The organism is Gordonia sp. HS-NH1 (genome assembly GCF_001418765.1).
In the GTDB taxonomy this organism is placed as follows: domain Bacteria; phylum Actinomycetota; class Actinomycetes; order Mycobacteriales; family Mycobacteriaceae; genus Gordonia.
The window spans coordinates 1-52,626 of the sequence record NZ_LIYC01000034.1 but is presented as its reverse complement, the minus strand read 5'-3'; the positions used below and the strand labels follow the sequence as shown (position 1 = coordinate 52,626).

Here is a 52,626-nt window from a genome sequence, read left to right as displayed (position 1 = left end):
ACAGCCCGATATCGTCGCCGGCCCTCTTCTGTGGGGTGGTTTTCACCAGGCCTGACCAACGAGGACCAAAACTGTCCTCTATCGCTCATAGCGTGGTCCTCACACACATCGAGAGGACACACCATGAGCACCTACACCCCCGCAGAACTCAGCGTCGAGGTCACCGGCGAGAAGAAGGAACTGCTGACCGTCCTGCAGGACCAGCGCAACATGCTGAGGATCACGGCGCGCAACCTCTCCGACGACGACGCCCGAAAGCAGTCGACGGTCAGCACCCTCACGATCGGCGCTCTCATCAAGCACCTCGCACACGGCGAGGAGAACGCTGCGCGCGTCATCACCGAACGGGACGAGAACGCCGAGTTCGACATGAGTCAGGCCATGACCGAGTACGAGATGGGCAACGACGAGACCCTGGCCGGCTGGCTGGACGCCTACGATCGCGCGGCGGCAGAACTCGATCGCGTGATCGCCGGCGCGGCGAGTCTCGACGAACTCATCCCCCAGCCCACCGCGCCCTGGGCACCCGAGCGGGAGTGGGTTTCTATCCGCACGATGATCGCCCATCTGCTCCGCGAGACCGCCCATCACTCCGGCCACGCCGACATCATCCGCGAAGCACTCGACGGCCAGACCACCATGGGCGCGGTGTCCGAAGGGCAGGACTGGGCCGACGCCGAGTGGGCCCAGTGATGCCCAGGTCGCGGTAGGGAACGGCCGGCATTCGACGATCAGTCTCGCCTTCGACCAATCCGCGGGCCCCCCGGCACCGAAGACGTTGTGAGGCTGCCGATCAGACGCAGTCGACACCGACCCCACAGATTGGATCGACGATGATCAAGCGAGTTCCCCGTGTAGCAGGTGCGTTGACAGGACTGGTCCTCGCTGTCGGCGTGATGGCCGGCTGTTCCAGTGACGACTCCGACACCTCGAGCGAAACGACCGGCGCTGCAACCGAATCCAGCGCCATGATGAGCGAGAGCGCGATGGCGGACCCGGCCGCGAACCTCGTCGGACCCGGCTGTGCCGCATATGCCGAGGCCAACCCCTCGGGCCCGGCGTCGGTCAACGGGATGTCCACCGTCCCGGTCGCCACCGCGGCTGCCACCAATCCCGAACTCACCACGCTGACCCAGGCCCTCTCGGGCCAGCTGAATCCCGAGGTCAACCTCGTGAAGACGCTGAACGAAGGTGAATTCACCGTGTTCGCACCGACAGACGATGCGTTCGCGAAGCTGCCGCCGGAGACCATCGAGCAGCTCAAGACCGACGCCCCCCTCCTGAACAAGATCCTGACCTACCACGTGGTCGAGGGTCAGACCGCCCCCGACCAGATCGTCGGTGAGCACACCACGCTCGAGGGCCAGCAGGTCACCGTGACCGGATCCGGCGACGACCTCAAGGTCAACGAGTCCGGCGTCGTCTGCGGCGGCGTCACCACGTCGAACGCCCAGGTCTACCTGATCGACACGGTGCTGATGCCCCCGGCCGGCGAGTGATTGCCCGGTAGCACAGTGTGACAACGCTTTTCCGCGATCCCCACCGGCGAAATCCGCCGGTGGGAATCGTGCTGTGCGGGGCCGGGCGTGTGATCCTCGTCAGATCCGCGCCGACGGCACTGCCTCGCCGGGCCGCACGTGGGTGTCGGTCAGAGCCGCCACCTGGATCGGAACCCCGGTCATGTTGGCCATCCCGGCGAGCCGCTCGAGGTCGGCCGGATCCGACGAGATGAGGGCATTGACGTTCACGCCACCGGCGCCGAGGTCGTTCTCCGCGGCCGCGTTCGCCTGCGTCCACCCGCCGGATCCGTTGTGCCCCCACCCATGCGGGATCGCGACCACACCGGGCTTGATGTCCTCGGTGATGGTGACGGGCAACGAGATCCGTCCGTGTCGGGACGCCACCGTCGCGAGATCGCCCTCGGCCAGCCCGCGCGCCGTGGCATCGTCGGGATGCATTCTGGCTGCGTGAGATCGTCCTCCGCGCAACAACATCGGTGCGTTGTGCTGCCAGCTGTTCTCCGAACGGATCTCGCGCATGCCGATGAGCCGCAACGGGTAACCCGTGTCGTCCTCGACCGCCAGTCGTTCTATCTCGGACATCAGTTCCGGTGCCGCCAACCGGATCTTGCTGTCGAGGTAGGTGATGTTCTTCCCGAGCTGCCCGGGTGCGAGATCGTCGGCGACCACGACCCCGTGCGGATGGTCCTCGACCAGGCGCCGGTAGGTCAATCCGCCGCGGCGCAGACCGAATCGGTCTCCGCCCAACCCCATTCGGATCACCAGGTCGGAGATGCCGCGCGGGGTGACCGGACGCCCGAGGCGTCGTGCCAACCGGTTGCCGGCGTGCAGTGACCGGATCAGCAGATTCTCCGGCGCCAGGAAGCCGATGAGCTCGTTGATCACCGTCCACTCCTCGCGGGCCTCGCCCTGCGGTGGGATCACGGCCTCGGTGGCCTGTTTGAACGGGGTCGTGAACAGCGCCTGGAACGGGAGCAGGAAGTCTTCGCGCTCGTACATCGTGGTGGCCGGCAAGATGTAGTCGGCCCGGGCGTTGGTCTCGTTGCGGTAGATGTCCAGGGACACCATGAGATCGAGTTCGTCGAGCGCCGAGCGCAGTTCGTCACCGTTCGGGACCGACAGCACCGGATTGCCGGCACTGACGAACAGCGCGCGGAGCCGGCCACGTCCGGGTGTGGTGATCTCCTTGGCCATCAACGACGCCGGCGCCGTCCCGAGGACCTGCGGCAGATTGCCGACACGACTCCGGCGTCCGGCCCAGCGGAAGCTCGACACCCGTTGCAGGGCAGTCACACCCAGGCGCTGTCCGGGAATTCCCAGATCGCCGAACATCGAGCCACCGGGCACGTCCAGGTTCCCTGCGACGAGGTTGACCATGTCCAGGAGGGCGGTCGTCAACGTGCCCGTGCGCCCCAACGACGTACCCACCCGGCCGTACACCGCGGCCCGATCCGTCCGCGCGAGTGACCGCGCGACCTCGCGCACCCGCTCGGGGTCTATGTCCGTGCGGGCCGCGGTCACCTCCGGTGCATATGCCGCGACGAGCGTCTCGAGCTCGGCCACCCCGCGCGCCTGCCGCCGGAGCCGATCACGGTCGGCGAGGTTCGCGTCGAAGAGCACGTGAAGCAGCGACAACAGGAACAAGGCGTCGGTGTCGGGCGTGATCGGCAGCCAGTCGAACTCCCGGGCGGTCTCGGTGTGGCGAGGGTCGACGACGACGACGGACCCACCGCGTGCCGTGATCGCGTTCAGGCCCTCGCGGATACGCGGCGAGCTCATCACACTGCCGTGCGACACGACCGGGTTCGCGCCGATGATCACCAGGTAGTCGACCCGGTTGATGTCGGGGATCGGCGCGGTCAGCGGGTTGCCGTACAGGAAGTGACTGGCGACGAACCTGTTGTTCACGTCCTGCGACCCCGCCGAGTACACGTGCGGCGTCCCGAGCAGGTTCATGAAGATCGCGGTCCAGAGCACGTGCCCGGTCGAGAACGTCGCCGGGTTCCCGAAGTACCAGCCGATCGAGTCGCTGCCGGACGACTTGTACACCTCGACCAGCCGCCGCCCGATCTCGTCGAGCGCGGTGTCCCACGACACCTGTTCGAACTCACCGTCGGGGCGCCGGCGGAGCGGGTGCCGGAGACGGTCGGGGTCGTTGACGATCTCGGTGAACGCGATCCCCTTCGGACACGCGAAACCCCGCGACAGCGGATGCTCCTTGTCGGGCCGCAGCGAGACCAGCCGATCGTCCTCGACGGTCGCGATCATGCCGCACAGCGGCTCGCAGATACGGCAATAGGTGTGCTTGTCCATCGGCATCGGTGCGTCCCCTCGACCTCGCGCAATGATGTTCCGCAGACGGGCCGGCCTGCGGTTCGGTGTGATTCCGTTCACATCTGAGGACAAGTGTTGCATGATGACAGCACCTGAGGCATCCCCAGCGAGGAGGTCCCTGTGACCGACAGCGACACCGGCGCCACGCAGTCATCCGTGCGCGACGTGATCATCATCGGCGCCGGTCTGTCCGGCATCGACTGCGCCTACCGACTGAAGGAGCAGAACCCCGACGCCGACTACCTGATCCTCGAGCGCCGTGAGCGCATGGGCGGGACGTGGGACCTGTTCCGGTATCCCGGCGTGCGCTCCGACAGCGACATCTACTCGCTGAGCTACCCGTTCGAGCCATGGCGCAAGCCACGTGCGCTGGCCCACGGGGACGACATCCGGGAGTACATCGAGGACACCGCCCACAAGTTCGCCATCGCCGAACACATCCGGTTCGGCCGGCACGTCCTGACCGCCGACTGGGATTCGGCGACCGACACCTGGACGCTCGGGGTCGAGGTCGGCGAGAACCGGCGCCACGAGACCCACCGCGCCAGGTTCGTCATCTTCGCGACCGGCTACTACGACTACGACAATCCGTACACGCCACGGTTCACCGGCGCCGACGACTTCACCGGCCAGATCGTGCACCCTCAGCACTGGCCGGAGGACCTCGACTACCGGGGCAAGCGGATCGTGGTGATCGGAAGTGGCGCAACCGCGGTGAGCCTCATCCCGAGTCTGGCCGAGAAGGCCGAACACGTCACGATGCTGCAGCGCTCGCCGTCGTACATCTTCTCGTCCAAACAGAAGCAGTACCTCGCGCCGCTGGTGCAGAAGCTGCTCCCGCCACCGGCCGCGCACAAGGTCATCCGCACGCGATATGCGGCGCAGACCGCCGCGATCGTCCATCTCACCCATCGTTTTCCGAAACTCGGACGCAAGATGATCCGGAACAACGTCGTGGCGAACCTGCCGGCGGACTATCCCGTCGACCTCCACTTCAACCCGACGTACAACCCGTGGGACCAGCGCATGTGCATGGTCCCCGATGCCGATCTGTTCACCGACATCGCCGAGGGCACGGTCGAGATGGTCACCGACCACATCGATCGATTCGACGCGTCGGGGGTCACCCTCACCTCGGGTCGGCACCTCGACGCCGACATCATCGTGACCGCGACCGGGCTACAGCTGCTCGGCTTCGGCGGCACCCGGCTGCGCGTCGACGGTGCGGAGGTGAAACCACACGACCGCTTCGTCTTCAAGAGCTACCTCATCGAGGACGTCCCGAACCTCGCCTGGTCGGTCGGGTACACGAACGCCTCGTGGACCCTCCGCGCGGACATGACCGCCCGTGCCGTCGCCGAGCTGGTGAAGTACATGCGCACGCACGGCTACACCCATGCCTATCCGCATCTCGGTTCGGAGGTCATGGGTTCGCGACCCGTGTGGGACCTCAAGGCGGGCTACGTCGAGCGGTCCCCGGAGGCGTTGCCGAAGTCGGGCACCCGAGGTCACTGGCAGGTGCGGCACAACTACTACCGCGACGCCATCGATCACCGGATCAACAAGGTCGAGGACTCGATGGTGTTCGGCAGGGTCTGACTTTCGCGGAACCGGGCCGAGGTAGGTGTCGGCCTCCCCGCCCATGGCGTTACGCCGGTGTGGTCCAAACGGTCGAGATTTCGCCACACCATCGTAAAATTGCTGGTCAAGCCTTGCTCCTCGCTCTCCGCCGCGCCGATACTGGGCTCGGCGAGCCAGCCGTCTCGCTGAATCCGCCCCGCCCCCGCGGGGCGCCGCTCCCCACCATGTGACCCAGCGGGAGTGGACCAGTAGGAGCTGCGAGATGACCTATCCGCCCGGTCCCCCGACTCACCCGCCAACCCCGTACGGCCCGATTCCGCCGCAGTCCGACAGCCGGCGCGCGCTCACCCTCGTGCTGGGCGCGATCGTCGTCGTCCTCGCGCTGATCCTCGCCGCGGGCATCGTCTTCGTGGCCAAGGCGCGCGACGGGGACATCTACGTTCCCGGGCTCACCCTCACCGCGGCCAACGACCCGGGAATCGACCCGTTCACCGATCCCGTCCTCGTGGCCGGATCGGGCGACCTGCCGGAGAACGTGGCCCTCACCGGCACTGCGGGGGCCGCCGACCTCGGCGGCCGCGCGGTGAACGGCACCGACGCCGGGTTGTACGGCTCGGGCGACGCCGCGGCCTGCGACACCGCCGCACTCAGCAACCGGCTGCTCGCCGATCCCCCGGCGGCCCGCGCCTGGGCGAGTGTCTACGGCATCAGCACCGCCGACATCCCGCACTATCTGAACACCCTCACCCCGGTGGTGCTGACGACCGACACCTGGGTCACCAATCACTCGTACACGTCCGGCCGGGCCGTGCCGTTCCAGTCGGTCCTGCAACGCGGGACCGCGGTCTACGTCGATTCCGCCGGTGTCCCGCGCGCGATGTGCTCGTGCGGCAATCCGCTCGCCCCGCCGACCGCCGCACCCCTTGGTGGATATCGACTCGAGGGTCGGCCCTGGGAGGGGTACAAGAGTCGATCGGTTGCCCGGATCGCGTACAGCAACCAGCACGTCACCGCGGTCGGCAAGTCGACGACCATCGTTCCCGCGCCGCCTGCGCCGCAACCGGGCACACCCGCCGGAGACATCCTCGAGTTGCTGAATTTCCTTACCGGACAGCTCTTTTCCCAACCCGCGGGCGGACTGCTCGATCTGAGCGGATTCCCGCCGCCGTCCGGTCCCCTGCCCACTCCGGCCGCGTTGAACACCCCGTTCGAGGCGGGCACCGACGAAGACGCCGAGCGCAACGGCCTCCTCGCCCCGGGCGATCCCGCGGCCGCGCCCGCATTGGAGAAGCGCGCCGAGGAACACGACGGTCTGCCGGAAGGCGCGCCGTCCACGGACTCCCCGGCTCCGGACTCATCAGCACCGGACTCAGCCGGACCCGATACCCCCGATCCGGGCTCGGACGCGCCCGCCCCGGACGCATCGGTGCCGGCTTCCGACGCCCCCGCGCCGGAGGAGCCCGGTTACGAGGCACCCGGTTCCGAGGTCCCCGGACCGGCGTCTGAACCCGGTGCACCCGGTGTGCCCGGACCGGAGACCCCGGCCGAGGCCCCCGCGACGCCGACATCGTTCAGCGGCTCGGGCGAGGTCGTCGGCAGTTTCAGCTTCGACGACGCCGGGTTGTCGGTGGGCTGCACGGTTCCCCACACCCCGGAACTCGGCACCGTCGCGCTGTCGTGCACCGACGGCGTGACGAGGTCGGTCGCCGGCTCGGCCCTGCAACGCAGCTCGGTGTCGGGTTCCACCACCGGCACCGGTGTGTGGACGCTGACGCTGACGGCGGTCGGTGCGTCGCAGACGGTGACCGTCCGATCGGCCAACTGGATCGTCGTGCCGCCCGCGGCCCCGGCGTCCGAGCCGCCGGCACCCGACGTCTCCACAGATGCCGCGCCGCCCACCGAGGAAGCCGCCGTCGACACGACCACGACGACGACCACGGAGAACCCACCTGCCCCGGAAGCGCCCGCCGAACCGGAGGCACCTGCGGGAACGCCGTGACACGTCCGCGATTGTGAGCTGTCCAACAGCAAGCACCCTGGCACGTCCGTACCATCGCGCGCATGTCTGTTCTGACGACGTCGACGCGACGCCCCTCTGGTGACCTCCGTCCGGAATCCGTCCGCAGACGTGTCCGGGTGCGTCTGGCGAGCGTCGCGGTCGTGGCTGCGCTGACGTCGCTGGTGATGCTCGCGCCGAGCGCGCAGGCCGACCGCATCATCAACGGGCATCTGGTGGGCGGGAAGATCGGAGAGGCCTACTCCGCGACGGGTGGCTTCTTCAAGTGGGGCGTTCCGACCGGTCCCGAACGCGCGGCCGCCAAGCGCGGCCGCTTCCAGTCGTTCTCACGCGACACGTCGTTCTACTGGCATCCCGCCGCCGACGGTGGCACCGCGCATCAGGTCGGCGGCGCCATCCGGAGCCGCTGGCAGAAGGCCGGGGCCGAGCGCGGCGCGCTGGGATACCCGGTCAGCAACGAGTACAAATCGGGCAGCGGCCGGAGCAACGACTTCCAGGGCGGCGTGGTCACGTGGTCCAAAACCGGTGGGGCACAGATCGTCTGGGGTCAGATCCGGCAGAAGTGGGAGAATACCGGCGGTGCCGGCGGGTACTTCGGGGTTCCGCTCGGCGGGGAGTACCGCACCGGGGGCCGGTTCGCACAGGACTTCTTGAACGGCACCATCTTCTGGCCCTGACGCGACGAACCGCCGCGGGTGGCGTTGGTGTGTCCCGGGCCCGACTCGTCCGGGTCCGGTCACTGACGCCCTTCGTGCTCGAACCGTTGCGCGGCGGTCACCGCTCCGGCGATGTCGGCATGGGCGGCCGCCGGGCCGAGTATCCGCCGCAAACCGGCCTCGGTCACCTCACCTGCGGGTTCGATCATCGCCCGTACCTGGGTAGCCAGATCGGCAGGAGGCGGGAGTCGCAGCTCGCCGAACCAGTTCCCCAGCAGATCTACCAGCGCGTCGACGGTCTTCTGGCTGTCGACGAACGGCAGACCGACACCGGTGAAGCCGTCCTCGAGGTCGTAGCCGGACCGGGTCCACCGGCCGCCGAAGCCGTAGACGAACCCGATCCACATCCCCTCGGTGCGCTGCCTCTCGAGGTGGGGCGCGATGGCCGGCTCCCACCACGGTGGCGCGCCGTCGAGCAGGTCGGTCTCCGGCTCGCCGAAGTACGCCGCGCCCTCCCGGAAGTAGGTCTCGGAGTACTCGTGGTCATGCCCGACGAGCACCGCCCGGTCGTCACCGACCAGCACCATGTCGGCCCAGTTGCCGCCGCCGTCGTCGTAGTGCCACCCGTCAGGGGTCGCACGCGCGCCCTGCGCCCAGCGCTCGCCTCGCACCGCCAGTAGGGCCGCGTAGGCAGCCCACCTCGGTCTCATCTCCGCGGGAGCCGGCAGCTCGACCGTCTGCAACGCCATGGCCTGACACCTCTCTGTCCGGATTGTCCGGACCCGCACGCCGCCAGCGTATTGCCGGGGCCACCCGCCGCGCTCACCGGATCCGTTTCCGAACACCGAATGCGTCTGAGCGGGAACGGGATATGTGAGCGGATCGAAGACCAGGACGCGTTCGCAGTACGGTGTGGACCGTGACCCGATGGCATCGCAAGGTTCTGACACTCGCCGCATGTGCGGCGGTCGTGCTCGGGAGTTCCGGTGCGGCCGGCACCCTCGCCACCGGTCCGGCGACCGGCTCACCGTCGCCCGCCGGCGAAGCGGGTTCCGTCGTCTCGTCGAGACCGCTGCCGCCGCAGTACTGGGTGCCCGGTTCCGCCGACGCCTCCGTCCTGACCTACGTCACCACCGACACGTTCGGCAACAGGGCGCTGAGCACCGGGACCGTCTTCATCCCTCGGGGCACCGCCCCGGCCGGCGGCTGGCCGGTGATCTCGTGGGCCCACGGGACCTCCGGGCTCGGCGACGACTGCGCACCCTCGGTCCGGGGACCGGGCCTACCCGAGCGCGACCTGCCGTACCTGGCGAAGTGGATGCAGCAGGGCTACGCCATCGTCGCGAGCGACTACGCCGGGCTGGGCACCCCCGGTCTGCACGCCTACCTCGACGGCCGGACGACGGCCCACAACGTCGTCGACATGGTGCGCGCGGGTCGGGAGTTCTCCGCGACTCTCCCTGTCACACAACGGTTGTCGCGCTCATGGGCGGCGGTTGGACAGTCCCAGGGTGGCGGGGCGGCGATCTACACCGCGCGCCACGCCACCGAGTTCGGCGGTCCCGAACTCGCCTACCGGGGCGCCGTGGGCACCGGCACGCCGGCCTACATCGAACGGCTCGTCCAGATCGCCGGCCCGGGCGTACCCCCGGTGGCGATCACGCCGGCACTGACCGCCTACCTCAGCTACATCACCGCCGGCCTCCGGTACGCACATCCCGAACTCGGCATCGACCGCATCCTCACCCCGACGGGCCGCAAGTACGTGGCGCTCGCCGAGACCCGGTGCGTCGGCGACTTCGAGGAACAACTCCGGGGAGTCTCCGTCGGCGACTACTTCACCGCCCCGCTGAACAGCCTCCCGAGGTTCTCCGCAACCCTCGCCGATTACCTTGCGATGCCCGAAAAGGGTTTCGACAAGCCGTTTTTCATGGGCCACGGCCTGCTGGACACGGACGTGCCGTATGCCACCACCGCTGCGTACGCGGCGACGCTGACGGCCAACGGCCAGCCGGTGACCTTCCGGATGTATCCGAGTGACCACAGTGGCACCCTGGTCCGTTCGCAGGCCGACACAATCCCGTTCCTCAACCGGCTGTTCGGCAAGTAGCCGCTCATCGACTCCGCCGAAATTCTCGCGCACCCCGGTTCCGACGCGGCGTCGTCTCGTGGCACGATGGACAGCACCGGTTGAGCAGCTGCCGTCACACATTTGCCGGGACGGGCGGCCGCGTGTCGGCCTGCCGCGTCCCCCGTGGAGAGGGCCATCAACCGATGCAGGCAGAACATCCTGACGCTGTGATCGTCGACGACTCCGGCCTGAGCGCCGGCCGCGCCCTGATGACGGTGGTGTCGGCAGCACACGAGCAACTGGTGATCCTGACCGTCGAGGGCAGCATCGACGTCCTCACCGCTCCGCAGTTGTCCGAGGCGGTGTCCGAGGCGCTGAGCGGTCAACCGGACGGTCTCATCATCGACCTGACCACCACCGAGTTCCTGGCCTCGGCCGGGATGGCGGCGCTCGTCGCCGCACACGAGGCCATCGCGCCCAGGGGCATGTTCGGGGTCGTGGCCGCCGGACCGGCGACCACCCGTCCCCTCACCGTGATGGGGCTCGATCAGACGATGGTGCTCTACCCGACACTGGACGACGCGGTCACGGCCATGACCACCACAGAGGGGCTGGCCGACCGTCCGGCTGGATAGACCCCGATGGTGTGGATTTCGTCGGCCCACCGCCCCGCAGACCCGGACGGTGGCCTCGCGCTCTCGGTCACGGCCACCCCCGAGGCCGCCTTCCGCTTCCGGCAGCACTTCGCGCAGTGGCTGGACGCGACGGTCAGCGTGGACGCAGAACGTCGCAGCGACATCGTCCTCGCGGTCTACGAGGCGGTGGCCAATGCGGCCGAGCACGCGTACGCCGCCGGCACGCAGTCTTCGAGCACGCAGCCGTCGGGCACACGACCCGGTGCCATCGAGGTACGGGCACGCCTGACGCGTGAGGAGTCGCTGGAGGTCACCGTCACGGACGGAGGGCGCTGGAAATCCGATGCCTCGTCGTCGCCGTACCGCGGGCGCGGACTCGCCCTGATCTCGGCGCTCAGCGACGCGTCGGACGTCACCAGCGGGCCGGACGGGACCTCGGTGACACTGCGCTGGCACGAGCGGCTCGGCGTCTGAGGCCCACCTCCGCGAGCATGTCCCCAGCGCTGGGGACACAGGCGCTCGTTGTCGGTTCACAACCCCTGCCTGACACAGCCAGGTCACCGACCGAGGGGTACGGTTCGGACAGGAGTTCGTCGTGGGTCTGTTCAACCGACCAAGTCTGTCGGCCGAGTCACCTAACCTGATCTCCGAAGGCGGGTTCGGGGCCGGCCGTCGAAGAAGCTCGGTGGAGCGTACTCCCGATCCTGACATCGCTGCACAATGCGCATGCACGTCAGCGCACGAGGAAGGGAGTCGACATGACCGACTTCACCGTGGACTCGAACATCGACGACGCCTGGCGCACGTTCGCCTTGCACGTCGGTGATCGGCTGTCGCATCTCGAGCCGGGCCAAACCCTCACGATCCAGCAGGACCCGATGATCCCGGAGGGTCCGCACGGGACGCTGCGGTTCACGATCACCGGGTCACGTCGGTTGCGCTGCACCATCGACGACACCGACCTGCATCCGACCGCCGAGTACTTCGCCGAGCACCTGGCACTGCTCGCCTCCCTCGGATGGCGCCGCCTGCGCAACGGCACCCACATCTTCGAGGTCGGCCGCCGCCGCGTGGACCAGCTCGCGCACGTGACGGTGCAGACGCTTCGTCAGGTCTGGGAGGTCGTGCACCCCGCGTTCCTCGACCATTCCCCCGCCGCGCGCCCCGAACCCCAGATCGAGGTCGCGGTCCAGCCCTTCGACGCCGACCATCTGCGTGCGTTGCTCGTCGGCTCGCTCGAGGACCTCACCGGCTGCCGCATCCAGACCGACGCCGACGGCGACATCGCCCTGCCCACCAAGCCCGTCTCGTCCTGGCTGAGTCCGCGCAGCGACGCACCGCGTCTCGAGTTCTTCGCGCGCCTGGCCGGCGACATCACCGACCGTCGCCGCGCCGCCGACATCGTCGCCGCCCAGCCGACCATGGGTTCGGCGGTGCGGGTGCACCTCCTCGAGGACGAGGTCTTCGCGACGCTGACCGTGGAATGCGCCGTCTTCCACCCGCACAACCTCAGTTCCGCCCTGGCCGAGTGGTTCTCGTTCCTGGCCGACTGCGCCCCGTCCGTCATCGCCAAGGTCGGTGAGGACGCACCGATGACCGCGCGGAACGGCGGCCGGCTCCCGGACGCGCTGCAGACCCTGCTCGAACTCGACCCCGACGGGCGGTCGCTCAGTGCCCGCGAGGTCGCGAAGATCTGCCGCTACAACCAGGCCGACATCCTCTCCTTCATCAACACCAGCGAGGAGCAGCACCTCACGTGGCGGCGGTCGGCGGTCGACGCGGCCGCGGCGTCGGACTCGGTGGAGGCCGACGCCTGCCGCCACGAGGCCGACGCCTGGAAGGCGACCACGCACAACCTGCGTGCCGCGCTGCGCGTCGTCGTGCTGTCCGACGACGACACCGCAGACCGGAACTCGCCGGCCAAGTGATCCGGGCAAATCGGGCTCCGAATCACCGGTGCACGTAGTCCGCGCGGACGATTTTCGGCGCCGGGCATCGCGCCGGCGCCAGCCGAGGCGTTCAATTGTTAGGTAACCCTCAGCGGTTCGCGTCGTCGATCGGAGCCCTCGCATGGCCATCACCACGGATCGCGGCGCGCTCACGTTCACCTTTCCCGAACTGGGTCGCGACGCGCGGTTGCACGTCACCTTCCAGCGGACTCTGCGCACCCCCGACCCGGTCGGACGGTACGGCCCGGTCGGTGACGACGGCGCGCTTCGCCTCGCCCAGGGCTCACCCGACGGCGATGCGCACGCAACCATCCCCATGTGGCAGTCCGAGGCCACCTGGCTGGACTTCTCCTCGCCGCACATGCATCCCTTCCTCGTGATGGTCGGCGTCGACGGCGTGAACGCGATCAGCGGTGACGTCTTCACCGGTATGCCCGACTTCGACGCCGACGACTACCTCGAGGTCCCCACACAACCGTCACTCGCCTCCCACCGGGGCCCGGCCGGCGACGGGTTCGACGACCGCCAGTTCATCGCTCCCTCGACCCACACCGTCGCGGACGGCGGTCGCACCGGGACGCTCGTGCAGCTGACGGTCATCCCGATGCGCGCCGACGCGTGGGCCCGGCGACGCCGCCACCTGCCCTCGGCTCCGGGAACGTGCGTGCTCTGCGACATCTCACGAGCCGAACAATCCCGTGCCCGTCCCCGCCTCACCGCGCCTCGCGTGACAGGTCCACTCGAGTCCGCGGACACCTGGCATCCGACGACGTTCGACACCGCCGCGGTCCGGATCGTCAACTCGGTCGCGTGGAAGTCCCTGACCGGAGAACCGGTGCCGCGCGCCGCGCTGACGAGCGCCGACTACGCCGCGCACGACCTCCCCTGGTACCCCGTCTACGACGAGACGGTCGAGCACTCGGCCCCCCTGTAGATCTGTCGCGGGTGTCGCCCCGGGTGTCCGCTCCGCGTCGTACTATTCGGATCCGGTCCGCGTACGTCCCGCCCAGGAGGAGCCGCATGTCCCCCGATTTCGACGCCGTCCTCGAGGCGGCCTGGCGGGACTTCGCCGACACCCTCGCGGTCCGGGTGCCGCGCCTCCTGCCGGGTCAGAGCCTGGCCATCGTCGAGGCGGCGGCCGGGGGCTGGCGCCGGCGGATGACCTTTGCGATGACCGGGACGCCCGGGTCGACCGACCGACTGCGCTGCACCATCTCCGCGGGCGACCTCACCTGGACCGACAAGGACCGGTGGATGCGTCAGGCCACCTACATCGTCGACCGCGGCTGGTGTCGGCTCGAGGGCCGCAGCGCCTTCTGCTTCGAGGTCGATCCCCTCCGGTCCAGCGACCTCGCCGATGCCGCCGTGCGAGCGTTGCGCGAGGTGTGGGGCGTCATCCATCCGTCGTTCGTCAGCATCGGCGACCCGTCGTTCGCCCGCCACCACTCACCGGTGCCCGCGGACGATCTCGACACCGATCGGGACCGGCTCCGGCCGTCGGAATCGGGTCGAGCGGTCGAAGAGGATCTCGACGACACCGTCCGCATCACCGACGCCGACACCCTCCGCTTCACCGCACCGGCCCGGTTCGTCGACGCCCCGGTCGAGGGCGGTGTGGTCCCGCAGTCGAAGGACCATCTCGTCGAACTGGTCCGCGCCGCGATGACCGCGGCCGGACGTCCCGCGGTGGTCAGCCCGCGCAAGGCCATCTTCCTGCGATCGACCGGCACCTCGCTGTTGCGACCCACCCGCGACGCCCGCTCACTGGAGATCGTGACCATCCTCAGCTCCTCGGTGCCCGCACCCTCACTGCTCGGTATGGTCGTCGCCGAATTCTCCCCGCGGTGGCCCGAAGTCGCGGTGGTCGTGCGCAACGGGCTCGTCTACGCCCAGCGCCGCATCGATGTCGCGGTCTTCAACCCCGCGAATCTCGATGCCGCGCTCCGACGCTGGGACGACTTCGCCCGGTCGGCCCGCGGCGAGATGATCAGACGGCTCGACAGCAGCCCGAAACTGGAACGCCGACGACGCGGCGACCGGCTCCCCGGCGCATTGCTGGGGCTTCTTCGGGTCAACCAGAAACTCGACAACACGCTGTCCCCCACGACCGTTCTCGCGGCCTGTCACCAGGACCGGGAGCGCGTGCACGAGTTCTTCGACATCTGCGCCGCCGAGATGCGCGAGTGGATGGACAACCTCACGGCCGCCCGCAAAGCCGAACTCGGTGAGGAGGAGATCGCACTGTGCGAGGCCGAGCACCAGGCCTACGCCCGGGTCGCCCGGCTGCTCCTCACCGCCATGGACCTCGCCGGCGGGGCGCCTTCCGCTCCCTGATCCGAAAGAACCACATACCCGCTGGCCCGCCCTGCTCCCTGAGGAGCGCCCGGAGCTTGCGGAGGGCGCGTCACGAAGGGTCTTCGCAACCCGACTCGCCAAGACCCTTCGTGACGCTCGCAAGCTCGCTCCTCAGTGAGCAGGGGTGTCGCTCCGCTCGCTCCTCAGGGAGCAAGGGTGTCGCTCCGCTCGCTCCTCAGGGAGCAGGGGTGTCGCTCCGCTCGCTCCTCAGGGAGCAAGGGTGTCGCATCGCTCGCTCCTCAGAGAGCGGAGACGCTCGCATCTCTGGGGCCGAGGCCGGCCGGAGCCGCTCAGTCGGTGGAGCTGTACGAGAGGTGCACGACTCCGTTGTCGAAGACGTCCGTGCCGACGAGCGTGAGCGGCAGATCGGCCAGACCGTCGAAGAGGCGGGCACCGCTTCCCAGGACCACCGGATAGACCAGCAGGTGCAGCTCGTCGATCAGCTTGTCGCGCAGCAACGCTCGCACGAGCGTGCCGCTGCCGCTGATGTAGAGATCGCGCTCGTGCTTGAGTTCGCGAATCCGGTCGGCGTCATAGGCACCGATGACCGTCGAGTTCTGCCACGCGCTCGTGTCGTCGAGAGTCGACGACACCACGTACTTGGTGGTGTCGTTGAAGAACGGGGCGCCGGGGTCGTCGTCGACGGTCCGGGTCGACCAGGCCGGGGCGAACATCTCGAATGTGTTGCGCCCGAGCAGGATTCCAGTGCAGTCGGACATGAAGGACCCCAGGAGCTCGCCCATCCCGTCGGCGAATCCGTACGGCATCGTGAAGCTCGGGTCCTCGTAGCTGCCGTCGAGGGTGATGAACTCGTGGACGTGGATCTTTCCCATGGTGTGCCTCTCGTCTCTTCGCGGTGAACGTCACGATGTCAGACCGGGCGTCGCCGGGAAACTCATCGGCGTCGAAGAGTTCGGCGAACTGTGGCGAGTGGCCCTTCGTGGCTCGTCGCTAGCGCTCCTCGCACCTCAGGGAGCAGGGAGTCGTCGCTAGCGCTCCTCGCACCTCAGGGAGCAGGGAGTCGTCGCTAGCGCTCCTCGCACCTCAGGGAGCAGGGAGTCGTCGCTAGCGCTCCTCGCACCTCAGGGAGCAGGGAGACGTCGCTTGCGCTCCTCGGACCTCAGGGAGCAGGCCGGCCAGCGGGTCTGTGGTTCTTTCGGATTAGGGAGCAGGGGGCTGAGCCCCGTTCCCGCCGGCTGAGCCTGTCGAAGCCCCCTCGTCTGGTAACTCTGGACCCACACATCGGCGATCGAAGGAGATCCATGGACGTCGCAGGCAAGGTGGCCATCGTCACGGGTGGCGGTGGGGGTATCGGCGCGGCGATCGCGCATGCGCTGGTCGATGCGGGCGCCAGGGTCGTCGTCACCGACCTCGACGAGTCCGGTGCCCGGGACGTCGCCGGGTCGCTCGGAGATGTGGCGACCGCGCTCGGCGGTGATGCCTCGTCCGACGACCACATCGATGCCGCGGTTCGGCTGGCGGAGAGCACCTTCGGTCCGGTCGACCTGTACTTCGCCAACGCCGGCGTCGGCCTGGGCGGCGGGGTCGACACCGACGAGGCGGTGTGGGATCTCGCTGTCGACGTCAACCTCCGCGCCCACATCCGAGCGGCCCGACGCCTCGTCCCGGACTGGGTGGAGCGCCGAACGGGATACTTCGTCAGCACCGCGTCGGCCGCGGGCCTGCTCACCCAGATCGGCAACGCACCGTACTCGGTCACCAAACACGCCGCGGTCGGTTTCGCGGAGTGGCTCAACATCACCCACTTCGACGACGGCGTCCGGGTCAGTTGCCTCTGCCCCATGGGCGTCGACACCAAACTGCTTCGGCCGGACGGTGATTCCGCGAGCGAAGAACAGCGGCTGATGCAGCGCGCCGTGGAGAGCGCGGGCGCGGTGCTCACTCCCGGGGCGGTGGCCGCGATCGTGCTGGAAGCCGTCGCCGACGAACGCTTCCTCATCCTCCCCCACCCCGAGGTCCTCGACATGTACCGCCAGAAGGGCGCCGACTACGACCGGTGGCTGCGCGGGATGCGCCGGTACCAGACCAGCCTGCGATGATCCCGCGCCGACGTGTCGCGGTTGCTACTCGAAGTAGCGTCGCGGCACGTCGACGAGCATCGTCGTGATGTCGGCCTCGCTGACTCCGCGCTCTCGCAGCGCCGGCAGCACCTCTTCGCTGATGTGTCGGTAGTTCCATTTGGGGAGTGCCTGTTTCTTGGCCTCGTGGTCGAACCAGTCGATGAAGCAGGCGGCATCGTGCGCGAGGGCCATGCGGTCGGCGTATCCGCGCCTGCACAGTTCGGCGACCGTGTTCACGCGCTCCTCGAACGGCAGGAGGAGGTCGAGACCGAAGCGGTCCATGCCGAGGATCGAACCGGCGTCGGCGAGTTTCATCAGGTAGTCGAGGTCGACGCTGTCGCCGGAGTGGCCGATGACCACCTTCGTCAGGTCTGCCCCCTCCTCGGCGAACACCTTCTGGGCGACCAGTCCCGACTGGCTGTGCGGATCGGTGTGGACGGTGATGGGCGCGCCGGTCTGGGCGCTGGTCTGTCCCACCGCGCGCATCACGCGCTCGACACCCGGTGTGAGGCCCTGGGATTCGATGGCGCACTTCAGGAAGGCCGCTCGCACACCGGTGTCCGCGATGCCCTCGGTGAGGTCCTTGGTGAAGAGCGTGACCAGTGGCTCCGGCACGTCGAACAGCATTCCCGGGCCCGCATAGTGAAATTGGAACGGGATGTCGTTGTAGGTGTAGAGACCGGTCGCGACGACGATGTTCAGGTCGATCTGTTCGGCGATCCGTTGGATACGCGGGATGTACCGGCCGAGGCCGAGAACCGTCGGGTCGAGGATCGTGTCGATCCCGAGCTCCTTCAGTTCCGTCAGATCACGGACCGCTTCGGCGACCTTCTCGTCCTCGTCCCAATCATCCTGGTAGTTCTGCCGGAATTCTTCGCCGACGATGAAGACGTGCTCGTGTACCAACACGTTTCCGAGGTCTGCGGAATCGATCGGGCCGGTCGCGGTGTGGACGGTGGCCATGGAGCCTCCTCATCAGGAGGCGGCGTTGCCTCCCACTGCGGCGAACCCTAGTCGATTCCCCCGGCGTGACAGGCGACTTTCGTCCGTCGTTCTCGTCGGCCGCTCCCGCAGGGTTCGTTGTGGCGCGTCACGCGGCGCGCGGCGCGGTGAGCTTCTCCATGACCCAGTACGACGAGCCGGCGACCACCGCCCCGGCAAGCCAGGACAGGTCGATGCCGCCCAGTGCGACCGCAACCGGACCCTGCAGCGCCGGCAGCATGCCGTACATGAACATCCAGGTCGCCGTGACACCGAGAGCGAGTGCGACGAGCGCGGTCGGCCGCACTATCGGCAGGACGCTGTCCGCCGGTGTGCCGAACAGACTCTCGGCGTCGATCTGTTGGCGTGCGATCAGGAACCAGTGCACGAGAACGACGCTGCCCCATGGGCTCAGCCAGCCGACGATCGACACCAGCCAGAAGTCGATCGTGGTGGCGAAGTCGCTGTTGAGCACGAAGTAGACGACGATCGCCATCGCCACGACGCCGATGACCATGTTCAGCACGCGGCGGTCGACGCGGATGTCGAGCGCCTGCGTCGACACCGTGCACGTGTAGATGTTGAGGATGTTGGTCGCGAGCGGTCCGTGGATCACCAGCAACAGAACCGGCAGTGCGAGAACGCCATAGGCATCGACGATGATCTCGCCCGGATCGGCGGAGTCGCTCAGGGTGGCCAGCGACGCACCCAGCACGCCGAGCCAGACGACCGGAATGAACTGCCCGAGTGCGCTCGCGAGGAACAGCTTGCGCGACGGCACGTCCCGGGACACGAAGCGCGAGTAGTCGCCGGCGTAACCGATCCACGTCAGGCCCCACCCGATGCCGATCGCGGTCATCACCGCGGTGATCGCACCGATGTGCGCCGATCCCGTGAGCTCTGGCGAGGTCGTCTGTCCCCAGTTCACGTCCAGACCGACCCACGCGACGACGGTCATGACGAGCAGGATCGCGACCGTCGGCGGCACCGTCCACCGTTCGAAGGCCGAGATCACCCGGTACCCGAACCAGGCGATCGTCACCTGCATCCCCATGATGATCGCCGCCACGACGATCCGCGCGGCGTTGTTGTCGAGGTCCGGGTCGACGAGTCCCATCTCACCGAGCAGCGCCATCACCAGGTCGAGGACGATCCAGGTGTTGACCGCGCACCAGCCCATACAGACCAGTGCCTGAACGGCCGCGGGAACATAGGCGCCGCGGCGTCCGAAGACGGCCCGCGAGAGCACCATCCCGGTGACCCCGGTGCGCTGACCGATGACCACGAAGACGCCGAAGATCGTCATGCCGATGGCGTTGCCGACGACGAGGACGGCCACCGTCTCCCACAACCCGAGGCCCATGGTGACGCCGAGTGCACCCAGCACCCAGTTGATCGGCGCGATGTTCGCACCGGCCCAGATCCAGAACTGTCCGCGCACATCGTGGGTCTTGGCGGATTCGGGGATGAGTTCGAGCTCGGCCTCGGCCTCCGGGACCGAGTGCTTCGGTCCGGGTGCCGACGGGGTCGCGGCGTCGAGTGCGGTCATTGTGTCCGTCCCAGAGAGATCGGCCCGAGGGGTCGGGGTGCGGTCGGGCGTGGCGCGCGACGATGCGCAGTGCATCCATCGTGGTCCGGTCGCCGCGGCTGCGATACCTACAGAACGTCCGCATTCACTCGGTCGGCGACAGACAGGATGTCGGGCCGGACTTCTCGGCAGGGAGCGCGCGCGGGAAAGATCAGGTTGCGATTTGTCCCGGGAACCGGGCGAGATCGCAACGGGATCCGAACCGCTCAGGCCACGTCCTGCACATCGGCCGCCGACGCGCCCGTGATGATGTCGAGGACTCGTGGGTACTCGGGCGCGTCCGAGGTGACCACCGAACCGTGGTTTCCGCCGCGGATGAGAACGGCCTCGGCCTCGCCGCCTTCGCGGACGACGGCGGCGACGTAGCGCTGGGAGTTCGCCGGCGCGACCATGCGGTCGGCGGTTCCGTGGACGGCGACCACGGGGGTGTCGGGATCGATGTTCTGGATGGGGTCGACCATCGTGTACCGCTGCGGGACCTGCGCCGGTGTGCCACCGAGGGCGGTGACGATGCGGTCGTCGCCATGCGTTGCCGCGTAGGTCATGTCGAGTGGACCGGCGAGTGAGACGACGCGTGTCGGGCGGAACAGCGGCCGCGCACCGACCTCGTCGTCCTCCAGCTTGTGCCTCGTCCCGCCCCACACCGCGAGCTGGGCACCCGCACTGTGCCCGACGATCAGTTCGTCGTCGGTGTCGATCTGCGGGAACTGCCGGTCGACGACGACGACGTGGTCCAGCGCGCTCGCGACATCGCGGAACGTCGTCGGCCACCCGCCGCCCGAACCGACGCGGCGGTACTCGATGTTGTAGACGGCCATGCCCCGGCCGGCGAGGTCTCGCGCGAGCGGTTCGAAGATGTCGGCGCCGAGGGCGCTCTGCCACGCGCCGCCGTGGATGAGGACCACGAGCGGGATCGAATCGACCCGCTGTTCTCCCTCGGGCAGGTACAGCTCGGCCCAATTCTGTTCCGAGTCACCGTCATCCGGTGTCGGATAGTCGAACCGTTGGATGGTCACCTCGTCCAGGTACTCGACCGGCGCGGCCGTGGCACTGCTGGTCGTCGTCGTGGGCGTCGTTCCGCTGGAACACGCGGACAGCCCGACCATGCTCGCGACGAGGACTCCCAGTGCGATGCGTCCGCCGACCGAGACCCTCACCGCGCGCTGAGGGGAACTGCGGTGATCGCCGGGCCGCTACGAACGGTCGCGGGGAGCGGTCCGAATCCCGTCCAGAGATTCACCGGCACCGTGATCGTCGCGCCGGCGGGCAGCGAGATCGGCCCGGGGCTGACCGCGATCCGATCGGTGAAGGTGTCGCTTCGCTCGACCTCCAGTCGGAGCCGCTGCGCGCGCCCCTCGGAGCGGATGGTGACACCGGCCGGGGACGTGGCACCCACCGAGACCGCCGAGTTCGGGCCGATTGCGAGCTGTGTGGTCTCGGTCGACAGCGAACGCAGTGAGTTCTCGGTCGCGACCTCGAATTCCGCGGTCGACGCTGCTGACGAGGTCACCCGCATCCCATGTCGCGCCGGGTCGGCGTCGACGACCGCGACGGCACCCGCGGGCACCTCCAGATCACCCATCGCCACCACGCCGCCCGCGCTGAGCACCGTCGCATCGATGTCCGCGGAACGACCGGCTTCCACCCCGTCGACGATGATCCGGAAGGCGCGGTTCGCGGGCACCGTGAAGGTGGCGGTGTTGTCGTTGTTGAACAGGATCTTTCGGTCGACGCCCGGGATCGCGCGGCCGGCCGGATCCGTGACCCGCACATCCCAGTCGACGTCGCCGGCACCGCGGGCGCCGCCGTTGGTGTCCGACACGATGACCACGGTCTCGTCGTCGCGCAGGTCGGGGTCCTGGTGACGCGCCAGGATGGGTGCCAGCGGCACGAGCATCATCTTGTTGGCCGGCGACCCCTGGAACAGCAGCGTCGGCTCGGACGGGTTGGTGGCCGTCGAGTAGTACCAGCTGTCGGCCGCGGGGTCGGCGACGATCATCTTCTCGACACCGGGGAAGTTGTTGTCGTAGACGACGATGCCGCGTTTGCCCTGTCCCAGGTCGCGAATGGCGATCGGGTTGATCGCGTGTCCGGCGCTCTGCTCCTCGTCGGTGTAGATCGCCAGGACGTAATTGTCGTTGCGGGCCCACACCGACCGCAGTCGGGACAGCGCCTGTGTGACCGTGACCTCCGATTGGACGAGGTCGGTGGGCGGAAAGCCCTGCGTGATGAACATCCGCGCGATGAGTTCATCGAGGGGCGCCGACGGCCGGATGCTGTAGACGGGCTGCCAGGGCAGTGCCAGCGGGAACGGGTTCAGGCGCTTGGTGGCATAGAGTCCGGCCAGCGCGGCCATCCCGAAGCAGTGCCCGCCCGCCATCGACTCGTTGAATTCCTGTTGCACAACCTCGGCGACCGTCGTCGGCGAGCACACACCCAATACGAGGCGCGCGCAGACCTCGTCGCCGAATACCGCACGCATGCCATCGATGGTCAATCCGCGAGTGTGCAGAGCGTCGTTCGGTCCCCAGTTCTCGAACGAGAAGCCGTCTCGCTTGACCTGGAAGTCGGCCTGCGCGACCAGCTTTCCGGCCTGAGGATTCACCACCGGCGCCGCCTGGGACGGACCGGAGGAGACGATCGACAGGCCGGCGGCCACTGCCAGCACCAGTACCGCCACCGAGAGACGGTTCAACAGTCGGGAACCGCGCGTGCCTGTGAGCATCGCTAAACACTAGCGGACATTTCAGACACTGCCAGATCTGCCGGAGAATTCGCCGGATTCATTTCGGAAATACGTCTCAAATTGTTTGTTGCGGCAGTTTGTTCCAATTCAGGGACCAAACTGCCGCAACGTCGATCACGAATGTTCGCAGGCGGTTACTTGACGCCCGAGAACACGTACTGCAGCACGGCCAGGGCCAATTCGTTGTCCTGGATCGCCTGCCACAAGATGGTGTCCACCATGTTCGTCTCCGTTTCGATGTTCGCGTGAGGGGTTGGCCCGGATACCGAGCCGGAAATCGTGGAGTCACCCCGACCCGGCGCTCCCGATCCTACGTCGACGGCCGGGGAGGGTCACCGGGTGATGGGCGCGACCCGTGTCACGCCGTCCGGCGTCCGGCGGTTCGCCTATTCGATGCATCGACCTCCGCGATCGCGACACGGAGCATCTCCGCGAAACGGCTCCAGAACGCTGCCTCGTCATCGTAGAACCGGACGGTCCGGGGATCGGCGGCCGCCAGGCGGGCACCGTTGGCACGACTCTGCCAGTGCTCCCACTGGTCCTCGCACACCCGTAGGTAGCCGGTGAGTGTCGCGGCGTCGTGGTTCCGCAATGCGGCGATCCTGCTCGGCATGGAAGTCCCCTCCTCGGCATGGTCCGGTCACACGCTATGCCGGGGGTACGACAACCTCGTCCAGCCGCGTGTGGACCCGTGACCACCTGCTCCGGAAGTGCTCCGCAAGGCACCCGACGATGGGGCACCGGCAACGCCCGCCCGTTCGAACCGCGGAACCGCGGACCGCGAACCGGCGAGCGTCGGGCGGCTCATCCGCCGGCGGTGGTGCGGGGTCGGGTGTGAGCGGTCCAGGTCCCGCCGTCGTGGTACCGGTCGGCGTTCGGGTCCTGTGGGTCCGGGTACCAGCCAACCACGACGTTCCGTGCGCCGTCGACAGCCGAGCTCTTCGACTTACGGGACACGAGCACGACGATGCCCGCGATCCCGGCACCCAGAACGGCCATCAGCACGAGCAGGACGACGAGCAGCAGGATGATCGACATGCACGCACCGTACCGAGCACCGCTCGCGATGCCATGTCGTCGGCCGCGGCTTCGCTCCGGTTCCGCCGAATGACGGACCCGCCCGTCGTGCGCGGGATCAGTCCCCGACGGTCTTGACAGGTATCCCCATCCGCTGGGCGCGGCGAATCATGGTGACCGCGTTGTCGATCGCCGCGCATCCCGGGTCGTTGTTGAAGTAGACATAGACATCGCACGAGTCGTCGTAGGCCTCCGTCAGGCGGCGCAACCAGCTGTCGATCGCACGAGTCCCATAGCTCATCGGTCGCCGCGACGTCCCGTCATGAAGTCGCAGGTACCCGAAATCGGCTGTGCGCCACAGTGGATTGAGAATGCGGTTCTTCCGGTCGGCCCAACACAGCGCCGCGTTGTGCCGTTCGAGGACCGACCTGGTCTCGTCGGTCCACCAGGACTCGTGCCGGGGTTCGACGGCGACCTGGACCGTCTTCGGGAACAGCGCGAGCGTCTCGTCCAGGGCGTCGGGTGTCGCGCGGAGGTTGGGAGGCAACTGGAGGAGCACCGGCCCCAAACGACCGTCGAGCCCCGCCGATCGATCGAGAAAGCGCTGGACCGGTTCGGCGGGCTCCTTGAGGCGCTTGATGTGCGTCAGGTAGCGACTCATCTTCGCCGCCATCCGGAAGTCGGCGGGGACGGTCTCGGCCCAGTTCTCGAACGCCTTCTTCTCCGGCAGCCGGTAGAAGGTGTTGTTGACCTCGGCGGTCGGGAACCGTTGGGCGTAATGGTCCAGCCACAGTCGCTGGGGGAGCTTCTCGGGGTAGAACGCGCCGCGCCAATCCCGGTACTGCCAGCCGGAGGTGCCGATGAACAACATCGTCGCAACTATCCACTCGCGACGGGGCTACGAATCCCGTCCACGACGAGTACTCGGCAGGCGTGTGGGTGTCGGCTCACGCGCTTCGGGTACCCGTACGTGGCACATGCCAATCACCGAGACGGGAGTGACATATGACCAAGCTGGCGATCATCTACTACTCGGCCACCGGACACGGCACGGCGATGGCGCAGGCGCTGTCGGATGCCGGCGAATCCGCGGGTGCCGAGGTCCGGGTCCGCCACATCGCCGAGACCCGGGATCCCCAGACGTTCGCCGACAATCCGGCGTGGTCGGCCAACTACGAGGCCACCAAGGACCTGCCCGCCGCGAGCGGAGACGACATCGTCTGGGCCGACGCGGTGATCTTCGGCAGCCCGACGCGGTTCGGCAGCACGGCCTCGCCGTTCCAGACGTTCATCGACTCGCTCGGCGGCCTGTGGGCCGACGGCAGGTTGGCCGACAAGGTCTACACCGGATACACCTCCAGCAACACCGCCCACGGCGGGCAGGAGACCACGCTCATCGGGTTGTACACCTCGCTGATGCACTTCGGCGGCATCCTCGTCCCGCCCGGTTACACCGACGGGCTGAAGTTCGCCGACGGCAATCCCTACGGTGTCTCCCACGTCACCGGTCCGGAGAACAAGAACCCGCTCGACGACGCGACGAAGGCAGCGCTCGCGCACATGGCCGAGCGTGTGGTGCGAATCGCTGGACTCCTCACAGCCTGACGATGTCGCTCACCGGTTCCGTTCTCGCCCAGCCGATCTGTGTGAGCGGGAACGGGACCTGTGAGCGTGAGGGGGCCGGAATCGGAGTTGACAGCGACGGCCCGGGGGTTCACCATCGGTCCTCGTGTCTGTCAGTGTGTCGCCCTCCGGGCGTGAGGAGGTCGTCGGCGTCGTGCGCGCCGACGGTTGAGCACCCCGCCCCGATCGGCGCGCGTCCATCTCAGTCGAGGACCGCGCCGGTCGATCTGTGCTCTCTTTTCCTCCTCCGACACCTGAGGTGTACACACCCATGCATTCATTGACCGAAGCCCAGATCCGTTCGTCGTTCGTCAACGCCTCGCTGCGCGAACGCAAGAGCGTGACACTCCCACCCGACTTCGACGACTTCGACTGGGAGCAGCTCGATTTCGCCGGCTGGCGCGACCCGAAGCTCCCGATGGTCGGTTACGTGGTCATCCCGACCGACGACGACGTCATCGGGATCATGCTGCGACTCGGTGGCCGCCAGCCCCGCAACCGTCCGCTGTGCTCGTTCTGCGAGGACGTCCACCTCCCCAACGAGGTCGCCTTCTTCAGCGCGAAGTTCGCCGGCGCCGCGGGGCGCAAGGGCAACACGGTCGGGACGTTGATCTGCTCGAACTTCGAATGTTCGGCGAACGTCCGCGCCAAGCCGTCGGCCATCTTCTCCACCGACGACCCCGAGACCGTGCGGCAACAGCGCATCCGGGCGTTGCGGACCCACCTCGCCGGATTCGCCCAGCGAGTGGCGAGCGGAGACAGCTCCTCCGCTCCCTGAGGAGCGGCCGGAGCTTGCGAAGGGCGCGTCACGAAGGGTCCTGGTGACACGGGTAGCGGGACCTTCGTGACTCGTCGCTTGCGTTCCTCGCGCCTCAGGGAGCAGGGAGGTGACCGCTTGTCCCGCCTGCATCTGGCCCGCCTCGTGACCGACAGACTTCAACTCGACTCGCAGACTTCGATCGAGGTCTGGGAGTCGAGTTGAAGTCTGGGAGTCGCAGTTCTGCGGCCCGGCGGCCATCGTGGATCACGAAAGGCCTGAGCTCCCTGAGGATCGAGCGTCACGAAGGGTTCGGCGAGCCTTTCGGCCGGCGGTCAGAGCAGCAATAGTGGACCCATGACGTCGCTGTTCATCCGAGCACTCCAGACACATCAATGGCTCTACGAACATTCGGGCGGCCTCGTCGGCCACCGACTGCTCATGGGCAATCCCACGCTGCTGCTCCGGACGATCGGACGCCGCACCGGTGAGGCGAGGTGCAACGCGCTCACCTACGCGCGCGACAGTGAGGCCTACCTGGTGGTCGCGTCGAACGGCGGATCGCCGCGACCACCGGGGTGGCTCGCCAACCTGAAGGCCCATCCGAATGTCGAGGTCCAGGTCGGCCGACGGCGGATTCAGGTCACCGCGCGGGCGACCTACCCCGACGACCCTGACTACGCCCGGCGCTTCGTGCTCCTCGACGAGGTCAACCGCGGCCGCTACGCCGGTTACCAGAAGAAGACGACACGCCCACTCGCGATCGTCGAGCTGATGCCGCGGTAGGGGGGCTCGCGCCGCACCGCCTCCGAAGCGGTCCCGCCGGGCGCGGGAAGATTCACGCCGCGTCTGGACCCGCCGTGTCGCGAGTCCACCGTCGCGCATATTCGTCGGTGTAGCTTTGCCCGGTTCGCTCGCAGATGATGGCCATCAGTTCGTCGGTCAGGGCGCGGGTTCGGTGCTCGGTGACTTCGCCCGACCCGAGGTCCAGCGCCGGGAGGATCTCGATTGTGACGCTGCGTCGTCGTTGGCGGCCATCCGTTCTACGAGTCCCGGTGATCGCAATCGGTATCAGGGGCGCACGGGTTTTCAGCGCGACGCGTACGGCCCCGGTCCGTCCGCGATACATCCGCCCGTCCGGGGACCGAGTGCCTTCGGGATGAATCCCCCAGGCTCCCCCGCCATCCAAGATCTCAACTGCTTGCCGGAGCGCCGACGACGCTCCCGCGCCGCCACGACGGTCGACCGGGATCTGTCCCAAGGTGAGAAAGAACCAGCGTTGTAGGCGACCGACGGGACCGTGACGTTCGAAGTACTCGCGCTTGGCGAGGAACGTCACCGGTCGACGCACCGCCAGAGCCAGGTAGAAGGAATCGAGCACCGACAGGTGATTGGCCGCGAAGATGACCGGCCCGCACGTGGGCAGATGCTCGCGGCCCACGATCCGGGGTCGCGCCCACAGGCAGAGAGCCGGTCCGATCAGGACATACCGACACAGGACGTACGCCAGTTTGGTGCTCACGCGCATAGACAGTGTCTACTGGACGATGGGTGACACTGTCTACGTGGAATCAGCGAAGACCAGAACCGCGTTGGTTCGCGCCGGCGTCGAGTTGTTGGAGGAGACCGGCTCACCAGATGTCGGTTTACGCGAGATCGCGCGCCGTGCGGGCGTCTCCCATGGCGCTCCCCGCAGATGGTTTCCGACGCATCGCTCGCTCCTGGCGGCCATCGCTCGCGAAGGACTGGACGACCTGTCGTCGGAATTGATGCGTACGGCAGGCGGAGGCTCCCAGAGCGTCCTGCAGGTCGCACTCGCCTACGTCGCGTTCGCCCGTCGTCGACCTGCGATGTTCGCTTTGATCTTCCGTCACGACCTGCTCGAGGGCGCAGGTGCCGACCTCCGCACCACGTCGCGGCCTTTGTTCACATGGTTGGTCTCGCTGATCGAGCAGAGCGGGGCCGTCGTCGATCCCGAGCTGCGCGCAGCCGAGCTGTGGGTCGGAGTCCACGGGATCGCGATGTTGTCCTCGACGGGGTCGCTTGGTCTGGCCGTGCCAGGGGTCGACGCCGACGAGCTCGCCGAACGGATCGTCGCGAGCAGCCTCCGTCCGTCCCCCTGATCCGCCGATGACATTCACCCGGCTCGGCGGTCGGTATCTGGGAGCACACCGCAACGACTCCTGAGGAGAAGCATGCGAACGCTGGCGATCACCCAGAACATGACGCTCGACGGTTCGATCGAGATGTTGACCGACTGGTTCGACCCGACCGTCAAGGCGCCGGATCTCATGGCCGAGTCGCACCGGCAGGACGCCGAGGCCGACGCCCTGCTCGTCGGTCGGCAGACCTTCGAGGACTTCCGCGGCTACTGGCCACACCAGACCGACGACGCCACCGGGATCACCGACTATCTCAACACCGTCGACAAGTACGTGGTGTCGAGCACGATGATCGACCCGGAGTGGCAGAACTCGACGGTGCTGAACGGGGACGTCATCGAGCAGGTGACCGCGTTGAAGAACGCCGCGGGCAAGGACATCGTCGTGACCGGCAGCATCAGCCTGTGCCACACCCTGATCGGCGCCGGGCTGGTCGACGAGTACCGGCTGTTCGTCTACCCGGCCGTCCAGGGGTCGGGGCGTCGCCTGTTCCCGGACGGCCTGGAGATCCCGACGCTGCGCCTGGTGGACACGAAGAGCTTCGAGCTCGGCGTCTCGCTGCTGCGCTATCGGACGGTGTGACGGGCTTTCAGGTCGGATCGGAGTCGATCTCGGCGAGCGCCCGGGCGCGGATAGCCGAGAGGTCCATCCCGTACGTCAGCCCGCGGGACTGTTCGTACTCCTCCAGGCGCGCGGCGGCACGGTCGTAGAGACGCCGGGCACCGACGGCGTTGCCACGACGATGGTGGGTGAGACCGACGCAGAGCTGCGCGAGTCCCTGCCACAGCGGCCGCTCGGCCGGCGGACACGACTTCCACCGGGTCTCGAACACCTCGTGCGCGGAGAACGGCCGCCCCTCCTCGAGCAGTTGCCACGCGAGCGCGATCGTCTCGTCGGGCGGCAACGGCTCCTCGGACACGGGCTCGACGCCCCGCTCTCCATACGGCAGCGGCCGTCCCAACTCATCGCGCGGCCGGGCCTGGCGGGCTCGACCGTCGGGGTCGCGATCGCGGTCGTCGGGCACCGATGCACCTCCCTGACAGTGGTCGAATGTCTCGGGTCAGGCAGCACCGTCGGCTGAGAGACCTGGGCGACACCATCGGACAGGAAGACGGTACCCATCACCCGGGACCGGAAACGAGAAAGGTCAGGTCTCCGCGCAACCTGACCCTCAAACGAACCCGACGAGGACCGGTGGACGGCGACGCCTGTAAATACGTGGGCGTGCTGTGCAGTGCGTTGGCGGCACCGATAGGCTCGCGCTCGAACCCGTCGATCGTGAAGGTGCTGGGCGGTGGTTCAACTCCGTCGAGGCTCGCAATATGGGCCGGAACACCACCAATAGCTAGGCACACCGCCTCCATCACGAGCAGCTCAGATCGCGGCCTCCAGTACGATTAGATACCGCACGCTGCATACTACGATGCCTACATGATCGCGAGGAACCGTGACACGGCGCTTCTTTCGACCACTCTGGAACGTCCTTCGGTCACCATGGAACTATCTGGCCACATCGGTCTCACGTCCGTTTAACCAAATAGCGAATACCGCGTCGATCTTGGGGTTACTTGTATCCCTCGGTGCGTTATTTACGTGGCAGGCAACGATTATACCTATCGTCTATTTGTGCCTTTTGTCTTTGTTCCTATTAATTCGCTACATGCGTCAGGAGCGGTGGGCTCGCTATTCCGAGAGTGCAAGCATCCTCCAGCGGGCTTATCGACACTTACAGGAAGCTTCCGAGTGCTCACTCCATGGAATCGAGAACCCTGACCTATTCATTGAACGTTTGAGGCTCTCGCTAGATTCTTTTGCACAGTCGTTCACACTGATCACTGGATCTCAATGTAGGGCGTGCATTGCCGAGGTCAATGTCGATACCGAAATTCGACCGAATCGAGGGTCGCCGCTTTCTCCAGCCGACATTTTCGTGATTAATATCATTCTACGCAGTGGAGAGCAACGATGGGGGCCTGAGAAACCCCAGCCTGTGGCAAAGAACACCGACTTTCTCCACATCCTCCAGACCGGAAAGCCGTTCTTCAATAACGATCTGCCCATGGATTTCAGGAAGATGGAGTACGAAAACTCGAAGTGGGATAGGAATCTACTGAAGACCCGAGACTACCCATACCGGTCGACGATCGTCTGGCCAATCAGTCAGTCGGCCGCTCAACTTGCTGGACCGAGTGAACTCCAACCGCCTTTAGCTTTCCTCTGTGTCGACACGAAGCGGGTTGGCGCTTTCAAGCACGTGTCAGACGTTCCGCTTGGATGGTGCTACGCTCACGCCGTGTACCCTGTCCTGCGGTACCTTCTGCCTGAACTTGACCGCCAGAGAGAGTGACGATGCCTCGCACCCCGAATCAGACCCTGGAAGCGACGGACGAGGATAGCCCGATCACCGCGGTGGAACTGAAGGGCAGCGACTGGGCAATCGTGACGGTGAAATCGGAGTCTGGCGAGACTCGGAGATTTCCCGTCAGTAGACGTAGTGCCCTGTCGCGAATCGCTGCCGCGGCAGGACAGAAGGACTAGCGGCGCTCAACTACCGTCCGTCTGGCTGTACGGTCGAGCCGCGCGTTTCCTGTCCATACAGCAAATGCATGCGCCATCGGCCGGCCGACGGTTGCTCTGTGTAGGGTAGTCGCAGGGACACGGGGGCACGTATCCGGACGGTACTTCTGGGTGGACCCAATGCGGTCGATCGCCTTGTTGCGTTGTTGGCTGCCGGATGGCACGAGACGCACGCCCTTGCGCATCGCCCGACAGACAGAGTCGACACTCTCCCATGTCGTCGGAATCAGACCAACCGTCTGTCAGCCGCGAGATCGGTGCTCATGAAGCTGCTCAGCAACACGTGCCGCAAATATCGGATCGGCGTGTATGCGCGCGACGACGTCGTCAGCGACCTTGTTCACGTCGATCGGTCCCGAAGGTTCGATCACTGCCCTTTGGTCTGGAAAGCCGAAGTCGACCCGTCGGCTGTAGACACTCTCGCCGTCGTCGCCGTAGGCGCTCAGAACGTGGTCGAAGACGAGCTGTACCTTCTCGCGGAAGATGTCGACGGTGTAGGGCGTCGCGGGCAGACCTGAGTCGAGGACGCGTCGGATGGTGCTGTTGACGTCGTTCATCACGTCCACCTTGCGTCGCCAGTCCTGCACCAGCTTCTCGTGCAAGTGCTCTAACAGGGTCTTCGCGCTTGCCTGAACCCTCTCCCGTTCCTCGGTTGTCAGCACGGGATCAGGTTTGGTGAGGAGGTCGAAGATCGCAAGCTCCTCCTCGGTCATGCCCTCGCGGACCGCTCGCTCCTCCTCGGCGGTCAGCGTTTTCGACAGCTCGATGAGACGACGCAGGTACTCGTCGATGTTCACACTGCCCGCGTTGTAGTCCGCGATCAACTGCTCGATCCGCTCCACCAGCTCGTAGCGTGTCGGGTTGCGCAAAGCTGCGCCGACGGCTTGCTGGCGAAGAAGCTGAGCCATGCGGTCGGTCTCGGCGCGCTTGCGGCCGGCTAGCTTCGCGGCAAGTCCGTCAAAATCGATCCGCGACAGGTCGATTAACGGGTCGGGCTCGCTTCCTTCGGCTGCCGCGCGGATGACGTACTCCTCGGCACCGACGGAGCGGTCCAACAATGCGTCGACAGCGTCGGCAACACCTCCGATGTCCGGCGTCGGAGGTTTAGTCACTTCGTGGATGCGCTCCGCGAGAACCCGAATCGCTGCAACAGTGCGCTGCTGTAAAGCGGCTTTCGTGTTCGGAAGGAGTGCCTTGAAGAGTCTCCGCACCTGCCGAGCCTTGACGGTGAAGTCGTTGCGGGTCTGCTCATCGAGTAGGAGTGCCTCGACAGCTGCATCCCGCTTGGCCACGTGGTCGAAACCCTCAGCGTCGCGCAACGCAATCAGATCGACGCCCACGGCCGCGCAAAAGTTGATCAGTTCGGCAATAGCCGCGTCCAGTGCAGCCGCGAGAGCGTCGATGATCTCGACCGGCGATTCGCCCTCTTTGGCCGCTCCATAGACTGCGAGCGCCTTCTCCAGGTTGCGGAAGACGCCTACGTAGTCGACGATGAGACCGTTGTCTTTCTCGGGGAAGACCCTGTTCGCGCGGGCGATGGTCTGCATGAGGGTATGGTTCTTCATCGGCCGGTCGAGATAGATGGTGGACACACTCGGGGCATCGAAGCCGGTCATCCACATCGCGCACACGAATACCAGGCGCAGCGGATCACTCGGTTCCTTGAATTTCTCGGCGAGATCCTCGCGGTTCATGCGCTCGCGATGGGGCCGAATGTCGAGGCCGAGATCGTCGAGCATCTTCAGCTCGTTCTGGCTTTGGGAGACCACTACGGCCATGTCGGTGGTCTCCATCAGCTCGATCCGCGAGGCTAGCCACGGTCGTTCCAACTCCGGAAGCGCATCATGCTGGCGTTTCAGATCGGCGAGGTGTTCAGCCCACGCCGCCTGCACGAGGTTGTACATCCTCACGGCGGCGGCCTTGTCGAGGCCGACGTACATTGCCTTACCCGAGAACCCGCGACCGGCGAAATGAGAAACGAGGTCCTTGGCGAGGGTCTTCAAGCGTTCCGGGCGGGTGAGAAGCGTGTACTGCTTACCGAATCGGCGTGCCAGTGCTCCCTCGGCGTCTTCGTCGAGTTCCGCCTCCTCCAGGAGCGCATCAAGTTCTTCAGCAAATTCTGCGTTCGTGAGTTGTAGCTCGGGGATGCGGTTTTCGTAGTAGAGGGGGACAGTGGCGCCGTCTTCGATGGCGTCCCCGAAGTTGTAGATGCTGACGTAGTCGCCGAACTGCTGGCGGGTCGCTTGCTCTTCGCCTGCGATCAGTGGTGTTCCAGTGAAGCCCATCATCGAGGCGTTAGGGAGCGCTGTTCGCATGTTCAGTGCGAGGGTGTCGTACTGGCTGCGGTGTGCCTCATCGGTGATGACGATAACGTCCGAGCGGTCAGATAGCACCGGCATCTGCTGTTCACCCTTAGACGGCTGGAACTTCTGAATCAGTGTGAATACGTAACGGTGGTCGGCTGCAAGCAGTTCACGCAAATGCGCGATTGAGTCTGCGTGGACCCTCGCTTCGGGCGTGATCGCACCGGCATCGGCGAACTCGCCGTGGAGTTGCGTGTCGAGTTCGCCTCGGTCGGTAACCATAACGAAGGTCCATGTGCCACGCACATGGCGCAACACCTTCTGCGTGAACCACAGCATCGAAAGGCTCTTGCCCGATCCTTGGGTATGCCAGAAGACCCCGAGGCGCTTGTCTTGTTCGGCGCGGGCCCGGTGGAGATTCTCGATCGCAGCGTTGACGCCCAGGTACTGGTGCGAGCGCGCCGTGATCTTGATCAACCCGCCGGGACGTTCCATGTAGGCAACGAAGTTCTCGAATAGGTCCAGCAGGTTAGTGGGATCGCAAGTACCCCGTAGAGCAGTCTGCAACGCGATCTCGCTGCGTGCCCCGAAGGCATCGATCACCTTCCAGTCGGAGAAGAAGTCCCAGGGCGCATACGTCGAACCGACTTTCGCCTCGCTGCCGTTGGACAACAGGACAAAGCAATTCGGCATGAATAGCTGTGGAATCGTGTCGCGGTAGTCGGTCAGGTTGTCGTCGTAGGCGGACTTAACCGGCGCATTGGGCTCTTTAAACTCAAGCACCACCAGCGGCACACCGTTGACGAACAGTGCAACGTCTAACCGGCGGCTGTGCAGCGGCCCCCTTACCCACATTTGTTGAACAGCCAAAAGGTCGTTGTTCAGTGGCTCGCGCAGATCAACGTAGCGGATCATCTCTATCCGCTTGTCACCATTGTCATCGACCCATTCAGCCTGGTAGCCGTCACGTAGCAGGTCGTAGACCTCACGGTTGGCACGCACTCGATCCATCACCGAACGGTCCCTAGTCAGCGCCTCGATCGCTTCGGTGATGGAGAGATCCGGTACGTCATCGGAGTTGAGCTTCCGCAGCGCAAAGCGCAGACGGTGAGTGAGGATCACATCATGCTGTGAATCCCGGCCCAAAGCGCCTTCAGCACCCAGGGTTTCGTGAAAGGCATCGACGGAAGTCCAACCGAGCTCGCTCATCAATTCGATGCTTGGCTTCTCGACATAGCTGAACTCTGGACCCCTTGGCATCGTTAAGCCACCCGATCTCCCACTAGAGCGCCTAGGTCAAGTGAGGAAACGTCGATCTGTCCCGTGACCAGCTTCGGCAGGAGAAGGTCACGGAGTTCAGAGAGTTTCCGAATCTGCTCCTCGAGAACCCGAACTTGTTGTTCGATGGGGGCAGTTGTCGCGCGGTAGGCGTCAAGTACCTGCTGCGCTGGCACAACGAATGGAAAGCGCTTAAAGGCGCCCTTCGTGATCTCCTTGAATGTAGCCCCGGTACCGAGAGCGGCGAGTTCAGTTGCTTTAGAGTCAAGCCACTCGTAAATGAACCCTGCATCCCAGCGATCGTCCGGCAAGATGACGATAAACCCCTGGTTGGTCGCTGCGTGCGTCGCCGCAACAGCGAGAACTCCCAACGTGGCGCGGCTCGTCATCAGCACCGATCCAGCGGGGAACACGCGTGCAGAACTCTTTGCAACGCCCTGCTCTGTGATCCTGAGTGTTGGTGGCGCCGCATACCGCCATCCAGTCCGCGTGAGGTCGGTCGGTGTGTACCAAGGAACTGTTCCGCCGTCCCAGTAGGCAGGCTCCTTCTTGGACGGGGTTCCCCCGCCGATGAAGTTCAGCTCAACCCCGCAGGTACTCGCCCTCCACCCCTCGGGAAGTGGACCAAGGTCAGAATCGATGAAGGGGAGGTCTTGGTGGCCGGGGTAGCGGAACTTAACGAACCACTCTCGGTAGATTCTCCGCGCCATCTCCGCCAGCACGTCCACACGACGCCGGTTGCTTTCGATTAGCTCGTCCAGAGCCTCCAGTAGAGCGATTAGCGAGTCCTGGATCAGAAGTGGTGGAATCGGTACCGGCATCCGCTCTACAATTCCCGCATTGAGATTGGGCATCGTTGCACCCACCGCATGCCCTTCCAAGTAGTCGGCGGCCAGCCGAGTATGAAAGAAGAAGCGAAGATACGCTGGCCTCACGAACGAGGATCTGCCGGGGTGAACGCGCATCGAACCGGTGCCACAGAGGGCGGGCAGATCGTCCGCGAAGACCCACGCCGTCCTGCCAACATCACCTCGGCGGGATAGTACAACGTCGTTCGCTGTCAGTAAGTGCTGCTTGAGGCGACTTGCAGTGCTCTGGTCGATCCGTGCGATTGTCGATCTGTCGATGCGGCCGCGAGCCATGTCTTTTGGCATGACGACAGGAATGCCTTGCGGATCGTCGGTGTAGTCACTGCGATGAAGTTGCGACCCGAACGGTCCGGTCCGGATGAAACCACCACCCTCACGGCACAGTTCACCGAGCGTCGCCGTCGGCCACTCGTTCATGCGCCGAGAATCTCTTGAAGAACCGCATCAACTTTGATGCGCAAAGCCTCGGCCTCGTCACTCAGACGAGTGAACTCTTCGTACAGCTCTTCGAGTCCAGCTGTGAAGTCCTCGTCGTTCTCAGCCACAGTTGCTGAGCCTGTGTACCGCCCCGGATTAAGGCTCCACCCCTGGTCCTCGATCTCGGAACGGGCCGCGACCTTGCAGAGGCCAGCAACATCAACGTACTTCCCGTCGGGGAAGTTCTCTTTGAGGAGAACATCGCTGCCCGCGATCGTCTCAACCTCCTCGCCGCGGTATAGCCGCACGACATTAGCTAGGAACTCGATCTGCTCAGGCATGAAATCACGGTGAGCACGGTCGATCTGCCGGTAAGTATTACGCGCGTCGAGGAAAAGCACAGTGTCTTCGCGTTGCGTTCCTACCTTGGACTTGTCCAAGAACCACAGGGTTACAGGAAGGGTCACCGTGTAGAAGAAGTTGGAGCTGATCGCGACCATCACGTCGACCGCACCTGATTCGACGATTAGTTTTCGGATCTCTCTCTCGGAGTGCCCTGCATCTCCGGCAGAGTTGGCCATGACGAATCCGGCACGCCCTTTCGGCCCGAGCGCCGCATAAAACTCCTGGATCCAAAGGTAGTTCGCGTTGTCGGGCTTGGGAATTCCGAAGGGGAATCGCCTGTCGCCTGCAAGCTGATCCTTCTTCACCTTGTCGACGTTGAACGGCGGATTGGCCATAACGTAGTCGAAGGCTCCGACCGCGTTATGCGGGTCCTCGTAATAACTATTGGCCTGGCGGATATCACCGGAGATGCCGTGGAGTGCGAGATTCATTTTCGCCAGGGGGACAGTGTCCTCGGTCTTCTCGGTACCGAAAACTGACAGCTTTCGAGTCGCCGATCCATGGTGCCGCTCAACAAATTTCGCACACTGCACGAACATGCCGCCCGAGCCGCAGGCAGGGTCAAAGACACGGCCGGCGAATGGCTCCAGAATATCGACGATCAAGCGGACTATCGAATACGGGGTGAAGTACTCGCCGCCACCCTTTCCCTCTTGGGCGGCGAAGTTGGAGAGGAAGTCCTCGTAGATGAATCCGAAGGCGTCGCCTTCAAGCTGGGTGGGTAGCGGCGCAAACAAGCGCAGCAGCTCGATAAGAGTTGAGCGTTCGAGCTTCTGATAACCGCGCGGCAGAATGTCCTTGAGTTCGGGATTGGCAGACTCGATCCCCTTAATGGCCTCATCGACTGCCTTGCCGATGTCGTCAACCTCGGGCAGGTCGTTGAGGAACGACAGCCGCGACTCCTCCGGCACGTACAGCACGGACTTCGCCTTGTAATCGGCGATCGTTGCAGGGTTGCGAGCAGACGCCTTCGCCTCGACCTCGCTGCGGACAGCCTCGAAGCGGTTCTCCGCGTAAGCAAGGAACACCAGGCCGAGTACCGGATTGCGATACTGGACCGGCGTCAGCTTCGAGTTGGCCCGCAGCTCGTCGGCGGCGGACCAAAGAGTACTGCGCACTTTGGCTAGGTCAGTCGTCTTCAACCATGTTCCGTTTCTCTGTGGGAGACGCCACAACGACGTGGATCGCCCAGCTCACCACGCGGGCGCCACGCTGGCGTCTCATCAGTTGTAAACTTCAGCTAAGCCCACGCACCTGAAGCGTCTCAACGCAGTAGATCGTATAGCTGCGCAGCGATAGGCGGAGACGGGATACTCGTGGTCGAGTCGCTGTACGTCGCAACTTCTGATTGCTAGATGGATGACGAGCTACTTCTCGGAAGCGAGCGTTGACGGGTCCCAAAAACCAAGTATCAAGAACTGATTCGACAGGCGGATGCGACGCAAAGACCAGGTTGCCGTGTGCAACCTGGTCTCGTCTCCACTCTGGTGGGCGAAGGGGGACTTGAACCCCCACGTCCCGAAGGACACTGGCACCTGAAGCCAGCGCGTCTGCCATTCCGCCACTCGCCCGTGGCCACCGGAGTTCCGGTGGGCGTGCCGTCGGACTGGGTGTGTCCGGCGACTGGACGACGATAGCAGCACGCCGCCACCGAAACAAAACTCGATCTCGTACGTTGCATCTGTGCAGTACGTCGGGTTACGTCAGAGGCCGAATACACACCAATGAGGCGGGTGTTGCAGACGGTGCACCAGTTGCCTTGGTGGCACAGTTGGCCGCTGATGTCGCTATCATCAAACAAGGCCAGATGCACGGCGACACGCTCTATTGCCGCGAAAGGAGGTCTCGGTGGGGATCCTGCAACGACTGGAACGCAAGCTCGAAGGTGCAGTTGACGACGGTTTTGCCCGCGTCTTCGGTGGTCAGGTGGCCCCGCAGGAGATCGAGAACGGGCTGCAGCGAGAAGCCGAGGAGTCGCTCGAGAACCTCGGTGACGGTACGGTCCTTGCGGCCAACAGCTACACGTTGCTGTTCAGTCCCACCGATCATCAGCACATCGCTGCGGAATACGAGCTGAACCGCAAGACTTTCTCGAAGCATTTGGAAAACTTCATCAAAGACAACGGGTGGCAGACCTACGGCAACGTCGTCGTAGAGTTCGAGCAATCGCCGTCCTTGCACACGGGGATGTTCCGCGCACGAGGCACGGTCAACCCGGACGCGCGGCCCCGCCCGGTGGGGGCGCGTTCGGAGCAGCCGCACCCTGCACCGGTCCCCGGCCCGCCGGCCGGTCGCCCGGCCCCTGTTCCTCCACTTCCCAACGCCCCCGACCAAGGAGCCCCCAAGATGACTCAGAATCCCGGATACGACCAGCGCAGGGGCGCCGATCCCGCGTACGACCAGTACGGACAGGGATCGGGACAGCCGGGAGATCAGGGCTACGGACAGCAGGGCTACGACCAGTACGGTCAGCAGCCCGGCTACGACCAGGCGTACGACCAGCAGGCCTATGGCCAACAGGGTTACGACCAGCAGGCCTACGACCAGCAGGGTTACAACCAGCAACCCGGCTACGGCCAGCAGGGCTACGGCCAGCAGCCCGGCTACGACCAGGCGTACGACCAGCAGGCCTATGGCCAACAGGGTTACGACCAGCAGGCCTACGACCAGCAGGGTTACAACCAGCAACCCGGCTACGGCCAGCAGGGCTACGGCCAGCAGCCCGGCTACGACCAGGGCTACGGCCAGCAGGGTTACAGCCAACAACCCGGCTACGAGCAGCAGGGCTACGGCCAACAGCCAGGCTACGACCAGGGCTACGGCCAACAGCCCGGCTACGAGCAGCAGGGCTACAACCAGCAACCCGGGTACGACCAGGGATACGGCCAGCAGGGCTACGGTCAACAACCCGGTTACGACCAGGGCTACGGCCAGCAGGGTTACAGCCAGCAACCCGCGGGTTACGACTACCAGGGCGGCTACGACCAGGGCTACGGCGCGGGTCGTCCGGCAGCCGGGTACGCCCCGTCGTCGATCACGCTGCTCCTCGAAGACGGCAGCAACCGCACGTTCCAACTGCACGAGGGCTCCAACGTGATCGGCCGCGGACAGGATGCGCAGTTCCGGCTGCCCGACACCGGCGTCTCGCGTCGTCATGTGGAGATCCGGTGGGACGGCGCCACCGCCATGCTCACCGATCTCAACTCGACCAACGGCACCACGGTCAACGATCTCCAGGTGAACACCTGGGAACTCGCCGACGGCGATCGGATCCGCGTGGGACATTCCGACATCACCGTCCGGTTCCAGTAGACCCGCATACGCCGAGTACACGCCCACCGAACGCGGGCGGCGATCGACACTGGCGCGAGACCATTCCGGCCGGTTGATACTGAACTGTCATATCCGAATGACCGAGTTCGGCGGAAGTGCCCATAAGATGCAGTCGGGTCCGCGCAGAGTTTCGATCGGCGGTCCGACGATCGTTGCCGCGATGGATACGACCGACCGAGACGGAACGCGCTGGAGGTGAACACGACATGCAGGGCTTGGTGCTGCAGCTGACCCGCATCGGTTTCCTGTTGTTGCTCTGGTTGTTCGTCTTCGCCGTGATCCGCACGCTGCGCGCCGACATCGCGACTGCCGGTGGCCTGCGCATTCCCCGGTACTCGGGCGGTTCGGAGAAGCGACGCCGCAGCGGCGGCGTGCGCGGCTCGGCCCGCTATCTCGTCGTCACCCACGGCGCGCTGGCGAACACGAGGATCAGCCTCGGCCAGCAGCCGGTCCTGCTCGGCCGCGCCGACGATTCGACACTCGTGCTGACCGACGACTACGCCTCGGAACGACATGCGCGACTCTCCCGGCGCGGCGACGACTGGTACGTCGAAGACCTCGGCTCCACCAACGGCACCTACCTGGACCGTTCCAAGGTGACGACCGCGGTCAAGGTCCCGCTGAACACGCCGATCCGCATCGGCAAGACCGTGATCGAGTTGCGCCCGTGACCCTTGTGTTGCGCTACATCGCGCGCAGCGACCGCGGTCTCGTTCGGTCCAACAACGAGGATTCGTTCTACGCGGGTCCCCGCCTGCTCGCGCTTGCCGACGGCATGGGCGGCCACGCGGCGGGTGAGGTCGCCAGTCAGCTGGTCATCCGCGCACTCAGCTCACTCGACGACGACGAGCCGGGCGGCGACCTGCTCGCCCAGCTCGACGGCGCGACCCGCGTCGGCAACGAGGCCATCGCCGCGCAGGTGCAGGAATCACCCGAACTCGACGGCATGGGCACCACGCTGACCGCGATCCTCTTCGCCGGCAGCCGAATCGGTCTGTGTCACATCGGCGACTCCCGCGGGTACATGTTCCGCGACGGCGTCCTGACCCAGATCACCCGCGACGACACCTTCGTCCAGACCCTCGTCGACGAAGGTCGCATCACCGCCGAACAGGCGCACACCCACCCGCAGCGTTCGCTGATCATGCGCGCGCTGACCGGTACCGAGGTCGAACCGACCTTGACGATGCGCGAGGCGCGCGCCGGCGACCGGTACATGCTCTGCAGCGACGGCCTGTCCGACGTCGTGACCGAGGAGACCCTCGCCGAGACCCTGGGTTCCATCGCCGACCCCAAGGAATGCGCCGACCGTCTCATCGAACTCGCATTGCGCGGCGGCGGCCCCGACAACGTGACCGTCGTCCTCGCCGATGTCGTCGACACCGAGTACGGCGACTCGCGCCCGATCGTCGGCGGCGCCGCCGGCGGCAACGAGGAGATCTACACGCCCGATCCGGCGACGGCCGCCGGACGGGCCGCGGCGCTGCGTCCGCCGCCCTCCGAGCCGCAGCGCCCGACGGTACTGACCGAGGCAGAGCCCGCGACCAAACCCAAGAGCAAGTACCGCCGCTGGATCGTCGCCGGTGTCGCGCTGGCCGTGGTGGCCGCGCTCGTCGTCGGCATCTTCGTCGTCCGCGCGGTCGTGCGCAGCAACTACTACGTGGCCGCCGACGACAACGGCGATGTCCTCGTCTATCAGGGTTCGCCGGAGAAGGTGTTCTTCCTGTCGATGAGCAATCCCGTCCAGCGCGTCTGTGTCGAGGACCTCGACCAGGCCGAACCGACGTACACGTTCATCACCTACGACGGCGGCGCCTGCGAGTTCCCGCTCAACGTCGACGATCTCGTATCGGGGCCCGCGCAGTCGGTCAAGAACGTGATGATCCGGGACAAGAGCGAGCAGCAGATCCAGGGCGTCGTGACCGACGAGCTCACGTTCCGCTGCGACAACGCCCCCTCGTCGACGTCACCCACACCGACTCCCCCGCCACCGGCGCCGTCGGAGTCGACACCGAGTACCGACCCGTCCGCACCCGCGCCCCGCGCCACCGCCGCGCCCGCACCGGGCATCCCGCAGCAGGGTGCGACCGAGTCGGTCGCACCGCCCACCGGCAACGCCGGACCTTCCGACACGCCCGCACCTGACCAGGACGCCGGCACGAGCTGCCGGCAGCAGGTGAGATGACTCAAGCCGCCGCGCCCGCACCGCACGCCCCGCCACGCCCACCCGCCACGAGCACCGGCCGCAACACCGAACTGTTGCTCCTGGGATTCGCCATCGGTCTGGTGACGGTGGCGTTGCTCATCGTCCAGGCCGCCCAGGGTCAGAACCTGACCTGGGACATCCTCAAGTACGTGGCCGCCTACACGGCGCTGTTCGGCGTCGCCCATCTCGTCGTCCGCCGCTACGCACCTCATGCCGATCCGATCATGCTGCCCGTCGTCGCGGTCCTGAACGGGCTGGGGCTGGTGCTGATCCACCGGCTCGACCTCGGCACGGGGAACACCGGGGAGTCGGTGAACGCCACCGAGGCGACCCGCAACGCCGACCAGCAGTTGCTGTGGGCGGTGCTGGGCATCGTGGCGTTCTCCGCGGTCCTCATCCTGATCCGCGATCACCGCACGCTCTCGCGCTACGCCTACACCCTCGGCCTCGGCGGTCTGGTGTTCCTGATCATCCCGGCGATCCTGCCCAGCGCGTTCTCGGAGATCAACGGCTCGAAGAACTGGATCATCACGCCGTTCTTCTCGATCCAGCCCAGCGAGTTCTCCAAGATCCTGATCATCATCTTCGCCGCAGCTGTGCTGGTGTCGAAGCGCGATCTGTTCATCACCGCGGGTCCGCACGTGCTCGGCGTCGACCTCCCGCGCGCCCGGGACCTCGGTCCGCTCCTGGCCGCCTGGGCGATCGCCATCGCGGTGATGGTGGTCCAGAAGGACCTGGGTACGTCCCTGCTGATCTTCGCGACCATCCTGACGATGCTCTACGTGGCGACCTCACGCGTCGAGTGGCTGGTGCTGGGTATCGGGTTGTTCGCGATCGGCGCGGTGTTCGCGTGGTCGATCTTCTCGCACCTGCAGACACGGGTCTCGGTGTGGCTGAACCCCTTCGAGGACTTCGACGGCTCGGGCTACCAGATCGGGCAGAGCCTGTTCGGCCTGGCCACCGGCGGATTGTTCGGCACCGGACTCGGTTCGGGCCGACCCAACATCGTGCCGTTCGCCAACACCGACTTCATCATCTCGACCATCGGTGAGGAACTCGGCCTGGCCGGGCTCACCGCGATCCTGCTGCTGTACATGATCTTCATCCACCGCGGACTGCGGACCGGCATCGCCGTGCGCGACAGCTTCGGCAAACTGCTCGCGACCGGACTCGCGTTCACCATCGCGATGCAGATCTTCGTCGTCGTCGGCGGCGTCACCAAGCTGATCCCGTTGACCGGTCTCACGACGCCCTTCCTGTCCTACGGCGGGTCGTCACTGCTGGCCAACTACATCCTGGTCGCGTTGCTCATCCGGATCTCGAACGCCGCGCGCGAACCCGATCCCGGGAAGAAGCGCCCTCCGGCGAAGCCCGTCGAGGCACTGCCGACGCAGGTGGTGAAGCGCCGATGAACAAGCCGATCCGCAATGTGTCGATGGCGGTGGTCGTGATGATCATCGCGCTGCTCGCCAACGCCACCTATGTGCAGGTGTTCAAGGCCGACGCGCTGAAGACCGACACCCGCAACAACCGGGTGCTACTCGACGAGTACTCCCGCCAGCGCGGTCTGATCACCACGGCCGACGGCACGGTCATCGCCCTGTCGGTACCGATCGACAGTCGCCTGAAGTTCCTCCGGCAGTACCCGAGGGAGGGCGCCGAGGCGTTCGCCCCGGTCACCGGTTACTACTCGTTCCAGTACCTCGCCAGCCAGATCGAGCACTACGAGAACAGCATCCTCAACGGATCCGACGACCGGCTCTTCGGCCAGCGGTTCATGGACATGTTCTCCGGCCGCGACCCGCGTGGCGGCAACGTCGTCACGACGATCAACCCGAAGGTGCAGCAGGCCGCGTACCAGGCCATGCTCAACGGGCCGTGCGACGGGCCGTGCCGCGGCGCCGTCGTGGCCCTGCAGCCGAACACCGGCAAAATCCTCGCGATGGTCTCGACCCCGAGCTACGACCCCAACAAGCTGGCGAGCCACGACCAGGAGGTCCGCGAGGGCAGCTGGGAGGCGTGGAATCGTCCCGGTGACACCGCGCAGCCGATGCTGAACCGCGCGATCAGCCAGCTGTACCCGCCCGGATCGACCTTCAAGGTCGTGACCTCGGCCGCAGCCCTGCGCGACAACATCACCCCGGGTATCCGCCTCACCGCCGCGCCGACCTTTCCGTTGCCGGGCACCGATGTCTCGCTGCCGAACTACGGCGGCGAGACCTGCCCCGGGTCGTCGGGTGGAACCGTGTCCCTGGAGACGGCGTTCAAGTACTCGTGCAACACCGCCTTCGCCGAGCTGGTGACCGAGAAGATGTCCGACGCGATCCCGAAGTTCACCGAGACCGCGAGCCTGTTCGGCCTCGATCAGCCGGGCCCGGACATCCCGATGCCCGTCGTCGACTCGACGGTGGGTCCGATCCCGTCCCTCGACGTCCTCGCGCAGGCGTCGATCGGTCAGCGTGACGTCCGGCTCACCCCGTTACAGAACGCGATGATCGCCGCGACCGTGGCGAACGGAGGTGTGCGCATGCAGCCGTACCTGGTGGACAAGCTGCAGGCCGCGGACCTGCGCACACTGCAGACCACCCCGCCGACGACGGCCAACAAGCCGATCACGCCCGAGCAGGCCGCCGAGCTGACGTCGATGATGATCGAGTCGGAACGGTCGACGGCCGGCGCCGGCGGTCCGGTGTCGATCGCGTCGAAGACCGGTACCGCGGAGAGCGGGTCCAGTACGGACACCCCGTTCTCCTGGTACATCGCCTTCGGGCCGTCGTCGAACGCGCAGATCGCGGTCGCCGTCGTGGTGGAGAATGGACAATTCGGTGCGGACTCGGTCGGTGGGACCGTCGCGGCGCCGATCGGACGAGAAGTGATCAACTCACTGGTGGGAGGTGGCAGTCGATGACCCTGCAGAACGGCACCACCATCGGCGATCGGTACCGGCTCATCCGCCTGATCGCCACAGGCGGCATGGGGCAGGTGTGGGAGGCGCTCGACACGCGTCTCAATCGTCGCGTCGCGGTGAAGGTCCTCAAGGCCGAGTACACCAGCGATCCGGAGTTCATCGCCCGGTTCCGGGCGGAGGCACAGACCACCGCCAAGCTGAACAACCCGGGGATCGCGAACGTCTTCGACTACGGCGAGACCCCGGACTACAACGGCGGCGACCCGCTGGCGTACCTGGTGATGGAACTCGTCGACGGTGAACCGTTGAACTCGGTGATCTCCCGGCTCGGGCGACTGTCGCTGACCAACACCCTCGACATGCTCGAGCAGACCGGCCGCGCCCTGCAGGCCGCGCACAACCAGGGACTCGTGCACCGGGACGTCAAGCCCGGCAACATCCTGATCACCCCCGTCGGCCAGGTGAAGATCACCGACTTCGGTATCGCGAAGGCCGTCGACTCCGCCCCGGTGACCAAGACCGGGATGGTCATGGGGACCGCGCAGTACATCTCCCCGGAGCAGGCCACCGGCGACGAGGCGACCGCGGCCTCGGATGTCTACTCGCTCGGCGTCGTCGGCTACGAGGCCCTCACCGGTCGACGGCCGTTCCTCGGCGACGGTGCGATCACCGTGGCGATGAAGCACATCCGGGAGGCTCCGCCACCACTGCCGTCCAACCTGCCGTCGGGCGTCCGTGAGCTCATCGAGATCACGATGGCCAAGGATCCGCGGCAGCGTTATGCCAACGGCGGCGAGTTCGCCGACGCGGTGGCCGCCGTGCGCGCAGGGCGACGCCCACCGCGTCCGGGGGCGATCGCCGGTGCCGCGGCGGGAGCAGCCGGAGCCGCTGCGCTCGGTGCCGCGGTCGCGCGTGGTGCCACCCCGCCGACCGGGGCCGCCTCGCGGCCGGTCACACCCCGACCGACCTCTCGCACCGCGGTGGCACCGCCACCGCCGGACAACAGTTGGACAACGGGCCAGAAGGTCCTGGCCGGCATCGCGGCCGCGCTGCTCGTCGGTGCCATCGCACTCATCGGGTTCTACCTGGTGAACAGCGGGAACGGTGGGGCGGCGACGCCACCCCCGCCATCGTCGACGACCACCGAGACCACGACCACCGTGGAACCGACCGACGAGCCCGACGAGCCGACCACGACCCGGCGACCGCCACGCACCACCACGACGACCACCGAAGAGACCACGACGACCACCGAGACCAGCGAGGAGACGGGCACGCTCGCACCGTCGGGGCCCCCCGACTCGCCGCCGGACCCCGGTGCCGCCACCGGGACCCCGTGTTTCCCCGGCGTTCCGTTCTCACCGCTGTGCTGATGGTTTGCTGTGCTGATGGACCCGCAATGCCCGTGACCGATAATTCCGACCAGAGATCCTGAGGGGCGAACCACCGAGGCCGATGTCGACACCACACCACCTCTCCGACCGCTACGAACTCGGCGAAACGCTGGGTTTCGGTGGCATGTCCGAGGTGCACTACGCGCGCGACCTGTTGCTCCACCGCGACGTCGCGGTCAAGGTGCTGCGTGCCGACCTCGCTCGTGACCCGTCGTTCTACCTCCGGTTCCGCCGTGAGGCGCAGAACGCGGCGAAGCTGAATCACCCGACGATCGTGCAGGTCTTCGACACCGGCGAGGCCGAGACCGAGGACGGTCCGCTGCCGTTCATCGTGATGGAGTACGTCGACGGCGACACCCTGCGAGATGTGTTGCGCGCCAACGGTCCCATCTCCCCGCGTCAGGCGATGACCTGGATGGCCGACGTCGCCGCCGCGATGGACTTCTCGCATCGCAACGGGATCGTCCACCGCGACATGAAGCCGGCGAACGTGATGATCGACAAGTCCGGCGCCGTCAAGGTCATGGACTTCGGCATCGCGCGCGCGATGAGTGACGCGACGTCGACGATGACCCAGACATCCGCGGTGATGGGCACCGCCCAGTACCTCTCGCCCGAGCAGGCCCGGGGCATCAAGGTCGACCCGCGCAGCGACATCTACTCCATGGGATGCGTGCTCTTCGAGCTCCTCACCGGCGAGCCGCCGTTCACCGGTGACTCACCGGTGGCGGTCGCACATCAGCACGTGCACGAGGATCCGCCGTGGCCGTCGCACGTCCGGCCCGAGATCCCGCGCGAACTCGACTCCGTCGTCCTCAAGGCGATGAGCAAGAACAAGGACAACCGCTATCAGTCGGCGGGCGACCTGCGCGCCGACCTGATCCGGGTCCTCGCAGGCGGGAAACCGTCGGCGCCGATGCTCCTGACCGACGAGGAGCGCACCGAGTTCATCGACACCGGGCCGCGCCGCCCGACACGGTCGGAGACGACCGGTCCGCGTCGGGCCGTTCCCGCCCGCGCCACGAACGGCAACGGGGGCAATCACCGCCGCGACGACGAAGACGCGGGGACACCACGACGCCGGTCCCGGGTGCTCATGGCCGGCGCGGTGGCCGTCGTCGTGCTGTTGGTCGGCACGCTGTTCCTGTGGTCGCCGTGGAGTTCGGGGTCCGCTCCGGAGGTGTCGGTGCCGGCGGTCTCGGGACTCAGCTCGGACGACGCCCGGGCCTCCCTGGAACGCGCCGGCTTCGAGGTCCGCGTGCTCGAGGAACCGAGCCTCGACGTCGCCGCGGGTGTCGCCACCCGGTCGACGCCGGGCGAGGGGGTGATGGCGGCCGAGGGATCCGAGATCGCGCTGTACGTCTCGACGGGTCCCGAGCGTGTGCGGTTGCCGTCCGACCTCGTCGGCAAGTCACCGGCCGAAGCGCTCGACTCGCTCAAGGTGCTCGGGTTCACCAACGTCAGGACGGACCGCGTCGATTCGACGGCCGAGATGAAGGACAAGGTGGTCTCCACCGCGCCCGCGATCGGTAGCGAGGTACCCGTCAACGGTGCGGTGGTGGTCAACGTCGGCAACGGGCCGCGCGAGGTCACGGTTCGCGACGTCGTCGGCATGTCCGAGGACCGGGCACGCTCGGTGCTGGAAGAACTCGGCATGACGGTCGTGGTCGTCGCCGCCGATTCCGACCGTCCGGCCGGCGAGGTCATCAGCACCTCACCGGGTCCGGGGTCCACCGCCGAACAGGGCAGCACCGTCCAGATCAGCGTGTCGCGAGGCAACCTGTTCACCGTGCCGAACCTGCGGGGCAAGACTCCCGCCGAGGCCCAGGCCGATCTCGAACGGGCCGGCTGGGAACGGTCGACCCTGACTCGACAGACACGGAATGTGCCGCTCGGCAGTCCCGACGACGGTCGGGTCGTCGGACAGGAACCGAATCCGGGTTCGCAGGCCCGCAAGAGTGGTTCGATCACGATCGTCGTCGGCCAGGCGAGCCTGCTGCCCAACTGAGCGAACCCGCCTCCGGTCGCGGACCGACAACCCGGTCGCGGCGCGGGTCAGCCGATCGCGGTGGCCATCTCCGCTTCGAGGGCGGCCACCCGGGCCTCGTCGATCTCGATCCCGCAGGTCTTGAGCCAGTTGGCGAGCATCCGGTGGCCGCCCTGGGTCAGAACGCTCTCCGGGTGGAACTGCACGCCGTGGATGGGGAGTTCGCGGTGCGCCATCGCCATCACGATGCCCGACTCGGTGCGTCCGGTGACGACCAGTTCGTCGGGGATCGTCTCGGGCAGCACCGTCAGCGAGTGGTATCGAGTGGCGGTGAACGGATCGGGAAGTCCTTCGAGAACACCGGCGTCGTCGTGGAACACCAGCGAGGTCTTTCCGTGCAGGAGTTCGGGTGCGCGGTCGACCGTGCCACCGAAGGCCGCGCCGATGGCCTGGTGGCCCAGGCACACTCCCAGTAGCGGCAGTTGTTCGTCGGCGGCGACGCGGACCATCGGCATCGTCGCGCCGGCCCGCTGCGGGGTGCCGGGGCCGGGACTGAGGAGCACGCCGTCGAATCCGGCGACGGCCTCGCGCAGACGGTCGGGATCGGCCGGGGAGAGTTGCGGGTCGTCGTTGCGCCACACGACGGCCTCGACACCGAGCTGGCCCAGGTACTGGACCAGGTTGTAGACGAAGCTGTCGTAGTTGTCGACTACCAGGATGCGACTCACGCAAAAAGGCTACCGCCGAAGCGGGTGGTCGGCGTCGGCGACCTGGTGAGATACCGTAGATCTCGAGTGTTTGCCACTGGCGGGGACGTGTGTTGTCGCCTCCCGCTCGCGTACGACCGCTCTGACGGTGCCGCACAACAGAGGAAGTCATGCCGAAGTCAAAAGTCCGGAAGAAGACCGATTACACGATCAACCCGGCCAGCCGGACGCCGGTCAAGGTCAAGGCCGGCCCTTCGAGCACCATCTACGTGGGCGTCATGCTCGGCCTGATGGTGCTCGGCCTCGCCTGGCTCGTCGTCTACTACCTGGCCGCCACCCCCACCGCGTACGGCGGCGAGGGACAGGTCCTGCACTGGATGGCCGAGCTCAACTCGTGGAACTTCCTGATCGGCTTCTCGCTGATGGTGGCGGGCCTGTTGATGACGATGCGTTGGCGGTAGGCGCCGTCGGTCGTTCGCGTGTCGAAGGCGCTGAGCTGCTGAAACACACGCTTGTAAGTTATCCCCACTGTGGAAATCACATGTGTGTAAGTCATCCCCACTGTGAGTAACTCTTGTGGATAACTCTGAGGACTACACGCATGCCTGGGCGACGCCCGTCGGCGCCGGCCTCGCGGGCTGCGTCGGTGGCGTCATCCTGGTCGTGGCGGCGGTGGTCGTCGCCGGCGACCCGGCCGGATCGGTCCTGATGGGTGTCGCCGGGGTCCTTCTTCTCGCCCTCGGCGCCTACACCCTGCTGGTGCGTCCCCGTCTGGCCATCTCGTCCGGACCGTCGCCCGTGCTGGTCATCCGAACCCTTCGCGGGCCACGGGCCTACCCGCGGGAACGCATCGAGCGGATCCGCGTGCTGTCGATCCGCCGCGTCGGACGCCGCGTCGGGCAGCTGGAGATCGACGTGCTCGACGACGAGGCAGTCGCTTCGCCGCCGGACGCTCACGACGCGGGTCCTCGCGACGACACCCGCCTGGTCGTGCTCAGCCGCTGGGACCTGGGGACCGACCTGCCAACCGTCGTCGACGCACTGCGCGAGGCGGGGTTCGTCGTCGACGAGGGGTAGACGTGTCGCTCCCTGAGCAGACCGGACCGTGGAACCGCCGCTCCCTGAGGTGGCTCGCTCGACTCCTGCAAGCCGGGCGTCAGCGGATGTAGGTCAGCCCGTCGTAGGCGAGGCCCGCGCCGATGCCCAGCCCGACCGCGATGACGGCCAGCGCGGCGAGCGCGATCCAGCCGACGCGGCTCGCGGCCCGGGGATTTCTGCGACCCGCGGGCAGCACCGCGTCGGGGAGGTAGACGATGGCCGCGGTGGCGGCCGCTCCGAAGACAAGGCCGCCGAGATGCCCCAGGACCGAGATCCCGGGGAGCGAGAACGACAGCACCACGTTGAACCCGATGATGAGCAGAACCGGGACCGGGGAAACACGGGCCTTGAGGACGATCACGAGCATCGCGCCCATGAGTCCGTAGATCGCCCCGGAGGCGCCGGCGGTGAGGGCTCGGTCGTCCTCGAAGAGCATGACCGCGGCACTGCCGCCGAGGAGCGCGATGCCGTAGACGGCCAGATAGCGCCCGATACCGAGTGCGAGTTCGAGGTCACGTCCGAGGATGTACAGCGAGAGCATGTTGACGGCCACGTGCATGACGCTGAAATGCAGGAAGCCCGCGGTGAGGAGCCGCCAGTACTCACCCGAGGCGACGTCGCTCTTGAGGAGGTCGCCGGCGCTGAAGATCGACGCGCCGCCGGGATCGCCGACCCCGGCCTGGAGAACACACAGTGCGAAGACGAGCAGGTTCACGGCGATGAGCGCATAGGTGGCGTACGGCTGCGTCGCCGCCGCGCGGGTGGGCGCCATCCTGCGGACGCCGCGTCCCGGTCCGCCGAGTGACGGCGACCGCTGCACTCCGTCGTCGCGGAGGCAGTCCAGGCAGTGCTGGCCGACCGACGCCGGGCGCAGGCACTCAGGACATGCCGGACGTCCGCACCGGCTGCACGACAGGCCGGTGGGACGGTCGGGATGCCGGTAGCACACCGCCCGCTGCGGGGCGGTGTGCTCCGGAGAGGTCAGTTGACCTCGATCTTCTCGATGACGACCTCGTCGAGCGGACGGTCGCTGCGGTCGGTCGAGGTGGTGGCGATCGCGTCGACGACCTGCTGCGACGCCGGATCGGTGACCTCACCGAAGATGGTGTGGCGACGGTTGAGGTGCGGGGTCGGGCCGACGGTGATGAAGAACTGCGAGCCGTTGGTGCCCGGTCCGGCATTGGCCATCGCAAGCAGGTACGGACGGTCGAACTGCAGTTCGGGGTGGAACTCGTCACCGAACTGATAGCCGGGGCCGCCCATGCCGGTTCCGGTCGGGTCGCCGCCCTGGATCATGAACCCGGAGATGACGCGGTGGAAGACAGAGCCGTCGAAGAACGGGCCGGAGTTGCCGCCGGATGCGTTGGGCTTGCTGTACTCCTTGCTGCCGTCGGCCAGGCCGACGAAGTTCTCGACCGTCTTCGGCGCGTGGTTCGGGAACAGGTCGACCTTGATGTCGCCGCGATTGGTGTGGATGACTGCGGAGGTTTTCTGTGTAGTCATGTCTCCATCCAACCACTTGCCTCTGCATCGATGACCCGGTGATGGTCCCGAGGTGCGGATATGCGACGGGCGGGGTGGCAGCGGCGGGCACCGACTGGCAGTCTTGAGCCCATGTCCAAGAATTACCTTTTCGCCGCGCTCGGTGTGGTCGCCGCGTCCGTCACCGCCGTCATCGTCGTCGGCTCTCTGCGTCGCGCACGACGCGTGGTGGCCCCGGTGTCTCCGACCGTCCCGCGGATCGAGGAGGTTCGCGAGGCGCTCGCCGAGAGCACCGAGACGCAGGCTTCGTGACCCGCCACGTCGGCCTCGGCACCGGGCCGCACGTCGCGCACGGGTAATTTGGACTCGTGACCTCAGACGACGAGCGCTCCCCGAACCCGCCGCCGGGGTCCGGCGGCGCTGACGACCGGACCCACGAGTCCTGGTCGACGCCCGAGAGCTCTGCGCCGACGAGCACTCCGGCGCCATGGGAACGGGCTCCCGCGAGGCCGGTCGGCGCGCCGTCGCGGTCAGCAGACACCCCCGAGCGTCCCGACGCCGGCCGGCAAGCACCGCGCGGGGGATTCACTCCCCCTCCGGGCGGCAGGCCTGCGGCCAGACCCGGTCCGCCTCCTGGCCACCGACCGGCCCCACCGCGCGGCGACACGTCCGGGCCGACGGCGGGTCCGCCCGGACCGCGCCCGCCCGCGCCGGGAGCGCAGCGAGCGGGTGGCAATACCAGCGCGCCGGGAGCGCAGCGACCGGGGCCGAATGGTCCCGTGCCCGCGCCGCGAGCGGGCGGAAACACCACCGCGCCGGGTCAACGCCCGCCGATGTCGCCTCCCGGTCCTCCGGGGCATCGACCCCCACCCGGTCAGCGTCCGGGTCCCGGTGGGCCACCGCTCGGCAAAGGTGTTCCGCCACAGAACAATCGTCCCCCGGAGGGTGGGCGTCCTCCGCTCGCCGGACCCCGTCCCGGCGCCGCGCCGGGTGGGCGGCCCGACTCTCCCACTTCGGATTCGGACCGCGACAACCGCACGGCGAAGGTGGTCGGCGCGGGCGTGCTCGTCGGTCAGTCCGATGATCGGGCGTCGGACACCCGCGTCGTGAACAGTCCCGGCGCGGCGAGCGAACCTCGTGTCGCCGACCGCCCGGACACCGACGGTCCGGGGCCGGTCTCCCCCGCCACCCAGGCCTATTCAGCAGTCGATCCCACCAGAAGTTCGGAGGACAGCGTGGCTCCCCAGTCCGGTGCCGGTCCGCGTGTCAATCGGATGGCGTTGTGGGCCTTGGCGTTGTCCATCCTCGGGATCACCTTCATCGTGGGGCTCGTCCTCGGATACCGTGCGCGCACGCAGATCCGGCAGCGGCGCGAGCTCGGTCTGCCCTTCGCCACGGCCGCGATCTGGGTCGGCTGGGCCTACCTCGGCGTCTTCGTCTTCGGGTTGCTGGTCTACGGATGGATCTTGTTCATCGCCTGATCCAGGTGGCGACAGTCACCCCCGCTCCCTGAGGTGCGAGGAGCGCGCAACAGACACCCCCGCTCCCTGAGGTGCGAGAATCGCGCAACAGTCACCCCGCTCCCTGAG

General features: G+C 66.6%; 46 protein-coding genes, 1 tRNA gene and 1 pseudogene. 29 read left to right on the top strand and 19 right to left on the bottom strand.

Annotated elements, in window-relative coordinates:
• The first annotated feature begins 123 nt into the window (after positions 1-123).
• Together AMD30_RS19025 and AMD30_RS19020 are read left to right on the top strand one after the other, a co-directional pair.
• Positions 124-693, top strand: coding sequence for a DinB family protein (locus AMD30_RS19025; RefSeq protein ID WP_055476692.1), 570 nt, complete (start codon positions 124-126; stop codon positions 691-693).
• A 140-nt stretch (positions 694-833) separates the two neighbouring features.
• The gene (locus AMD30_RS19020) at positions 834-1,499 is read left to right on the top strand and encodes a fasciclin domain-containing protein (RefSeq protein ID WP_193748649.1); all 666 of its coding nucleotides are present in this window, start codon (positions 834-836) and stop codon (positions 1,497-1,499) included.
• 99 nt (positions 1,500-1,598) lie between these two features.
• Here the strand turns inward: AMD30_RS19020 and AMD30_RS19015 are convergent, their stop codons facing one another.
• Entirely contained in the window at positions 1,599-3,839 is a 2,241-nt protein-coding gene (locus AMD30_RS19015) for a molybdopterin-containing oxidoreductase family protein (RefSeq protein ID WP_055476691.1), read from the bottom strand.
• Positions 3,840-3,974: 135 nt separating this feature from the next.
• Here AMD30_RS19015 and AMD30_RS19010 point away from each other — a divergent pair, with 135 nt between their 5' ends.
• The 3 genes from AMD30_RS19010 (at position 3,975) to AMD30_RS19000 (ending at position 8,129) form a co-directional block, all read left to right on the top strand.
• A complete protein-coding gene (locus AMD30_RS19010; protein WP_055476690.1) occupies positions 3,975-5,453 on the top strand; it encodes a flavin-containing monooxygenase in 1,479 nt (492 codons plus the stop codon).
• 244 nt (positions 5,454-5,697) lie between these two features.
• Positions 5,698-7,434 (top strand): DUF6777 domain-containing protein, encoded by a 1,737-nt coding sequence (locus tag AMD30_RS19005; protein ID WP_055476689.1) that lies wholly within the window; start codon positions 5,698-5,700, stop codon positions 7,432-7,434.
• Positions 7,435-7,496: 62 nt separating this feature from the next.
• Entirely contained in the window at positions 7,497-8,129 is a 633-nt protein-coding gene (locus AMD30_RS19000; protein WP_231632786.1) for an LGFP repeat-containing protein, read from the top strand.
• 59 nt (positions 8,130-8,188) lie between these two features.
• Here the strand turns inward: AMD30_RS19000 and AMD30_RS18995 are convergent, their stop codons facing one another.
• Complete coding sequence (locus tag AMD30_RS18995; protein WP_055476688.1) at positions 8,189-8,857, bottom strand: hypothetical protein; 669 nt, start codon at positions 8,855-8,857, stop codon at positions 8,189-8,191.
• A 170-nt stretch (positions 8,858-9,027) separates the two neighbouring features.
• On the opposite strand from AMD30_RS18995, the gene AMD30_RS18990 reads away from it, so the two are divergent.
• The 6 genes from AMD30_RS18990 to AMD30_RS18965 all read left to right on the top strand — a co-directional run bounded on the left by AMD30_RS18990 (position 9,028) and on the right by AMD30_RS18965 (position 15,097).
• Entirely contained in the window at positions 9,028-10,218 is a 1,191-nt protein-coding gene (locus AMD30_RS18990) for a prolyl oligopeptidase family serine peptidase (RefSeq protein ID WP_442902725.1), read from the top strand.
• Positions 10,219-10,382: 164 nt separating this feature from the next.
• Positions 10,383-10,814, top strand: coding sequence for an STAS domain-containing protein (locus tag AMD30_RS18985; protein ID WP_044505591.1), 432 nt, complete (start codon positions 10,383-10,385; stop codon positions 10,812-10,814).
• A gap of 6 nt (positions 10,815-10,820) precedes the next feature.
• On the top strand, positions 10,821-11,288 hold the full coding sequence (locus AMD30_RS18980; protein WP_010844879.1) for an ATP-binding protein: 468 nt from the start codon (positions 10,821-10,823) through the stop codon (positions 11,286-11,288).
• A 284-nt stretch (positions 11,289-11,572) separates the two neighbouring features.
• Entirely contained in the window at positions 11,573-12,742 is a 1,170-nt protein-coding gene (locus AMD30_RS18975) for a TY-Chap domain-containing protein (protein ID WP_010844878.1), read from the top strand.
• Between the two features lie 142 nt (positions 12,743-12,884).
• Entirely contained in the window at positions 12,885-13,697 is an 813-nt protein-coding gene (locus AMD30_RS18970; RefSeq protein WP_055476686.1) for a hypothetical protein, read from the top strand.
• A gap of 86 nt (positions 13,698-13,783) precedes the next feature.
• On the top strand, positions 13,784-15,097 hold the full coding sequence (locus tag AMD30_RS18965; protein ID WP_055476685.1) for a TY-Chap domain-containing protein: 1,314 nt from the start codon (positions 13,784-13,786) through the stop codon (positions 15,095-15,097).
• A 311-nt stretch (positions 15,098-15,408) separates the two neighbouring features.
• Here the strand turns inward: AMD30_RS18965 and AMD30_RS18960 are convergent, their stop codons facing one another.
• Positions 15,409-15,951 (bottom strand): dihydrofolate reductase family protein, encoded by a 543-nt coding sequence (locus tag AMD30_RS18960; RefSeq protein WP_055476684.1) that lies wholly within the window; start codon positions 15,949-15,951, stop codon positions 15,409-15,411.
• A gap of 429 nt (positions 15,952-16,380) precedes the next feature.
• Here AMD30_RS18960 and AMD30_RS18955 point away from each other — a divergent pair, with 429 nt between their 5' ends.
• Positions 16,381-17,178 carry an SDR family oxidoreductase gene (locus AMD30_RS18955; RefSeq protein ID WP_055476683.1) on the top strand — a complete coding sequence of 266 codons (798 nt, stop codon included), beginning with the start codon at positions 16,381-16,383 and terminating at the stop codon, positions 17,176-17,178.
• A 24-nt stretch (positions 17,179-17,202) separates the two neighbouring features.
• Here the strand turns inward: AMD30_RS18955 and AMD30_RS18950 are convergent, their stop codons facing one another.
• From AMD30_RS18950 to AMD30_RS18920, 7 genes and pseudogenes are all read right to left on the bottom strand, one after another.
• Positions 17,203-18,162, bottom strand: coding sequence for a phosphotriesterase family protein (locus AMD30_RS18950; RefSeq protein WP_014924836.1), 960 nt, complete (start codon positions 18,160-18,162; stop codon positions 17,203-17,205).
• A gap of 127 nt (positions 18,163-18,289) precedes the next feature.
• The gene (locus tag AMD30_RS18945; protein WP_055476682.1) at positions 18,290-19,729 is read right to left on the bottom strand and encodes a cytosine permease; all 1,440 of its coding nucleotides are present in this window, start codon (positions 19,727-19,729) and stop codon (positions 18,290-18,292) included.
• A 245-nt stretch (positions 19,730-19,974) separates the two neighbouring features.
• Positions 19,975-20,874 carry an alpha/beta hydrolase family protein gene (locus tag AMD30_RS18940; protein ID WP_055476695.1) on the bottom strand — a complete coding sequence of 300 codons (900 nt, stop codon included), beginning with the start codon at positions 20,872-20,874 and terminating at the stop codon, positions 19,975-19,977.
• A 47-nt stretch (positions 20,875-20,921) separates the two neighbouring features.
• Positions 20,922-22,493: a hypothetical protein gene (locus tag AMD30_RS18935; RefSeq protein WP_055476681.1), complete on the bottom strand. Its 1,572-nt coding sequence runs from the start codon at positions 22,491-22,493 to the stop codon at positions 20,922-20,924.
• Positions 22,494-22,872: 379 nt separating this feature from the next.
• Positions 22,873-23,139 (bottom strand): annotated as a pseudogene (locus AMD30_RS18930) (hypothetical protein); the annotation flags it as partial.
• Between the two features lie 179 nt (positions 23,140-23,318).
• The gene (locus AMD30_RS18925) at positions 23,319-23,552 is read right to left on the bottom strand and encodes a DUF2510 domain-containing protein (RefSeq protein WP_055476680.1); all 234 of its coding nucleotides are present in this window, start codon (positions 23,550-23,552) and stop codon (positions 23,319-23,321) included.
• A 97-nt stretch (positions 23,553-23,649) separates the two neighbouring features.
• Positions 23,650-24,402: a DUF72 domain-containing protein gene (locus AMD30_RS18920; protein ID WP_055476679.1), complete on the bottom strand. Its 753-nt coding sequence runs from the start codon at positions 24,400-24,402 to the stop codon at positions 23,650-23,652.
• Positions 24,403-24,536: 134 nt separating this feature from the next.
• Here AMD30_RS18920 and AMD30_RS18915 point away from each other — a divergent pair, with 134 nt between their 5' ends.
• The 3 genes from AMD30_RS18915 to AMD30_RS18905 all read left to right on the top strand — a co-directional run bounded on the left by AMD30_RS18915 (position 24,537) and on the right by AMD30_RS18905 (position 26,697).
• Positions 24,537-25,136: an NAD(P)H-dependent oxidoreductase gene (locus AMD30_RS18915; RefSeq protein ID WP_055476678.1), complete on the top strand. Its 600-nt coding sequence runs from the start codon at positions 24,537-24,539 to the stop codon at positions 25,134-25,136.
• Positions 25,137-25,425: 289 nt separating this feature from the next.
• The gene (locus AMD30_RS18910; protein WP_055476694.1) at positions 25,426-25,932 is read left to right on the top strand and encodes an FBP domain-containing protein; all 507 of its coding nucleotides are present in this window, start codon (positions 25,426-25,428) and stop codon (positions 25,930-25,932) included.
• Positions 25,933-26,268: 336 nt separating this feature from the next.
• Positions 26,269-26,697 (top strand): nitroreductase family deazaflavin-dependent oxidoreductase, encoded by a 429-nt coding sequence (locus AMD30_RS18905; protein WP_055476677.1) that lies wholly within the window; start codon positions 26,269-26,271, stop codon positions 26,695-26,697.
• Positions 26,698-26,749: 52 nt separating this feature from the next.
• Here AMD30_RS18905 and AMD30_RS18900 read toward each other — a convergent pair whose 3' ends face one another.
• Positions 26,750-27,439 carry a lysophospholipid acyltransferase family protein gene (locus AMD30_RS18900; protein WP_055476676.1) on the bottom strand — a complete coding sequence of 230 codons (690 nt, stop codon included), beginning with the start codon at positions 27,437-27,439 and terminating at the stop codon, positions 26,750-26,752.
• Between the two features lie 37 nt (positions 27,440-27,476).
• Here AMD30_RS18900 and AMD30_RS18895 point away from each other — a divergent pair, with 37 nt between their 5' ends.
• Both AMD30_RS18895 and AMD30_RS18890 read left to right on the top strand, forming a co-directional pair.
• The gene (locus AMD30_RS18895; RefSeq protein WP_331456855.1) at positions 27,477-28,034 is read left to right on the top strand and encodes a TetR/AcrR family transcriptional regulator; all 558 of its coding nucleotides are present in this window, start codon (positions 27,477-27,479) and stop codon (positions 28,032-28,034) included.
• A gap of 72 nt (positions 28,035-28,106) precedes the next feature.
• Positions 28,107-28,655, top strand: coding sequence for a dihydrofolate reductase family protein (locus AMD30_RS18890; protein ID WP_055476674.1), 549 nt, complete (start codon positions 28,107-28,109; stop codon positions 28,653-28,655).
• Positions 28,656-28,662: 7 nt separating this feature from the next.
• Here AMD30_RS18890 and AMD30_RS18885 read toward each other — a convergent pair whose 3' ends face one another.
• Positions 28,663-29,097 (bottom strand): DUF309 domain-containing protein, encoded by a 435-nt coding sequence (locus AMD30_RS18885; RefSeq protein ID WP_055476673.1) that lies wholly within the window; start codon positions 29,095-29,097, stop codon positions 28,663-28,665.
• Between the two features lie 966 nt (positions 29,098-30,063).
• Between AMD30_RS18885 and AMD30_RS18880 the strand changes: the two genes are divergently transcribed.
• Positions 30,064-30,420 carry a hypothetical protein gene (locus AMD30_RS18880; protein WP_010843010.1) on the top strand — a complete coding sequence of 119 codons (357 nt, stop codon included), beginning with the start codon at positions 30,064-30,066 and terminating at the stop codon, positions 30,418-30,420.
• 472 nt (positions 30,421-30,892) lie between these two features.
• Here AMD30_RS18880 and AMD30_RS18875 read toward each other — a convergent pair whose 3' ends face one another.
• From AMD30_RS18875 to AMD30_RS18860, 4 genes are all read right to left on the bottom strand, one after another.
• Complete coding sequence (locus tag AMD30_RS18875; protein ID WP_055476672.1) at positions 30,893-34,213, bottom strand: type I restriction endonuclease subunit R; 3,321 nt, start codon at positions 34,211-34,213, stop codon at positions 30,893-30,895.
• A gap of 2 nt (positions 34,214-34,215) precedes the next feature.
• Entirely contained in the window at positions 34,216-35,517 is a 1,302-nt protein-coding gene (locus tag AMD30_RS24725; RefSeq protein ID WP_081637216.1) for a restriction endonuclease subunit S, read from the bottom strand.
• Complete coding sequence (locus AMD30_RS18865; RefSeq protein WP_055476671.1) at positions 35,514-37,064, bottom strand: type I restriction-modification system subunit M; 1,551 nt, start codon at positions 37,062-37,064, stop codon at positions 35,514-35,516. The genes AMD30_RS24725 and AMD30_RS18865 overlap by 4 nt, the downstream gene beginning before the upstream one ends.
• 343 nt (positions 37,065-37,407) lie before the next feature.
• Positions 37,408-37,493: transfer RNA gene (locus tag AMD30_RS18860), tRNA-Leu, on the bottom strand.
• 277 nt (positions 37,494-37,770) lie between these two features.
• Between AMD30_RS18860 and AMD30_RS18855 the strand changes: the two genes are divergently transcribed.
• The 7 genes from AMD30_RS18855 (at position 37,771) to pknB (ending at position 47,771) form a co-directional block, all read left to right on the top strand.
• Entirely contained in the window at positions 37,771-39,234 is a 1,464-nt protein-coding gene (locus AMD30_RS18855) for a DUF3662 and FHA domain-containing protein (RefSeq protein ID WP_055476670.1), read from the top strand.
• A 227-nt stretch (positions 39,235-39,461) separates the two neighbouring features.
• Positions 39,462-39,926 (top strand): FHA domain-containing protein FhaB/FipA, encoded by a 465-nt coding sequence (locus AMD30_RS18850; protein ID WP_010843015.1) that lies wholly within the window; start codon positions 39,462-39,464, stop codon positions 39,924-39,926.
• On the top strand, positions 39,923-41,440 hold the full coding sequence (locus AMD30_RS18845) for a PP2C family protein-serine/threonine phosphatase (protein WP_055476669.1): 1,518 nt from the start codon (positions 39,923-39,925) through the stop codon (positions 41,438-41,440). Before AMD30_RS18850 ends, AMD30_RS18845 begins: the two co-directional genes overlap by 4 nt.
• Complete coding sequence (locus AMD30_RS18840) at positions 41,437-42,873, top strand: FtsW/RodA/SpoVE family cell cycle protein (RefSeq protein WP_010843017.1); 1,437 nt, start codon at positions 41,437-41,439, stop codon at positions 42,871-42,873. The genes AMD30_RS18845 and AMD30_RS18840 overlap by 4 nt, the downstream gene beginning before the upstream one ends.
• Positions 42,870-44,369 (top strand): peptidoglycan D,D-transpeptidase FtsI family protein, encoded by a 1,500-nt coding sequence (locus AMD30_RS18835; protein WP_010843018.1) that lies wholly within the window; start codon positions 42,870-42,872, stop codon positions 44,367-44,369. Before AMD30_RS18840 ends, AMD30_RS18835 begins: the two co-directional genes overlap by 4 nt.
• Entirely contained in the window at positions 44,366-45,742 is a 1,377-nt protein-coding gene (locus AMD30_RS18830) for a protein kinase domain-containing protein (RefSeq protein WP_055476668.1), read from the top strand. Before AMD30_RS18835 ends, AMD30_RS18830 begins: the two co-directional genes overlap by 4 nt.
• Before the next feature lie 82 nt (positions 45,743-45,824).
• Positions 45,825-47,771 carry a Stk1 family PASTA domain-containing Ser/Thr kinase gene (gene pknB / locus AMD30_RS18825; RefSeq protein ID WP_014924815.1) on the top strand — a complete coding sequence of 649 codons (1,947 nt, stop codon included), beginning with the start codon at positions 45,825-45,827 and terminating at the stop codon, positions 47,769-47,771.
• 47 nt (positions 47,772-47,818) lie between these two features.
• On the opposite strand, the gene AMD30_RS18820 is transcribed toward pknB, so the two are convergent.
• Entirely contained in the window at positions 47,819-48,478 is a 660-nt protein-coding gene (locus tag AMD30_RS18820) for an aminodeoxychorismate/anthranilate synthase component II (protein ID WP_055476667.1), read from the bottom strand.
• A gap of 149 nt (positions 48,479-48,627) precedes the next feature.
• On the opposite strand from AMD30_RS18820, the gene crgA reads away from it, so the two are divergent.
• Positions 48,628-48,918, top strand: coding sequence for a cell division protein CrgA (crgA, locus tag AMD30_RS18815; RefSeq protein ID WP_010843022.1), 291 nt, complete (start codon positions 48,628-48,630; stop codon positions 48,916-48,918).
• Between the two features lie 115 nt (positions 48,919-49,033).
• The gene (locus tag AMD30_RS18810) at positions 49,034-49,534 is read left to right on the top strand and encodes a PH domain-containing protein (protein ID WP_055476666.1); all 501 of its coding nucleotides are present in this window, start codon (positions 49,034-49,036) and stop codon (positions 49,532-49,534) included.
• Between the two features lie 79 nt (positions 49,535-49,613).
• On the opposite strand, the gene AMD30_RS18805 is transcribed toward AMD30_RS18810, so the two are convergent.
• Both AMD30_RS18805 and AMD30_RS18800 read right to left on the bottom strand, forming a co-directional pair.
• Positions 49,614-50,327: a rhomboid family intramembrane serine protease gene (locus AMD30_RS18805; protein WP_055476693.1), complete on the bottom strand. Its 714-nt coding sequence runs from the start codon at positions 50,325-50,327 to the stop codon at positions 49,614-49,616.
• A gap of 209 nt (positions 50,328-50,536) precedes the next feature.
• Positions 50,537-51,058: a peptidylprolyl isomerase gene (locus AMD30_RS18800; RefSeq protein ID WP_014924811.1), complete on the bottom strand. Its 522-nt coding sequence runs from the start codon at positions 51,056-51,058 to the stop codon at positions 50,537-50,539.
• A gap of 111 nt (positions 51,059-51,169) precedes the next feature.
• Here AMD30_RS18800 and AMD30_RS25300 point away from each other — a divergent pair, with 111 nt between their 5' ends.
• Together AMD30_RS25300 and AMD30_RS25545 are read left to right on the top strand one after the other, a co-directional pair.
• Positions 51,170-51,349, top strand: a complete 180-nt coding sequence (locus AMD30_RS25300; protein WP_035717507.1) for a hypothetical protein — start codon at positions 51,170-51,172, stop codon at positions 51,347-51,349.
• Between the two features lie 749 nt (positions 51,350-52,098).
• Complete coding sequence (locus AMD30_RS25545) at positions 52,099-52,518, top strand: DUF4190 domain-containing protein (RefSeq protein WP_231632787.1); 420 nt, start codon at positions 52,099-52,101, stop codon at positions 52,516-52,518.
• The last annotated feature ends 108 nt before the right edge of the window (positions 52,519-52,626 follow it).

What these genes read in the sequence shown, in the direction of transcription:
- AMD30_RS18830 (WP_055476668.1), top strand. Translation starts at nt 44,366, where the DNA reads ATGACCCTGCAGAACGGCACCACCATCGGCGATCGGTACCGGCTCATC.
- AMD30_RS18910 (WP_055476694.1), top strand. Translation starts at nt 25,426, where the DNA reads ATGCATTCATTGACCGAAGCCCAGATCCGTTCGTCGTTCGTCAACGCC.
- AMD30_RS18905 (WP_055476677.1), top strand. Translation starts at nt 26,269, where the DNA reads ATGACGTCGCTGTTCATCCGAGCACTCCAGACACATCAATGGCTCTAC.
- AMD30_RS18980 (WP_010844879.1), top strand. Translation starts at nt 10,821, where the DNA reads ATGGTGTGGATTTCGTCGGCCCACCGCCCCGCAGACCCGGACGGTGGC.
- AMD30_RS18920 (WP_055476679.1), bottom strand. Translation starts at nt 24,402, where the DNA reads ATGTTGTTCATCGGCACCTCCGGCTGGCAGTACCGGGATTGGCGCGGC.
- AMD30_RS19015 (WP_055476691.1), bottom strand. Translation starts at nt 3,839, where the DNA reads ATGCCGATGGACAAGCACACCTATTGCCGTATCTGCGAGCCGCTGTGC.
- AMD30_RS24725 (WP_081637216.1), bottom strand. Translation starts at nt 35,517, where the DNA reads ATGAACGAGTGGCCGACGGCGACGCTCGGTGAACTGTGCCGTGAGGGT.
- AMD30_RS19020 (WP_193748649.1), top strand. Translation starts at nt 834, where the DNA reads ATGATCAAGCGAGTTCCCCGTGTAGCAGGTGCGTTGACAGGACTGGTC.
- AMD30_RS18970 (WP_055476686.1), top strand. Translation starts at nt 12,885, where the DNA reads ATGGCCATCACCACGGATCGCGGCGCGCTCACGTTCACCTTTCCCGAA.
- AMD30_RS19005 (WP_055476689.1), top strand. Translation starts at nt 5,698, where the DNA reads ATGACCTATCCGCCCGGTCCCCCGACTCACCCGCCAACCCCGTACGGC.
- AMD30_RS18840 (WP_010843017.1), top strand. Translation starts at nt 41,437, where the DNA reads ATGACTCAAGCCGCCGCGCCCGCACCGCACGCCCCGCCACGCCCACCC.
- AMD30_RS18850 (WP_010843015.1), top strand. Translation starts at nt 39,462, where the DNA reads ATGCAGGGCTTGGTGCTGCAGCTGACCCGCATCGGTTTCCTGTTGTTG.
- AMD30_RS18935 (WP_055476681.1), bottom strand. Translation starts at nt 22,493, where the DNA reads ATGCTCACAGGCACGCGCGGTTCCCGACTGTTGAACCGTCTCTCGGTG.
- AMD30_RS19000 (WP_231632786.1), top strand. Translation starts at nt 7,497, where the DNA reads ATGTCTGTTCTGACGACGTCGACGCGACGCCCCTCTGGTGACCTCCGT.
- AMD30_RS18890 (WP_055476674.1), top strand. Translation starts at nt 28,107, where the DNA reads ATGCGAACGCTGGCGATCACCCAGAACATGACGCTCGACGGTTCGATC.
- AMD30_RS19025 (WP_055476692.1), top strand. Translation starts at nt 124, where the DNA reads ATGAGCACCTACACCCCCGCAGAACTCAGCGTCGAGGTCACCGGCGAG.
- pknB (WP_014924815.1), top strand. Translation starts at nt 45,825, where the DNA reads ATGTCGACACCACACCACCTCTCCGACCGCTACGAACTCGGCGAAACG.
- AMD30_RS18975 (WP_010844878.1), top strand. Translation starts at nt 11,573, where the DNA reads ATGACCGACTTCACCGTGGACTCGAACATCGACGACGCCTGGCGCACG.
- AMD30_RS18985 (WP_044505591.1), top strand. Translation starts at nt 10,383, where the DNA reads ATGCAGGCAGAACATCCTGACGCTGTGATCGTCGACGACTCCGGCCTG.
- AMD30_RS25300 (WP_035717507.1), top strand. Translation starts at nt 51,170, where the DNA reads ATGTCCAAGAATTACCTTTTCGCCGCGCTCGGTGTGGTCGCCGCGTCC.
- AMD30_RS18945 (WP_055476682.1), bottom strand. Translation starts at nt 19,729, where the DNA reads ATGACCGCACTCGACGCCGCGACCCCGTCGGCACCCGGACCGAAGCAC.
- AMD30_RS18805 (WP_055476693.1), bottom strand. Translation starts at nt 50,327, where the DNA reads ATGGCGCCCACCCGCGCGGCGGCGACGCAGCCGTACGCCACCTATGCG.
- AMD30_RS18875 (WP_055476672.1), bottom strand. Translation starts at nt 34,213, where the DNA reads ATGCCAAGGGGTCCAGAGTTCAGCTATGTCGAGAAGCCAAGCATCGAA.
- AMD30_RS18940 (WP_055476695.1), bottom strand. Translation starts at nt 20,874, where the DNA reads ATGGTCGGGCTGTCCGCGTGTTCCAGCGGAACGACGCCCACGACGACG.
- crgA (WP_010843022.1), top strand. Translation starts at nt 48,628, where the DNA reads ATGCCGAAGTCAAAAGTCCGGAAGAAGACCGATTACACGATCAACCCG.
- AMD30_RS18925 (WP_055476680.1), bottom strand. Translation starts at nt 23,552, where the DNA reads ATGTCGATCATCCTGCTGCTCGTCGTCCTGCTCGTGCTGATGGCCGTT.
- AMD30_RS18950 (WP_014924836.1), bottom strand. Translation starts at nt 18,162, where the DNA reads ATGGCCACCGTCCACACCGCGACCGGCCCGATCGATTCCGCAGACCTC.
- AMD30_RS18965 (WP_055476685.1), top strand. Translation starts at nt 13,784, where the DNA reads ATGTCCCCCGATTTCGACGCCGTCCTCGAGGCGGCCTGGCGGGACTTC.
- AMD30_RS18955 (WP_055476683.1), top strand. Translation starts at nt 16,381, where the DNA reads ATGGACGTCGCAGGCAAGGTGGCCATCGTCACGGGTGGCGGTGGGGGT.
- AMD30_RS18800 (WP_014924811.1), bottom strand. Translation starts at nt 51,058, where the DNA reads ATGACTACACAGAAAACCTCCGCAGTCATCCACACCAATCGCGGCGAC.
- AMD30_RS18915 (WP_055476678.1), top strand. Translation starts at nt 24,537, where the DNA reads ATGACCAAGCTGGCGATCATCTACTACTCGGCCACCGGACACGGCACG.
- AMD30_RS18835 (WP_010843018.1), top strand. Translation starts at nt 42,870, where the DNA reads ATGAACAAGCCGATCCGCAATGTGTCGATGGCGGTGGTCGTGATGATC.
- AMD30_RS18900 (WP_055476676.1), bottom strand. Translation starts at nt 27,439, where the DNA reads ATGCGCGTGAGCACCAAACTGGCGTACGTCCTGTGTCGGTATGTCCTG.
- AMD30_RS18960 (WP_055476684.1), bottom strand. Translation starts at nt 15,951, where the DNA reads ATGGGAAAGATCCACGTCCACGAGTTCATCACCCTCGACGGCAGCTAC.
- AMD30_RS18995 (WP_055476688.1), bottom strand. Translation starts at nt 8,857, where the DNA reads ATGGCGTTGCAGACGGTCGAGCTGCCGGCTCCCGCGGAGATGAGACCG.